This is a genomic window from Pseudomonas sp. DE0157 (genome assembly GCF_007678615.1).
GTDB lineage: Bacteria > Pseudomonadota > Gammaproteobacteria > Pseudomonadales > Pseudomonadaceae > Aquipseudomonas > Aquipseudomonas parafulva_B.
On record NZ_VEJN01000002.1, the window covers coordinates 400,266 to 457,019 of the forward strand.

Genomic DNA, 56,754 nt, shown 5'->3' on the forward strand with positions numbered 1-56,754 from the left:
AACAGGGTGGGCATGATCTGCTCGCAGGGCGCGACCACATCAACCTCGAAACCACCAAGACGCATGTCGTTCGCAAACTCACAGCCGATAAGACCGGCGCCCAGGATCAATACCCGCTGCTTGCCGTCAGCCGCGGCGCGCAGGCGCGCGTAGTCTTCAAGGTCGTTGATCGGGAAGATCAGGTCGCTGGCGTCACCTTCCACAGGCACGCTGATGGTCTGTGCACCCAGCGCCAGGACGAGATCGCGATAGGGCACTGCCTCCTCGCCAATCCATAGGCGCTTGTGGCCTGGGTCGATACCCGTTATGCGCGTATGGGTGCGCACCTCGACGTTCAATTGCTCGGCCATGGCGCCGGGCTCGGCCATGCACAGCCCCTCGGCGTCCTTCTGCTTGGCGAAGCCGGTCGAGAGCATGGGCTTGGAGTAGGACCGCCCATCATCGGCAGTGATCATCAGCACGGGGGTGAGTGCATCGAACTTGCGTAATTCCCGGGCGAGGTTGTAGCCCGCAAGCCCGGTGCCAATGATGACTACAGGAGGCGTCATGGGGGGTTCCTCGATCAACCGATGGCGATCATTTCAAAGTCGCTCTTGCCAACCCCGCAGTCTGGGCAGAGCCAGTCTTCGGGTACGTCTTCCCAACGCGTGCCGGGCGCGATCCCATCATCCGGCCAGCCATCGGCTTCGTCATAGATCAGACCGCAGACAATACATTGCCACTTTTTCATCGGAACGGGTTTCCTCGGTTCAGGCTCGGCTTGGGTTTGGACGTGCGGCCTCTTCACGGGCCAAGGTGCAATCGAAAGGCTTTGTAGCGGCCCTGCCGGCAGTATGCAAGCAGTCGGGGCATTCATGCTAAGCTCGCGGCCTCTTTGGTTGTAACAAGCAGACCGACGTGTCGTACCCAACCCCGCACGCAGCCGCTGTCGCGTGGCTAGCGTATCCACAGGTGCAGGCCAGCCTCGCCCCCTCCATGCTGGACTGGTTGTTCGATGAGGGCTCGCTCACACGTCGGCTGACCCGACTGTCCGGCGACGATTTCTGCGTAACGCCCCTGTTCGAAGGCTGGCAGTCGCTGCGCGAGGATGAATGCCAAGCCCTTGGCATCGCGCTCGGCGCCCAGGGTTGGGTCAGGGAAGTGTTCCTGCGCGGGCATGGCCAGCCGTGGGTATTCGCCCGCAGCGTAGCCAGCCGTGCGACGCTCGAACGTGGCGGCCTGGACCTTGAATCGCTCGGTAGTCGCTCGCTGGGCGAGCTGCTGTTCTGCGATCAAGCGTTCACCCGCCATCCCCTGCAGGTATGCCACTACCCCGAAGCCTGGCTCCCTGCTGAAGTTGCAAGCCCAGGCTTGTGGGGACGTCGTTCACGCTTCTCCCGAGATGAACTCGACCTGCTTGTCGCCGAAGTGTTCCTGCCGGCGTTGTGGCAGGTGGCACGCGAGGATACCCGCTGATGTACCTGCAACTGCTCAAATCGCTGAACCGTCTTCATCCGCGCGCCTGGGACTTTGTCCAGCTAAGTCGCATGGACAGGCCCATCGGCATTTATCTGCTGCTCTGGCCAACCCTGTCGGCGGTGTGGATTGCAGGTCAGGGTTCACCCTCGTTGGCCAATGTGCTGATCTTCGGGTTGGGCGTGGTGCTCATGCGCGCGGCCGGGTGCTGCATCAATGATTTTGCCGATCGCAAGGTGGATGGATACGTCAAGCGCACCGCCGATCGACCCTTGGCCAGCGGGCGTGTACGCCCCCGCGAAGCGCTGACGCTGTTTGCCGTTTTGGTAAGCGTGAGCTTCCTGCTGGTGCTGTGCACCAACAGTCAAACCGTCTGGCTTTCGTTCGCGGCCGTCGCGCTCGCATTTTGCTACCCCTTCATGAAGCGCTACACCTACTACCCACAGGTGGTGCTGGGCGCCGCCTATTCGTGGGGTATCCCCATGGCCTTCACCGCTGCTGGCGGCGAGCTGCCGGCCGCTGCCTGGCTGCTGTACATCGCCAACCTGCTGTGGACGGTGGCTTACGACACCTACTACGCCATGGTCGATCGCGACGATGACCTGAAGATCGGCGTGAAGTCCACGGCCATTCTGTTCGGCGAGGCTGACCGGGTGATAATCCTGAGCTTGCAGGGCCTTTCGCTGGGCTGCCTGATGCTGGCCGGCAGCAGCTTCGCCCTCGGCGGCTGGTTCTACCTGGGCCTGCTGGGCGCCGCGTGCTGTTTCGCCTGGGAATTCTGGTCCACCCGCCGCCTGGATCGAGACGCATGCTTCAAGGCGTTCCTGCACAACCACTGGGCCGGGCTGATGGTGTTCATGGGCGTGGTACTGGATTACGCGCTACGTTGAGCGGTGGGTTGAGGCGCGGCACCACCTCAGCAAGGTCCACCTGGTGCACACCGCATGAGGATTCACCGTATCGAGGGGGTAAAGCGTCGGTTACAGGTGCAACCGCCGCCCCGGTCAAGCCTGGCCCAGTCATTGAATGTCGCGAGAACCGCCAACACCCTGTCACACAGCTGCAATAATTCCGTTATCTAATGCGGGGCCAAGACAGCGAATCCAGGAGAGGTTTTGAGCATGGCTGGCAGGAATATTCTGATCGTCGACGACGAGGCGCCCATCCGCGAGATGATTGCCGTGGCCCTGGAGATGGCAGGTTATGAGTGCCTGGAAGCAGAAAGCTCCCAACAGGCCCATGCCATCATCGTCGACCGTAAGCCGGACCTGATTCTGCTGGACTGGATGCTCCCCGGCACCTCGGGCATCGAACTGGCCCGGCGGCTCAAGCGCGACGAGCTGACCGGGGACATTCCGATCATCATGCTCACCGCCAAGGGCGAGGAAGACAACAAGATCCAAGGCCTGGAAGTGGGTGCGGACGACTACATCACCAAGCCGTTCTCGCCGCGTGAGCTGGTAGCCCGCCTCAAGGCCGTGCTACGACGTACCGGCCCCAGTGATGGCGAGACGCCGATCGAAGTGGGCGGGCTGCTGCTGGACCCTATCAGTCATCGCGTCACCATCGATGGCAAGCCGGCCGAGATGGGGCCCACCGAGTACCGCCTGCTGCAATTCTTCATGACCCATCAGGAACGCGCCTATACCCGCGGCCAGTTGCTGGATCAGGTATGGGGGGGCAATGTCTATGTCGAGGAACGCACGGTCGATGTCCACATTCGCCGCTTGCGCAAGGCGCTGGGTGAGGCGTATGAAAACCTGGTACAAACGGTTCGCGGCACAGGCTACCGCTTTTCGACCAAGGTCTGACCTGAAACGCAGCACTCGGCTCAAAGCCGTCGAATGGACGTGAACGCGCTACCGATCCGCTTCTGCATGCAGGTTCGTGCTTGCTGTTGATCGCTGGATTCGAAGGATCCCCAATTGAACCAGAACTGGCATGCGACCTTGATTCGCCACCTGCTGCTGTTGATCACCCTTTGCCTGATCGGTGGCCTGGTCAGTGGCTACTATGGCTGGAGCCTGGCCATTGGCCTGGCTCTCTACCTGGGCTGGACGCTCAAGCAACTGCTGCGCCTGCATGCCTGGCTGCGCAATCACCAACCGGACGAAGCACCGCCTGACGGCTACGGCCTATGGGGCGAGGTGTTCGACAGCATCTACCATCTGCAACGCCGCGACCAGCGTGTGCGTGGCAGGCTTCAAGCGGTGATCGACAGGGTGCAGGAATCCACCGCAGCGCTGCGCGACGCCGTGATCATGCTCGACAGCCACGGCAACCTGGAGTGGTGGAACCGCGCAGCCGAGACGCTCCTGGGCTTCAAGACACCCCAGGACGGCGGCCAGCAGGTGACCAACCTGGTGCGGCACCCGCGCTTCAAGGAATACTTCGAAACCGAAAACTATGTCGAGCCACTGGAGATTCCATCCCCCATCAACGATCGCATGCGGGTGCAACTGCACATCACACGCTACGGTAACAACGAACACCTGATGCTGGTTCGGGACGTCACCCGCATCCACCAGCTCGAACAGATGCGCAAGGACTTCGTGGCCAACGTGTCCCACGAACTGCGAACGCCGCTGACCGTGATTGCCGGCTACCTGGAAACCCTGCTGGATAACGTCGAGGACGTGAACCCCCGCTGGCGCCGAGCGTTGCAGCAGATGAGCCAACAGGGCTCGCGCATGCAAACGCTGCTCAACGACCTGCTGCTGCTGGCCAAGCTGGAGGCCACCGACTACCCGTCCGACAACCAGCCAGTGGCCGTGGACACCCTGCTCAGTGCGATCAAGCAAGACGCGCAAGCGTTGTCCGGGCCGCGCAACCAGCGCATTACCCTGGAGGCCGAGCCAGGCATCTGGCTCAAGGGCAGCGAGTCGGAATTGCGCAGCGCGTTCTCCAACCTGGTGTTCAATGCCGTCAAGTACACCCAGGACGAGGGCAGCATTCGCATTCGCTGGTGGGCCGATGCCCAAGGCGCCCATCTGTCGGTGCAGGACTCAGGGCCCGGCATCGATGCCAAGCACCTGCCACGGCTGACGGAGCGGTTCTATCGGGTGGATTCGAGCCGTGCATCTCATACCGGTGGCACGGGCCTTGGGCTGGCAATCGTCAAGCATGTGCTGATGCGCCACCGCGGGCGCCTGGAGATCAGCAGCGTGCCAGGCCATGGCAGCACCTTCACCTGCCATTTTGCAGTGGCGCAACAGGTCACAGGTAAGGTTTGAGGCCGTTCGGGCCACTTTGCAGCATCGATCAAGTGGTCGCCCTTTGCTTTTGCGGCCCTAGCCGCTACATTTGATCCCTTGCGCCGGCTGGAGCCGGCACTTTTCTCATCTTAAAGACGGATCCCGTAAAAACTCCATCATGGACCCTTCCCCTGGTATCAGCCTCACCTCCCTGTTCGCCGATTTCGGCATGATCATTTTTGCTTTGGTTCTGGTGCTGCTCAACGGCTTCTTCGTTGCCGCCGAGTTCGCCATGGTCAAGCTGCGCGCAACCCGCGTGGACGCCATCGCCGAGCAGCACGGCTGGCGCGGCAGCATCCTGCGCAAGGTTCACAACCAGCTTGATGCCTACCTCTCTGCCTGCCAGCTCGGCATCACCTTGGCCTCGCTGGGGCTGGGCTGGGTGGGCGAGCCGGCCTTCGCGCACTTGCTCGAACCGCTGCTGGCCTACTTTGGCGTCGATACCCCTGAGCTGATCAAGGCCGTCTCGTTCTTCGTCGCCTTCTTCGTGATCTCCTACCTGCACATCGTGGTGGGTGAGCTGGCGCCCAAATCGTGGGCCATTCGCAAGCCGGAACTGTTGTCGCTGTGGACCGCAGTACCGCTGTACCTGTTCTACTGGCTGATGTACCCGGCCATCTACCTGCTCAATGCCAGCGCCAACACAATCCTGCGCATTGCCGGCCAAGGCGAACCCGGCCCGCACCACGAGCACCACTACAGCCGGGAGGAGCTCAAGCTGATCCTGCACTCCAGCCGCGGCCAGGACCCAAGCGATCAAGGCATGCGCGTGCTGGCGTCAGCGGTGGAAATGGGTGAGCTGGAAGTGGTGGACTGGGCCAACTCTCGCGAAGACATGGTCATCATCGACGCCCATGCCCCGCTCAAGCAGATACTGGCCCTGATCCGCCGTCACAAGTTCAGCCGCTACCCGGTGTACGACACCGAGCGCGAGGAGTTCACGGGCCTGCTGCACATCAAGGACCTGCTACTCGAACTCGCCGAACTCGAACACCTGCCTGAAACCATTGACCTGGAAGACCTGGCTCGCCCACTGGAGCGCGTTTCCAGGCACATGCCGCTGTCCCAATTGCTCGAGCAGTTCCGCAAGGGCGGTGCGCACTTCGTGCTGGTCGAGGAGGCCGATGGCAAGGTCATCGGTTACCTGACCATGGAAGATGTGCTGGAAGTGCTGGTGGGCGACATCCAGGACGAACACCGCAAGACCGAGCGCGGCATCCTGGCCTATCAGCCAGGAAAGCTGCTGGTGCGCGGCGATACTCCGCTGTTCAAGGTCGAGCGCTTGCTGGGCGTGGACCTGGACCATATCGAGGCAGAGACACTGGCCGGCCTGGTCTACGAAACGCTCAAGCGCGTACCCGAAGAAGAAGAGGTGCTCGAGGTCGAAGGGCTGCGCATCATCGTCAAGAAAATGAAAGGCCCCAAGATCGTGCTGGCCAAAGTGCTCAAGCTGGACTGAGCACATCGACGCCCTGCCCCGATCAAGCCCTGATCAGGGGTTGCCTGCGGTGTAGTCGGGCAACCCACTGATCGGCCGGTCGAACCGATAGGGAATCGACTCAAGCGCCAGCCCCACATTGCGCTGAACCACGAAGTGCAGATGGGGCCCGGTGCTGTTGCCGGTGTTGCCCGACTTGGCCAACACCTGCCCTTGGCGCACACGCTGCCCGGACGCGACCACGATCGACCCGCGCATCAAGTGCAGGTACACCCCCATGGTGCCGTCAGGGTGCAGAATGCGGACAAAGTTGCCCGAGGGATTGTCCCCTCGCCCGCTCTGCTCGCTGCGCGTGCTCACCACTACCCCTTCGCGTGCCGCCACGATAGTGGTGCCCTCGGGCATGGCGATATCCATTGCATAGCGCCCCTTGGGCCCGAAGTGGCTGAACCTGCCATTGGGCCCTTGGCTCACACGAAACGGCCCACCTACCCATGGAAACGCATAGCGATAACCTTGTGGGCGCTTGCCGGGGTCGCCCATGGCCTGCAGCAGTGTGGAGCGGTAGTTGAGCAGCTTGCCTGGCTGGCCCCGGACGATGCTGAGCACTTGGGTCGAACGCGGCGGCAACAGACGCCGCACGGTCCGCGGCGCGTCACCACCCTGCGCGTTAACCAGGTTATCCAGGCGCAGTTCCACCTGCACGGCGACCGGCAGTTCGTTGCGGGCCGAGAAGCTCACGCCGCCCTGGAACAAGATCGCGTTGAGACGCACATCGTGTTCGTTGATCTCCACGGTGGACTCATCCACGACCGTGGGCTTGATGCCCGGGCCGGGTCGCTGCGCATAGGACACCCTTCCCGTTTCATCGGTGACTGGGTGCAGCGTCACGCCCAGGCTAGAGGCGCTGACCAGGGTTAACGCACATAGCAGCAGGCGTGAATGCATGATGGTGGCTTTTTGACAGTGAAGGACCTGTCCAAGCCTAGCAGCAGACACCCTGGTCACCATGGCAGTTGGTCGGATGCTGCTGGCCAGCTCAATGTTGCGGCGGCCCGTCAGGCCCCTGGCGTGAAATGCTTCTGGGCAGTGCCGCGGGCGATCAGGCGGGACAGGTAGTCCAGCTTCTGGGCGTCTTGATCGACGAACTTGAACGTCAATTGCAGCCAGTCGCTGTCAGGCTTGGGCTCGAAGGCCGCCACCGCGTGCAAGTAACCATTCAAACGCGCGATTTCCGCGTTCTCGCCCTGCTCCAGGTTCAGCACGGCGCCTTCGAGCACTTGCGGCAGTGTCTCACTGCGCCGTACGACCAGCAGGGCTTCCTTCAAGCTCAAGGCCTTGATCACGCAGGCTTGCATGCCGCTCGCCAAACGCAGCTGGCCCTGGCCGCGACCGCTGGGTGCGGGTGTCGCTGCGCTGGACTTGGCAGGGGTGGCGGCCGCCTTGGCAGGCACAGGTGCTGGCGCAGCTACCTTGACGGCTTCTGGCCGTCCAGCGGTCAGGGCGTTGAGCGAGTCGTTGGCGAACGCGGCATTAGCCCGCGCAGGCCCTGGGCTCATCAAGCTGTCGAGCTTGCCGATCTTGGCCAGGGCCTTCTTGACCTTGGTCAGCAACTGCTCGTTGGTGAACGGCTTGCCGACGAAGTCCGACACGCCGGCCTGAATCGCCTGGATGACATTTTCCTTGTCGCCACGGCTGGTCACCATGATGAACTGAAGGCCCTTGAGCTCAGGTTGCTGACGGCACCAGGTGAGCAGCTCCAAGCCCGACATTTCTGGCATTTCCCAGTCGCACAGCACCAGGTCGAACGCCTCTTTGCCCAACAGGGTCATGGCCTTGCGACCGTTTACGGCGTCATCCACGGTCATGCCCGGGAACGCGTTGCGCAGGCACTTACGGATCAGGTCACGGATAAATGGCGCGTCATCCACCACCAGCACATTCACTTTACTCATCGATACTCCTTCTGAACCCGACTAGCCTACTGCCATTTGCTGGCCACTTGCCACCGCCTGTGTCACGCCGGGTCGTCTACAGCCGGTCGATGGTCTCTGGCACCTCCAGGCGTACTAACGAAAACGCCCGGCACAAGCCGGGCGTCGATGCTCGGAGAGAACTTTATTTATCGCCCGCTTCGGCTGGAACATTAGGTATTTCACCCTCGGCATTGGCGCGACCCTGCACCTCCGCTGTCATGCGCTTGAGGCCCATGTGGCGTACATCGGTGCCGCGCACCAGGTAGATCACCAGTTCGGAGATGTTGCGTGCATGGTCGCCGATCCGCTCCAGCGAACGCAGGACCCAAATCACACTTAGCACACGGGAGATCGAACGGGGATCTTCCATCATGTAGGTCACCAGTTCACGCAAGGCTGTCTTGTACTCACGGTCGATGGTCTTGTCGTATTGAGCCACTGACAAGGCCAGGTCGGCATCGAAGCGGGCGAAGGCGTCGAGTGCATCGCGCACCATGTTGCGCACCTGATCGCCGATGTGCCGCACCTCCACATAGCCCCGCGGCGATTCACCCTCCTCGCAGAGCTGGATGGCCCGCCGGGCGATCTTGGTCGACTCGTCGCCGATACGCTCGAGGTCAATCACCGACTTGGAAATACTGATGATCAGCCGCAGGTCCGATGCTGCCGGCTGGCGACGCGCCAGAATACGCAGGCATTCCTCGTCGATGTTGCGCTCCATCTGGTTGATCTGCTCGTCGACCTCGCGCACCTGCTGAGCCAGGCCGGAATCGGCCTCGATCAGCGCAGTGACCGCATCGTTGACCTGTTTCTCGACCAGCCCGCCCATGGCCAGCAGGTGGCTGCGTACCTCTTCGAGCTCGGCGTTGAACTGCTGGGAAATATGATGCGTCAGGCTTTCTTTGTTGATCATGCTGTGGCTCCGCGAAGCTGCTGGCTGCGAGCTTCAAGTCGTTCGAGGCGTGCCCCTGCGCTGCGCCGAGTGCCTTCACGCGGCGAGCAGCAGTGCGCGGTGTTTCTTCAGCCGTACCGGCCAGTGATGTAGTCTTCTGTCTGCTTCTTGGCGGGGTTGGTGAACAGGGTATCGGTGTCACCGAATTCCACCAGTTTGCCCATGTACATGAAGGCGGTGTAGTCCGATACGCGGGCCGCCTGCTGCATGTTGTGGGTCACGATGACGATGGTGAACTTGGTTTTCAATTCGTAGATGAGCTCTTCGACCTTGAGCGTGGAAATCGGGTCCAGCGCCGAGCAAGGCTCGTCCAGCAACAGTACCTCGGGCTCGACCGCAATGGTGCGGGCGATGACCAGGCGCTGCTGCTGCCCACCGGACAGGCCCAGCGCCGACTCGTGCAGACGGTCCTTGACCTCGTCCCACAGCGCCGCACCCTTGAGGGCCCACTCGACGGCCTCGTCCAGGACACGTTTTTTGTTGATGCCCTGAATCCGCAGGCCATAGACCACGTTCTCGTAGATGGTCTTGGGGAAAGGGTTGGGTTTCTGGAACACCATGCCCACGCGGCGGCGCAGCTCGGCCACGTCCTCGCCCTTGCGGTAGATGTCATGCCCGTACAGGTTGACGGCGCCTTGCACACGACAGCCGTCGACCAGGTCGTTCATGCGGTTGAAGGTCCGCAGCAAGGTGGACTTGCCGCACCCGGAGGGGCCAATGAACGCCGTCACGCGCTGCTTGGGAATATTCATGCTGACATCGAACAGGGCCTGCTTGTCGCCGTAGAACAGGCTCAGCCCAGGCACTTCGATGGCGACCGTTTCCTCGGCCAGGCGCAGGCCCTGTTTGCTGCGGCCCAGCGCGGACATGTCGATGCCGTGGGTAGGCGGTTGTTGCTGCATGGTCTCACTCCATTGGGTGCTGCCGGCGTATGGCCGCCAGTGGCACGTTGGGACGAAGCGGCCGCTTCGCGTCGGCGACGCCGCTTGAACGTTCGACACCTGGCTCAGCTGTCGAGCGCCTTGTATTTCTCACGAAGGTGGTTACGGATCCACACGGCCGACAGGTTCAGTGTCGCGATGACCATCACCAGCAGCAATGCAGTGGCGTACACCAGTGGCCGTGCCGCCTCCACGTTCGGGCTCTGGAAGCCTACGTCGTAGATGTGAAAGCCCAGGTGCATGATCTTCTGATCCAGGTGCAGGTAGGGGTAATTGCCATCCACCGGCAGCGATGGCGCGAGCTTGACCACCCCCACCAGCATCAGCGGTGCGACTTCACCCGCAGCCCGGGCCACGGCCAGGATCATGCCGGTCATCATGGCCGGGCTGGCCATGGGCAGAACAATCTTCCACAGCGTTTCGGCCTTGGTGGCACCCAATGCCAGCGAGCCTTCGCGCAGGGTGCGCGGAATGCGCGCCAACCCCTCCTCGGTGGCCACGATCACTACCGGCACCGCCAACAATGCAAGGGTCAGTGACGCCCACAACAGGCCCGGCGTGCCCAGGGTGGGCGCCGGCAAGGCTTCGGCAAAGAACAGGCGGTCAATCGAGCCGCCCAGCACGTACACGAAGAAGCCCAAGCCGAAAACGCCGTAGACGATGGCCGGTACACCGGCAAGGTTGTTGACCGCGATGCGAATCAGGCGCGTCACCGGCCCCTGCCGGGCATACTCGCGCAAATAGACCGCTGCCAGCACGCCAAAGGGCGTGACGATCACGGCCATGATCAGGGTCATCATCACAGTGCCGAAGATAGCCGGGAATATACCGCCCTCTGTGTTGGCCTCACGCGGGTCGTCGCTGAGAAACTCCCACACCTTGGCAAAGTAAGCCCCCAGCTTGGCCAGGGTCGACATGCCGTTGGGCTGGAAGGCATGGACCACCTTGCTGAGGTTGATCTCGACTTCACGGCCATTGCCATCGCGCGCGACCAGCGTGTCGCGGGCAAAATCCCGGTGAAGCGTGGACAGGCGATCTTCGATGGCCGTGTAGCGGCTGTTGAGCTCGGCACGGTCAGCCTCGATATCAGCCTGGGCCGCAGCGTCCAGCTTGCCTTCGAGCTCGAGCTTGCGCGCCTGCAGGCGCAACCGCTCCAGGCCATGGTTGATGGCACCGATGTCTTTCTTCTCCAGCGCCTGCAGCGTCTTGTTGAGCTCGCTGGCCCGGGCCAGCCGCGCTTGCAGCTCACCCCAGGCCGCTGCTCCTTCTGCCACCACCCGGCCTTGTTCCTTGACGCTCACCAGGTAGCCATAGAAGTTGCCCCACTCGCGCCGTTCCAGGGCCATCAGCTGCTCGGGGCGCTGCTGATCGACGAGCCAGTCGCCCACGACCCAGGTGAAGTCGCTGCCATTGAGGTCCCGGTTTCCGACCTTGATCAATTCGCGTGTCATGAACTCCGGGCCCTGGTCGGGCACTGGCAAACCGGCGCCCTTGAGGCGCGCACGCGGCACTTCTTCCTGCTGTACCACTTCGCCGATGACCGTCTGCTGGGCCTGGCCCGGCACGGCGTAGCTGGCCTGAATCAAATCGGCCGGCCAGAAATGCCCCAGGCCGCGTACTGCGATCACAGCCAGCAGGCCAACGGTCATGATCACCGCCATGGCCACGGCGCCGCCGCTCATCCAGACACCGGGGGCACCGCTCTTGAACCAGCCTTTGAGGGAATCCTTTTTCACGGATCGCTACCTTTCTATCAAAGCGACGAGTATTTCTTGCGCAGACGCTGGCGAATCAGCTCGGCCAAGGTGTTCATGACGAAGGTGAACATCAGCAGCACCAACGCGGCGAGGAACAGCACCCGGTAGTGGCTGCCCCCAACTTCGGATTCCGGCATTTCCACCGCCACGTTGGCAGCCAGCGTGCGCATGCCTTCGAACAGGTTCATCTCCATCACCGGTGTGTTGCCGGTGGCCATCAGCACGATCATGGTTTCACCGACGGCCCGGCCCATGCCGATCATCAGCGCCGAGAAGATGCCGGGGCTGGCGGTCAGGATCACCACCCGGGTGAGGGTCTGCCAAGGTGTTGCCCCCAGCGCCAGGGAACCCAGCGTCAGGCTGCGCGGCACGCTGAAGACGGCGTCCTCGGCTATCGAGTAGATGTTGGGAATGACGGCAAAGCCCATCGCGATCCCGACCACCAGTGCATTGCGCTGGTCATAGGTGATACCCAGGTCATTGGTGATCCACAGGCGCATGTCGCCGCCAAAGAACCAGCTTTCAAGGTGTGGGCTCATGCCAAGGGCAAGCCAGCCGGTGAGCAGAATGACCGGGATCAGGATCGCCGCCTCCCAGCCATCCGGTACCCGCAGACGAATGGATTCAGGCAGCCGGCTCCAGGTGAACCCTGCCAGCAGGATGCCGACCGGCATGAGCAGGAAAAGGCTGAAGACCCCTGGCAGATGGCCTTCCAGGTACGGCGCCAGGAACAGCCCCGCGAAGAACCCCAGAATGACCGTGGGCATCGCCTCCATCAGTTCGATTACTGGCTTGACCTTGCGGCGCATGCCAGGGGCCATGAAGTAGGCCGTATAGATCGCGGCGGCAATGGCCAGCGGCGCGGCCAGGATCATGGCGTAGAAGGCCGCCTTGAGGGTACCGAACGTGAGGGGCGAAAGGCTCAGCTTGGGCTCGAAATCGGTATTGGACGCGGTCGACTGCCACACGTACTTGGGCGCGTCATAATTCTCGTACCACACCTTGCCCCACAGCGCGCTGAAGGACACTTCCGGATGGGGGTTGTGCAGCTTCAATGGCAACAACCTGCCGGGCTCTTCGATCATGATGCGGTTGGCGCGCGGTGACAGGGCAAGGATACCCGGGCCCTGGGCCACGGACTCGACCAGGAGGGTACGGTGCGCCGTGCTGTGGAAAACACCCAGCTTGCCTTCTGCGTCCAGGGCGATGAAGCCCTTGCGACGCTCCTCGGCGTCGATCTGCACGATGGGCGACGTGCCCAACTGGAAGGTACGAATCTGCTTGAAACGAGACTCCCCGTCCGGGTCACGGGCCATGAACCACTGGGCCAGCCCACCGTGCGAGTCACCGATGATCAGTGAAATGCCGCCTACCAGCTGGGCAGTGGCCGTCACTTCGGTATCGGCGCTCTGCGCCAGGGAATAGCGCCCGTTGAGGCTCTTGTCGCGCAGGCTGAACACGTCGGCAGTGGCGCGACCGTTGATCACGTACAGCCACTGCTGGCGCGGATCGATGAAGATGTTCTTCACCGTTTCGGTCATTTGCGGCAACTCGATACGGGTCTGCTCGGTGGTGACTTCGGCGGTCAGCATGTTTTCGCTGCGCGTCAACGCGAGGACCTGCAGGTGCGCGCCCGTAGAGCCTGCCAGCAACAACGTGTCGCCATTGACACTGGCGCTGACGTGCTCCAGCGCCCGCGCCTGCTCATCCAGCACGAAAGGCTGTTCGCCATAGGGGTAGTCGATGGCCGGCGTAATGGTTTTCTTGTTGCCGGGGTAGGTGATCTTGTAGGTATGGGTGAACACCAACGCCTGGCCATTGGACAACCCCAGCATCACCATCGGGCTGCCTGGCTGATCGATACCGATCGAAGACACCTGTACGCCGGCAGGGATGGGCAAGTCGACGCGTTCGAGCGCTGCGCCGGTCTTGGTATCGAAGAACAGCACCTGGCCCTTGTCCGAAACCCGCATGCCAACCAGGTTCTGCTCCTCGAGGGCGATCATCAACGGCTTGCCCGCCTCCTCTTTGAGCCAGGCAGGCTGCAATGCCTGCCTGCTGGTCAGCTCGGCGCCCTGGAACAACGGCAGTACCACGTACGCCAGGTAAAAGAAGATCAAGGTGATCGCAGCCAGCACTGCCAGCCCGCCTACCAGCACGTACCAGCGCGTCAGGCGGTCCTTGAGCGCACGCAGGCGGCGCTTGCGCTGCAACTGCGGGGTATTGAAATCGATGCGTGCAGGCTGGGAATCTTGGGTCATTGTGGAGTTGGCCAGATCATTCATGGGGCACACCCTAGCGGTCCCGTATGACAAAAACATGACAATGCAGTGACGCACGAAAGCCCGAAGCACAGTAAGGCTGGCCCCGGGCTGGGAGTGCTGAAGAGGCTAGCTCAACGGCTTGCCCCTGCAGGGTTCGATTACTGCTTGGCGACGTTGCCGGCGTGGGACAGGCCCAGGTCGGCCAGGGTCTTGTCGACGACTTTGGCAGGCAGCGGGATGTAGCCATCCTTGACGACCACCTGCTGGCCGGCCTGCGACAGTACCAGCTTCACGAATTCGGCCTCCAGCGGGGCCAGCGGCTTGTTCGGTGCCTTGTTGACGTAAACGTACAGGAAGCGCGAAAGCGGGTAGCTGCCGTTCAGGGCGTTGGTCTCGTTGTCCTCGACGAACTCGCCGCCGTCTTTCTTGGCCAGCGGCACGGTCCTGACGCTGGCCGTCTTGTAGCCGATGCCCGAGTAGCCAATGCCATTGAGCGACGAGCTGATGGACTGCACCACGGAGGCGGAACCGGGTTGCTCATTGACGTTGGGCTTGAAGTCCCCTTTGCACAGGGCTTCTTCCTTGAAGTACCCATAAGTGCCGGACACCGAGTTGCGGCCGAACAGCTGGATCGGCTTGTTGGCGAGGTCGCCGGTTACTCCGGCATCGCCCCAAGTCTTGATCTCGGCCTTGCCACCACACAAACGAGTCGAGGAGAAGATGGCATCGACCTGGGCCATGGTCAGGCCCTTGATCGGGTTGTCCTTGTGCACGAACACCGCCAGGGCGTCGACCGCAACCGGGATGGCGGTCGGTTTATAGCCGTACTTCTGCTCGAACGCCTGCAATTCGACGTCCTTCATCTTGCGGCTCATGGGGCCGAGGTTGGCGGTGCCTTCGGTCAGCGCCGGTGGCGCCGTGGAAGAGCCCGCTGCCTGAATCTGGATGTTGACGTTCGGGTATTCCTTTTTGTAAGCCTCGGCCCACAGGGTCATCAGGTTCGCGAGGGTATCGGAGCCGACGCTGGAGAGGTTGCCCGAAACACCCGTGGTCTTGGTGTAGGTCGGGATAGCAGGATCGACAGCGGCCACTGCGTTGGCGGTTGCAACGCCAGCGGCGGCAAAGGTAAGGGCCGCCATCAAACGCTTCAATTTCATGCCTTGCTCCTAGCTGGAATGGGGGTGCTGAGAGGGAACGGGGGCCAGTATCTGCAGCGCGCATGAACACGATATGACTTGATTGTGACAATTGGATGAAATGCCATCATCGTGTCGAAGCGCTGGCTGCAGGGAGCAAGTGTCAGTGGGCAAGGCGATTCAACGCTTTTTGGCGAGCAAGTACAGACCTACCGAAAAGCCGACCACGCACAGTACAGCCACATAGTAAGCAGGCGCCATGGGGCTGACTTTCAGAAGCCCGGTTACCGCCATCGGCGTCAGGCCGCCGAAGATGGCATAGGCGACGTTGTAGGAAAACGACAAGCCGCTGAAGCGCACCGCAGCCGGGAATGCCTTTACCATCACATAGGGCACTGCGCCGATCACACCCACGCACAAGCCGGTCACCGCATACAACGGGAACAACAGCTCCGGCCGCGTTGGCAAGCTGTGGTAGAACGCCCAGGAACTGACCAGCAACATCAGGCTACCGATGACGAACACACGGCCTGCACCGAAGCGATCGGCCAGGCTACCGGCGCCAATGCAACCCAGGCTCAACAGCACGATCGCCAGGCTGTTGGCCTTGAGCGAGTCGGTAGGGCTGATGTGATAGATGCTCTGCAGCAAGGCTGGTGTCATGAGGATCACCACCACGATGCCTGCCGACAACACCCAGGTCAGCAACATGGACAGCACGATGGGCCCGCGATGATCGCGCAGCACGGCCCGAAGCGGCAGCCCTTCGGCCAGGGCCTTGCGTTGCTGCATTTCTGCGAATACCGGGGTTTCATGCAGCCAACGGCGCAGGTAAACCGAAAACAGACCGAACACGCCGCCCAGCAGGAACGGGATTCGCCAGGCATAGCTGGCCACTTCTTCAGCGCTGTAGACGCTGTTGATCAAGGTCGCGACCAGCGAGCCCAGCAAAATACCGGCAGTCAAACCGGCAGTGAGCGTGCCGCAGGCATAACCGGTATTGCGCGCCGGCACATGCTCCGAGACGAATACCCAGGCGCCTGGCACTTCCCCGCCGATGGCCGCCCCCTGGATCACCCGCATCAACAGCAACAGGATCGGCGCCCACAGGCCAATCTGCGCGTAGGTCGGCAACAGGCCCATGATCAAGGTGGGCAGGGCCATCATGAAGATGCTCAGGGTGAACATCTTCTTGCGGCCCAGCAGGTCGCCAAAATGCGCCATGATGATGCCGCCCAGGGGCCGTGCCAGATAGCCTGCGGCGAAAATGCCGAACGTCTGCATCAACCGCAGCCACTCGGGCATGTCGGCCGGAAAGAACAGCTTGCCAACCACGGTGGCGAAGAACACAAAAATGATGAAGTCGTAGAACTCCAGCGCACCGCCCAGTGCAGATAGTGAAAGGGTCTTGTAGTCACTGCGGGTCAGCGGCCGCGGGGCCTGCTCGATACTGCTCGGCGCGGAAGTCATCACGGTTATTCTCTTTATAGGGCAAGGCCACACGGGATGCGGCTTGTTCAAGGCGAAGGCGAAGATAGCAAATTGCCGGACACGGCTGAAAGCGACACGCAATCCTTACCGACCTGCAAGAACGCATGGTCGTCGCTCGCGTAGATGCTCTATATACTGGCGTTTCGTACGAAATGTGTCCTGCTAGCGTGGGATATTGTGCGAAAACACCGGTCACTATACTCAGACGGTTTCGAAGCATTTCCCACGGCCGTCCCGTCATACGAATCGGCGTAGTATGTTGTCAGCTGAATCGTTTACCGGCCTAAGCGCCGCATCCAAGAAAAGCGTCACGGGTCAGAGGCCCCCACCGCATGATTGAGCTCGAACAAGAAGATCCAATTCCGCAGGGCGACCTTGCTCTGCAGATCACCGCACTGCCACGGGAAACAAACGGCTTTGGCGATATCTTCGGCGGCTGGCTGGTCGCCCAGATGGACCTGGCAGGTACCGCCATGGCCAGCCGTGTTGCCGGTGGCCGCGTTGCCACCGTGGCGATAGATCGCATGGCGTTTCTGGTACCGGTGGCCGTGGGCGCACAGTTGTCTTTCTATACGCAGACGCTGGAGATCGGACGCAGCTCCATCCAGATGATGGTCGAAGTATGGAGCGACGATCCACTGTCCAGCGAATGGCGCAAGGTGACCGAAGCCGTCTTCGTCTTCGTCGCCATCGATGGCAGCGGCCGTACCCGTTCCGTCCCTCGTCGCTGAGGCCTGCCGGCGGTAAACTCATTGCCTGCGACCGGGTCCAAGGCCCACTGGCAACTAATGAGATGACGCAATGGCCACCTTCCAGGTATCGACCGAGCAACATGGCGAGCTTCACTGCTGGCGTATCCGCAGCAGCTTCGCCGAACTACTGATCGCCCGCCAGGGTGCGCAGGTCCTCAGCTATCAGCGCACTGGCGAGCCGCCATTGCTCTGGTTGAGCGACGAGGCCATTTTCCGCCAGGGGAAGTCGGTTCGGGCAGGGGCGCCTGTGTGCTGGCCCTGGTTCGGCAACCTGCAGCGCAACCCCGAAACCGTGCAGTCCATGTACCACGCTGAACACGCGCCAGCCCATGGGCTTGTCCGGACGCGTGACTGGCAATTGCTGGGCGTTGAGGAAGTGGGCGAAAGCCTGCGGATCGAGTTCGAAATGGCCGAAGCGCAAGGTGGGTTGCCCGGGTGGCCGCACACTGTGGAGCTCAAGCTGGTGGTCGTGCTGGACGCGGCGTTGACGCTGCAACTGACCAGCCGCAACCTTGGCCATAGCCCGGTCACCCTCAGCCAGGCCTTGCACAGTTACTTTGCAGTCAGTGATGTGCGCCAGGCCGAGGTCCACGGTGTCGAAGGTTTGTCTTACATCGAAACCCTGTCCGACTGGCAACAGCGCCATCAGGAGGGCGCGCTGGTGTTTAGCGGCGAGACGGACCGGATCTATCTGAATACGCCGCAAACGTTGAGCATCGTCGACCCGTCCTGGGGCAGGCGGATCATCCTGACCAGCAGCCGATCCCGTTCAGCGGTGATCTGGAACCCCTGGACCGCACGGGCCAAGGAATTACCGGACATGGCCGATGACGGCTGGCAGCGCATGCTGTGCATCGAGACGGCGAACGTATGGGATGACGTGGTGCAGTTGCAGCCCGGGGCCAGCAGCTCGCTGGGGGTCAGGATCGATTGTGAAGTGATCTCAAAGGCCTAGTCCCACACACGCCTCAAAGATCGGCGTCCACCACTACCCGCACCTTCGCGGCGTCCAAGGCATAGGCCGCGTCGGCCAGGTCGTTGCTGACCTTTTCCACCTTCAGCGTGCCGCTGACCCACACCGGTGTGTAGATGTCATCGATCTTCAGCCCTTTTGGGTAGCGCACCAACACCAGCTGGTTAGGTGGTGGTGGCGGGACGTGGATGCACGCACCAGGGTAAGGCACCAGAAAGAACAGGGTGCTGTTGCCCTTTGCATCGCTTTCAAGCGGCACAGGGTAGCCGCCCAGGCGAATGTCCTTGCCGTTGAGGGCAGGCACGGTTTTGGTCGAGTACATGACCGCAGGCAACCCCTTGCTCTGCTTCAAGCCGCCTTTGGCGGTGAAGGTACCCATGGCTTCAGGGGAGTTGTGGTCGATTTCAGGCATCTGCTCGAGTGCCTTTTGGTCCGACTTGGGCATCAATTCCAGCCAGTCGGTCTCGGGCAGTTCGGCATGGGCCAGGGAACTGGCCGACAACAGGAGGGCAATGAAGAAGGCACGCATGGAATGCTCGGCAACTCGGGATGAATTGCCGGCATTCTAACCAGTATTCAGCGTTTCTTGATGAATCCGTAGATCACCAGGAGGATGATGGCGCCTACCAGTGCACCAAAGAAGCCGGCTGCCTGACCTGCCTGATAGATACCAAGCGCCTGACCGCCATAGGTGGCCAACAGCGAGCCAGCGATACCGAGCAGGATGGTCATGATCCAGCCCATGCTGTCGTCGCCCGGTTTGATGAAACGAGCCAGCAAGCCGACGATGAGGCCGATGAAAATGGTTCCGATGATACCCATGGCAATCCCCTTGCAGTAAAGATGGAACACGCCAAAGCCTAGGCTGCGCTTTGGCGTGTTGCCACTTCAGAGGGCCCGCCGGATGCAGAAGTTCGAATTGACGCTCGATCAGTTGCCGATCAGCGCCTGCACTTGCGCAATCTTGTGCTCGAGCGTGGTCATGTCCTGGCACCGCAATGTGGCATGTCCGACCTTGCGCCCGGCCTTGAACGCCTTGCCATAGTGGTGCAGGTGGCAGTCGTCGATGGCCACGACCTGCTCCACTGGGGGAACTTCACCGATGAAGTTGAGCATGGCGCTCTCGCCGACCTTGGCCGTGGAACCCAATGGCAAACCGGCGATGGCACGCACGTGGTTTTCGAACTGGCTGCACTCGGCGCCTTCGATGGTCCAGTGCCCGGAGTTGTGCACGCGCGGTGCAATTTCATTGGCCTTGAGCCCGCCGTCGACCTCGAAGAATTCGAACGCCATGACCCCGACATAATCGAGTTGTTGCAACACGCGACCGACGTAGTCTTCAGCCAGCGCTTGCAGCGGGTGCGCCTGACTGGCGACCGACAGGTGCAGGATGCCGCTATTGTGCGTGTTGTGCACCAGCGGGTAGAACCGTGTTTCGCCATCGCGGGCCCGGACAGCGACCAGCGATACTTCACCGGTAAAGGGTACGAAGCCTTCGAGCAGGCACGGCACGTTGCCCAGTTCGGCAAAGGTGCCTACCACGTCCTGCGCGGTGCGCAGGACTTTCTGGCCCTTGCCGTCGTAGCCCAACGTCCGGGTCTTGAGCACCGCTGGCAGACCGATGCTCGCCACTGCGGCGTCTAGGTCTGCCTGCGACAGGATGTCGGCGAACGCAGGGGTGGGGATCCCCAGGTCACGGAACATGCTTTTCTCGAACAAACGGTCGCGGGCGATGCGCAGGGCCTCGGCACTTGGGTACACCGGCACGAACTGCGAAAGAAAAGCCACGGTCTCGGCCGGAACGCTCTCGAACTCGAAGGTAACCAGGTCAACCTGGTCGGCCAGCTGGCGCAGCTGCTCCTGGTCGCTATAGCCTGCGCGCAGGTGCTCGCCCAGAGAGGCGGCACAGGCATCAGGCGCCGGGTCGAGGAAGGCGAAGTTCATGCCCAGCGGAGTACCCGCCAGTGCTAGCATGCGACCCAGCTGGCCGCCTCCGATTACACCGATTTTCATGGGTTGAACCTCAAGCCTGACGCGGATCTGGGTTATCCAGCACGGTGTCGGTCTGTTCCGTGCGGAACTGCTTCAACGCCGCGTGGTACTGAGGGTGCTTGGCGCCGAGGATGCTGGCCGACAACAGCGCGGCATTGATCGCGCCCGCGCGGCCGATGGCCAGCGTGGCAACCGGCACGCCGGCCGGCATCTGCACGATCGACAGCAGCGAATCAACACCTGAAAGCATCGACGACTGCACGGGCACGCCCAGCACCGGCAGGTGGGTCTTGGCCGCGCACATGCCAGGCAAGTGGGCCGCACCACCGGCACCGGCGATGATCACCTCGATGCCCCGGCCGTCAGCTTCTTCGGCGTACTGGAACAGCAGATCCGGCGTACGGTGGGCGGAAACCACCTTCACCTCGTAGGGAATGCCGAGTCTTTCCAGCATATCGGCGGTGTGGCTAAGGGTGGACCAATCGGACTTGGAGCCCATGATCACGCCAACCAGTGCACTCATCGTCGAGCCTCTCCTGCAAGCGCCTTCTGGCGCGCTAAAAGCAACAAGCCACGCAGGTGGACCGGCGTGGCTTGTCATACGGATTATGAATCGACCAGGTCGGCCGAAGGCGCAGGATTGTAGCGTATTCATGAAGGGAGCGCCCACCCCCATAAGCACATGCCGGATCAAAGGGCAAGCTGTCTCGCGGGACAAGTTTTTCCCGCTGCTGCCTGGGCGCTGCACGCTGAATGCTAGGGCCTTCAATCAATGACCCAGGCAGGTGCACATGACTATTCCACGCCTCTCAACGATCTCGCTTGCCCTTCTGTTCAGTGTGCAGGCATTGAACGCTTCGGCAGCCCGTTCACTGACCGTCAACGTCTATATTCATGACGACTTGGCCGACATGCAGGACGCTCAACTGCACAACGACTACTTTGAGCATTGGCTTAAGGAAATGCGCCGTTTTACCGATCACCCCATTGAAGTGATCTTTCAGCGAAACGTACCTCTTATCACCGATATTGCGTATGCAGGCATGCCGTCGTCGCAAATACTGGAAGTGTTTACCGACGGCATCCATGAAAAAACGCGGCATAGCCCTTTTTCATTCGTGGACAAACACCTGCTGCTAACCCGCGACAGTTACGATCGAAGCGGTTGGAACTACAACGCTGGACTTGCCTACACGAAGCAGAACACGGCTATCTCATCAATCGCCGCGTATGGCGCTCCCGCCCATGAAATCGGCCACATGCTGGGCGCTACCCACGAAGATGCCGAACTTAAGTTCAACGGCTGGGTATGCGAAACCTACACTCACCCACGGGTAACCGCTCGCTCGAACTGCTATCGCTACAGCGACAAGAACCGCGCAACCATCGCGGATTATCTGAAATACAATTCAAAATGATGCCTCGCCTTGGACGCTGGTCGACTCCAGTTTGCGCCACAGCAAGCGCACGTTGGCCTTGCGGACCAAGGCGCAGCGATACAGGCGAATTTCCAGCGGCACGTGCCACTGGCTGCCACCGCAGATCGCAAGTTCCCCACGCTCCAGTTCACCGCGCATGGACAGTCGCGGTACCCATGCCACCCCCATCCCCTCCAGGGCCATGCTCTTGAGGCTGTCAGCCATGGCGGTTTCATAGACGGTGGTGTAGCGCAGATTGCGCTGGCGCAGCAGCAGGTTCACCGAACGGCCAAGGAAGGCGCCGGCGCTGTAGGCCAACAATGGCACGCTGGTTTCACCCTCCAGGGTGAACAACGGTTTGCCTGCGGCATCCACGGCACAAACGGGCAACATCTCGGTGGTGCCCATGTGCAGCGAGGGAAAGATTTCGGCGTCCATCTGCAAGGCTGCATCAGGGTCGTAGAACGCTAGCATCAGGTCGCAGCCGCCTTCCCTCAAGGCATGCACTGCATCGCCGACGTTGGTGGCAACAAGCCGGGTGGCGATGTTCAGCCCATCGTTGCGCAGCTGGGCCACCCAGCGCGGGAAGAAGCCCGACGCGAGCGAGTGCGCGGCCGCCACTTGAATCACTTCGCCCTGGCCACCCTCGAGATGATGCAAATGGCGAAGAATTTCGCTCAGTTGGTCGACAACCGTACGGGCTGTTACCAAAAACAGCTGGCCCGCCTCTGTCAGCTCGATAGGGGTGCGGGAACGGTTGACCAGGGTAAGCCCCAAGGCTGCCTCCAGGCTACGAATCCGGCGGCTGAAGGCCGGCTGCGTCACGAAGCGCCGCTCCGCCGCCTGGGAAAAACTGCGGGTTGAGGCCAGGGCACTAAAGTCCTCCAGCCATTTGCTTTCAAGGTTCATTGGGCCGCTCCCCTGCCGTGCACCAAAATGGAACACGCTCGAAAATCAATCGGCGTCACATCTATCACTATGCCGTTTGTGCATAGGTTAGCGTGCAACAGCATTGGCCGCAAAAACACCTTAGGGCCTAGGATTGGCGCCATTCCGGCATGTGCCGGGTCAAACTCGAGATGATATTTATCATGTCCGCTGCTGCATCGTTCCGCGTCGAAAAAGATCTGTTGGGCACCCTTGAAGTTCCTGCCGATGCCTACTACGGCATCCAGACCCTGCGCGCTGCCAACAACTTTCACCTCTCTGGCGTCCCCCTGTCGCACTACCCCAAGCTGGTCGTGGCCTTGGCCATGGTCAAGCAGGCGGCTGCCGATGCCAACCGTGAGCTGGGCCACCTGAGCGATGCAAAGCACGCTGCCATCAGTGCAGCCTGCGCCCGTCTGATCAAGGGCGACTACCACGAGCAGTTCGTGGTCGACATGATTCAAGGGGGTGCCGGTACCTCCACCAATATGAACGCCAACGAAGTCATCGCCAACGTTGCGTTGGAGGCCATGGGTCACCAGAAGGGTGAATACCAGTACCTGCACCCCAACAACGATGTGAACATGGCGCAGTCGACCAACGACGCCTACCCCACCGCTATTCGCCTGGGCTTGCTGCTGGGCCACGACGCCCTGCTGGCCAGCCTCGACAGCCTGATCCAGGCCTTTGCTGCCAAAGGTAAAGAGTTCGACCACGTACTGAAGATGGGTCGTACCCAGCTGCAGGACGCCGTGCCGATGACTCTGGGCCAGGAATTCCGCGCCTTTGCCACCACCATGACCGAAGACCTCAACCGTCTGCGCTCGCTGGCACCTGAGCTGCTCACCGAGATCAACCTGGGTGGCACCGCGATTGGCACCGGCATCAACGCCGACCCGGGCTACCAAGCTCTGGCCGTACAGCGTCTGGCAACCATCAGTGGCCAGCCACTGGTACCGGCTGCCGACCTGATCGAAGCCACCTCCGACATGGGCGCCTTCGTACTGTTCTCCGGCATGCTCAAGCGCACCGCGGTCAAGTTGTCGAAGATCTGCAACGACCTGCGCCTGCTGTCCAGCGGCCCGCGTACCGGCATCAACGAGATCAACCTGCCGGCTCGTCAGCCAGGCAGCTCGATCATGCCAGGCAAGGTAAACCCGGTGATTCCTGAAGCCGTGAACCAAGTGGCCTTCGCCATCATGGGCAACGACCTGGCCCTGACCGTCGCGGCCGAAGGCGGCCAGCTTCAGTTGAACGTGATGGAGCCGTTGATCGCCTACAAGATCTTCGACTCGATTCGCCTGCTGCAACGCGCCATGGACATGCTGCGCGAGCATTGCATCGTCGGCATCACCGCCAACGAACAGCGCTGCCGTGAACTGGTCGAGCATTCGATTGGCCTGGTCACTGCCCTGAACCCTTATATCGGCTACGAAAACGCCACCCGTATCGCTCGCGTTGCCCTGGAAACCGGCCGCGGTGTGCTTGAACTGGTGCGCGAAGAGAAGCTGCTGGACGACGCGATGCTCGACGACATCCTGCGCCCGGAAAACATGATTGCCCCGCGTCTGGTTCCGCTCAAGGCCTGACCAGCACGTTGTAACCGTCTCACCAGGTCGAGGGACTAGACACCTCTCAACCTTTCCTAAGCCCGGGCGCATGCTTCGGGCTTTTTTTTGCCCGCCCGGTGCCGGTTGGCAGGCATTGACGGCACTCGGCATACAACTTGCTCGGTAATGCGTCCCAGACCTACGGGACCACCCAGCATGCTGCACAGCCACCTGACCACCCTCAACGCGGTTTCGCTGATTCTCAACGTCTTCCAGGCTCAAGGCTGCGAAGCCTCGGAGCTGCTGGCCGGGAGCGGCATAGGCCCAGCGGACCTTGGCCATGCCGATGCACGCATCACGACCCAGCAGGAACTGCAGGTCTGTGCCAATGCCGTGGCACGTCGGGAGGATATTGGCCTGGAGTTGGGCCAGCGCATGCGCGTGTCTTCCTACGGCATGCTGGGGTACGCGCTGCTGTCCAGTGCCACTTTGGGTGACGCCCTGAGCCTGGCATTGGAGTATCCGGCACTGCTGGGAACAGTTTTTACCTTGCGTCTGGTCGACGACGGCCACAGTGTCTGGCTCAGCGCCAGCGATTATCGGGACAGCCCTGCGCTCAGCGCTTTCAACGCCGAATTCTGCATGGTGTCGTTGAAGGTCATCTGCGACGACTTGCTAGGCCTCGATCTGCCGCTGCTCGGGGCTCGCTTCGAGCACCTGCGCCCGGATTACCACGCGTGCTACAGGCGCATGTTCCAGTGCCCGACCACCTTCGCCTCCCATGACAATGCCTTTGCCTTCGAGCGGCACTGGCTAGACGCGCCACTTCCCCTGGCCGACCCGATCACCCACAAGGCCATGAAAGAGCGATGCCGACGCCTGAACCTCGAGTTCACCGGCCGGCAGGCATGGCTGGGGCGCGTCCGCCAACTGCTTGTCAATCAACTGGAAGCGGCGCCGGGCCTGGAGGGCCTGGCACGGCAGATGAACTGCTCGTCCCGTACGCTTCGCCGTCATTTGCAGGCGCTGGGCAGCAGCTATCAGCAATTGCTCGATGAGTTGAAGTTCGAACGGGCCAAGGAACTGCTCGCCGACGGGCACATGCCGATCCACCGCATTGCCGAAACGCTTGGGTACAGCGAGACGGCCAGTTTCCGTCATGCCTTTGTGCGCTGGAGTGGCGTGGCGCCGACTCGGTTTCGTGGCTGACCCTGCTGCTAGGCCCAGGGAAACTGCCGCGAAGATGAAGGTGGTCGACGTTGGCCATATCTATCCTCTTTTGGCCGATTCGGACGTTCTCGCTAAGCGGCCCCGTTCGTGACAATGGATGCACGCCAGTACCCACCGGAGAACAACAATGCTGACGATCTATTCCGATGATCACCGTCTGCACCATGGCCGCTGCGAGCTGATCGACGGCAAGCTCATGCCTTGCTTCGAAATGCCCTCGCGTGCCGATCACGTCCTGGCCCAGGTACGCAAACGCGAGCTGGGTGAGGTCAGAGGCCCTGACGATTTTGGCCGTGCGCCGTTGCTGCGCGTACACAGTGCCGACTACCTCGACTTCTTCGAAGGTGCCTGGGCGCGCTGGGCAGCCATGGGCCAGGAGGGCGATCTGCTTCCCTATACCTGGCCTGCTCGCACGTTGCGGGCGGTCAAGCCCACCGGGTTGCACGGTGAGCTGGGTTACTACAGTTTCGATGCAGGGGCGCCCATCACGGCAGGCACCTGGCAGGCCGCCTACAGCGCAGCCCAGGTCGCGCTCACGGCGCAAGCGGCCATCGAGCAGGGTGCCCACGCCGCGTTCGCATTGTGTCGTCCACCGGGGCACCACGCGGCAGGCGACGTCATGGGGGGCTACTGCTACCTGAACAATGCAGCCATCGCTGCCCAGGCCTTCCTCGACCAAGGGCGAGCAAAGGTGGCCATCCTCGACGTGGACTACCACCACGGCAATGGTACCCAGGACATTTTCTATAGCCGCGCCGATGTTTTCTTCGCCTCCATTCATGGTGATCCTCAGGATGAGTTCCCCTTCTTCCTGGGCTATGCCGACGAAACCGGAGCCGGTGCCGGCGAGGGCTGCAACGTGAATTATCCGCTACCGGCAGGCAGTGACTGGTCGACCTGGCGAGCAGCTCTGGAAGACGCTTGCGAGCGCATCGCCGCGTATGAGCCGGAGGTAGTAGTGGTATCGCTGGGGGTGGACACATTCAAGGACGATCCGATCTCCCAGTTCAAGCTCGACAGTCCTGATTACCTGGAGATGGGCAAGCGCATCGCGCAGCTCGGCAAGCCCACCCTGTTCGTGATGGAAGGTGGCTATGCCGTGGAAGAAATCGGCATCAACGCCGTCAACGTGCTCGAAGGCTTCCAACGCGCACAACCCGGAGCTCGATAATGGCCACCCTCAAACAGCTACTCGCCCCTCTCGTTGCTGCAGTACTGTGCGCAGGTACCCTGCACGCCCAGGCCGAACAGCGCACGCTGCGCGTGTACAACTGGTTCGATTACATCACCCCGCAGACGCTGACTGACTTCCAAAAGGACAGCGGTGTGAAGCTGGTGTATGACATCTTCGATACCAATGAAGCGCTGGAAGCCAAGTTGCTGACCGGCAACTCTGGTTACGATGTGGTGGTGCCATCCAACGTGTTTCTGGCCAAGCAGATCGAGGCCGGCGTGTTCCAGTCGCTCGATCGCAGCAGGCTGCCGAACTGGCAACACCTGGACCCGGCCCTGATGAAGCTGATCGAGGCCAACGACCCAGGTAACAAGTTTGCCGTGCCGTACATGTACGGCACCATACTGATCGGCTTCAACCCGGCCAAGGTCAAGGCTGCGCTCGGCGACAATGCGCCGGTGGACAGCTGGGACCTGATCTTCAAGGAAGAGAACATTGCCAAGCTCAAGCAATGTGGCGTCGCCCTGCTTGACTCGCCGTCGGAGATTCTGCCGCTGGCCCTGCAGCACCTGGGCTTGCCACCCAATAGTGACAAACCGGCCGACTACAAGAAGGCCGAGGCGCTGATGCTGAAGATTCGCCCGTATATCACCTACTTCCACTCGTCGAAGTATATGGCAGACATCGCCAATGGCGATATCTGCGTCGCCGTGGGCTACAGCGGCAGCTTCTCGCAGGCTGCCAACCGTGCCCGCGAGGCCAACAACGGTGTCGTGGTGGACATGCGCCTGCCCAAGGAAGGCGCACCGATCTGGTTCGACATGCTGGCGATACCGAAAAACGCGGCCAACCCGGAAGACGCCTATAAGTTCATCAATTACCTCCTGCGGCCGGAGGTGATTGCGCCGATCAGCGACTTTGTCGGGTACCCCAATCCGAACAAGGATGCGACCGACAAGGTGAACCCAGCGATTCGCAACAACCCCAACCTGTACCCGACGGCAGAGGCAATGACCAAGCTGTACACCCTCAAGCCATTGGCGCGAGATGCGGAGCGTGCGCGGACCCGCGCATGGACCAGAATCAAGTCCGGGACCTGAGTCGCCTGCTTCGCGGGTAAACCCGCTCCCACAGGTACAGCGCTGACCTTAAGTGCTGTGCAGATCCTGTTGGAGCGGGTTTAACCGCGAAGTGGCCGCCAAGCCTTGCGCAGTTTCATCAAGGCATCGGCAATTTCCCCTTCCGGCACCGCTGCAAACCCCAGCACCAGCCCTGCCCGCTTATCCACAGGCACCTCGCTGTCCGCCAACCAGAAACTGCTCAGCGCCGTCACCTCTACGCCCACCGCTTCAGCCTTGGCTACCAGTTCCTGCTCACGCGCAAAGTTATCCACATCTACCTTCACATGCAGCCCGGCCGCCACTGCCGGCATGGCACCCAACCCGGGAATATCCATAGGCCAGCCGGCCTTGAGCACATTGCGCCGCCTCAACGCCGCCTTGCGCATGCGCCGGATATGCCGCTGAAAGTGCCCACGGGCCATGAACTCGGCCATCACGCATTGGCTGCTGACCTCAGAATGCCGCACCGCCAACGCCTTGCCCTGGCTGAACGCTTGGGCCAGCGGCGGCGGTAGCACCAGGTAACCCAGGCGCAGCGCCGGGAAGGCGATTTTGCCGAAGGTGCCGACATACAGCACCCGCCCGTGAAGGTCGAGCGCTGCAAGCGGGGCCAAGGGCGCGCCACGGTATCGGTACTCACCGTCATAGTCGTCCTCGATAATCCAGGCGTCGTTACGCTCGGCCCAGGCCAGCAGTGACAGGCGACGCGCCAGGCTCATGGTCACCCCGGTCGGGTACTGATGAGCAGGCGTCACGTAGGCCAGCCGGCAATCCTCCAATTGCGCTAGCCGAGTGCAATCCATCCCCTCTTCATCCACCGGTACACCATGCACCCGGCCACCCGCCAGTGCGAAGGCATGACCGGCTGCCCGATAGCCCGGGTTTTCCACAGCCACACCGTCGCCTGGCTGCAACAGCAACTGTGCACAAAGGCTGATGGCCTGTTGTGCACCACTGGTGATCACAATTTGTTCAGCCATGCAACTCAGCCCACGCGAGCGTCGCAAGTAGGCAGCGATGAGTTCGCGCAGCATCGGCTCGCCCGCCGGATCGCCATAACCCAGTTGAGCGGGGCTCGGATGACGCCAGAAACCCGCCTGCAGCTTGGCCCAGACGTCAAACGGGAACAGGTCGAATGCGGGAATACCGACGCGAAAAGCACGGGGCTGACCGCTTCTTGGCGGCGGCAAGTAGTTGGTTTTCAGTCGCTGCAAAGCGTCACTGAAACGCCGGTTGCTGGATAAATCCTCAGTATCATTTACAGGAAATGTGGATAAGTCTGTTGATAACCCATGGGGTAACCCTGTGGATACTTGTGTGGATAGTTTTGGTAGCCGACTCACGTAAGTGCCATCACCCACCCGGCTTTCGATGTAGCCCTCGGCGTACAACTGATCATAGGCCCGCACCACGCTGTTGCGTGATAACCCCAGCATGGTGGCCAACTCACGGGTGGCCGGCAACCGGGTTCCGCTGCTCAGGCGCCCATCCAGCACCCGCGCTCGCAGCGCTTGGTACAGCTGCTGGCTAAGCCCGCGGCGGTGATCCAAGGCAATTCCGGAAGGGTCGAAAGGCAAAACGAGGGGGCTATCGCTCATGGTATTGGACCTATCAAAACAGGCAGTAATGGCTCTTACCCAGAACCAATAGCCTGCTTAGGATGGCACCATTGCACAAGGAAACCGAGCATGTACAACAGCAAACCTCACCAGGAAGACGACCTCGGCCGCCTGCATCAGCATATGCTCGATACCCGCCTGGCCGTGCTGGTCAGCCAAGGAGAACAAGGCTTGTTGGCCACACACCTGCCGGTGCTGGTCGATACCGGCGAAGGCAAGCTAGGGACCGTCTATGCGCACCTGGCACGGGCCAACCGCCAATGGGAGGACCTGGCACAAGGTGGCGAAGCCCTGCTGGTCTTCCCCGGCGCCGATGCCTATGTCAGCCCCGGGTACTACCCAAGCAAAGCCGATAACCCCAAGGTCGTGCCGACCTGGAACTACCTGGCAGTACACGCTTATGGTCCGGCCGAGATAATCCAAGACCCAGCAGCGTTGCTGACTATCGTCAGCCGCCTGACCGAGCGCCACGAACAAGGCCGCAACGAGCCATGGAGCGTCACCGACGCCCCGGCTGACTACCTCGACGGCATGCTCCGCGCCATCGTCGGTATCCGCCTGCCCATCGCCCGCCTGCAAGGTGCGCGCAAGCTCAGCCAGAACCGCTCCAAACAAGACATCGCCGGCGTGCGCGAAGGCCTGACCGCCAGCCCCGATCAGCTGGATAACCAACTCGCAGCGCACATGCGCCAGCTTTGAAGGAATAGCCCATGCCCAGCGTTACCCTGCGCCCTGTCACCGCTCAAGATCACGCCGCCTGGCACGCCCTGTGGCAAGCCTACCTGCACTTCTACGAAACCGAGTTGGCAGATGACGTCAGCCTGAGCACCTGGCAGCGCCTGCTCGACCCGAGTGAGCCGACCCATTCGGCACTGGCCTGGGTGGATGGCAAGGCGGTGGGGATGGTCAACTTCATCTACCATCGTTCCAACTGGAGCATCGAGAACTCCTGCTACCTACAGGACCTGTACGTCGACAGCGCGCAGCGTGGTCTGGGCGTTGGTCGCCAGCTGATCGAGCACGTCTACACCACAGCCAAGGGCGATAACTGCATTAAGGTGCACTGGCTGACCCACGAAACCAACGCCACCGCCGTCAGCCTGTATCAGCAGGTTGCCGAGCGCTCGGGCTTTATCCAATTTCGCAAAGGCTTGTAGGCTGAACATGACAGACGCATTGAACTGGAAACCCGCCGCAACGCCCCAGGCCGAGCCCATCGAGGGCCGCTTCATCCGCCTGGAAAAGCTCCACCCTGCGCGCCATGGCGACGACCTCTGGGAAGTGCTGCAGGGCCCAACCGCCGACCCGGTGCTATGGGACTACCTGCCTTATGGCCCGTTCACCGAGCGTGCCGCCTTCGACCGCTGGCTGGACGGCAACGCCGCAGGCCGCGACCCGCTGTTCTACACCGTCATCGACCGTACCACCGGCCAGGCTCAGGGCATTCTCAGCCTGATGTCGATTGTGCCCGACCACGGCCGGATCGAAATCGGCCACATCGCCTTCGGCGCCGCCATGCAGCGCACCCCTAAGGGCACCGAGGCGGTGTACCTGCTGGGTAAGCTGAGCTTCGAACTGGGCAACCGCCGGCTGGAGTGGAAGTGCAACAACGCCAACGCCCGCTCCAAGCGCGCGGCAGAGCGCTTTGGTTTCACCTTCGAAGGGGTGTTCCGCAAGCACTTGGTGGTGAAGGACCACAACCGCGATACGGCCTGGTATTCGATTACCGATGATGAGTGGCCGCAGGTGGCTACCGGGTTTGAGCGGTGGTTGAGTGATGAGAATCAACAGCCAGAGGGCCAAGTAGAAACCCTCGAGGCTTGCCGCAAAGACTGATTTTTGCGCTGGCTTCACCGGCCCTATCGCCGGCAAGCCAGCTTCCACAGGATTAACTCGATGTCGGAACCTGCGGCGATCCTATGGGAGCGGGTTACCCGCGAAGATGCCGGTGAATCCAGCAAAGAAAAAGGGGAGCATCCGCTCCCCCAAGGTAAACCGCTTATAGATTAGGGTCTACTCAGCCCTCGATCTCGATCAGGATCTCACCCGGCGTGACACGGTCGCCCTTGGCCACGTGGATTGCCACGACCTTGCCGGCTATGGCCGCCTGCACTTCTGTCTCCATCTTCATGGCTTCGGTGATCAGTACGGCCTGGCCGGCCTTGACCATGTCACCCTCCTTGACCAGCACATCGACAATGTTGCCGGGCATGTTGGTACTCACGTGACCCGGCTCGCTAGCCTGCTTGCGCTTGCTGCCGCCGCCGCCAACGAACTCGTTAAGGGGTTCGAACACCACTTCTTCCGGCATGCCGTCGATCGACAGGTAGAAGTGGCGCTTGCCTTCGGCTTTCACACCAACGCCAGTGATGTCGACGCGGTAGGTTTCACCGTGCACGTCGATGACGAACTCGGTCGGGACGCCTTCACCGCCTGGCGCAGAAACGGCGCCAGCCTCCGGAATTGGCAACAACGCTTCCGGGGTAAGGGTGCCGGCTTCGCGTTCTTCGAGGAACTTGCGACCAATGTCCGGGAACATGGCAAAGGTCAGCACGTCCTCTTCGCAACGGGCCAAGGCACCGATGTCGGCACGCAGCTTGGTCATCTCTGGCTTGAGCAGGTCGGCCGGGCGCACGTCGATCACTTCTTCGCTGCCGATCGCCTGGCGGCGCAGCTGCTCGTTGACCACGCCAGGGGCTTTACCGTAACCGCCTTGCAGGTACAGCTTCACTTCGTTGGTGATGGTCTTGTAGCGCTCGCCGGCCAGCACATTGAAGAACGCCTGGGTGCCAACGATTTGCGAGGTCGGCGTCACCAGCGGCGGGAAGCCGAGGTCTTCACGCACACGCGGGATCTCTGCCAGCACTTCGTTCATGCGGTTGAGCGCGCCCTGCTCTTTCAGCTGGTTGGCCAGGTTGGAAATCATGCCACCCGGCACCTGGTTGACCTGCACGCGGGTATCCACGGCGGTGAACTCGCTTTCGAACTGGTGGTACTTCTTGCGCACGGCGTAGAAGTACAAGCCGATTTCCTGCAGCAGTTCCAGGTCCAGGCCGGTGTCGAACTCGCTACCCTTGAGCGCAGCAACCATCGACTCGGTACCCGGGTGGCTGGTGCCCCAGGCGAAGCTGGAGATGGCGGTATCGATGTGGTCGGCGCCGTTTTCCACAGCCTTGAGCTGACACATGGCGGCCAGGCCGGCGGTGTCGTGCGAGTGAATGAAGACAGGCAGCGATTGCTCGGCTTTGAGCGCCTTGACCAACTCGCCCGTGGCAAACGGGGTCAACAGGCCGGCCATGTCCTTGATGGCGATCGAGTCGCAACCCATGGCCTCCATTTGCTTGGCCTGGTTCACGAACGCCTCGATGGTGTGCACCGGGCTGGTGGTGTAGGCGATGGTCCCCTGGGCGTGCTTGCCCGAGGCTTTGACCGCCTCGATGGCCACACGCAGGTTACGCACATCGTTCATGGCGTCGAAGATGCGGAATACGTCGATGCCATTGACGGCGGCCTTGGCGACGAATGCCCTGACCACATCGTCGCTGTAGTGACGGTAACCCAGCAGGTTCTGGCCGCGCAGCAGCATTTGCAGGCGCGTGTTGGGCAGTGCTGCACGCAGTTTGCGCAGGCGCTCCCACGGGTCTTCCTTCAGAAAGCGCACGCAGGCATCGAAGGTGGCGCCCCCCCAGACTTCCAGCGACCAATAACCGACCTTGTCGAGTTTCTCGCAGATCGGCAGCATGTCTTCGGTGCGCATACGGGTGGCCAGCAGAGACTGGTGGGCGTCGCGCAGGATCGTATCGGTTACGTGAATCTTCTTGGACATTGTTATCTCCTCGTCGCGGCAAGCTTCACGCCTCAGCCGGCCTGCACAGACGCGTTGGCGCTGGCTGGCAATCTGGGTTTGGCAGCTTGCTGCTGTATTCAAATGCCTGCGTGGGCGGCGATGGCGGCAGCGATGGCCAGGGCCAGCTCTTCGGGTTTGCGCTTGATCGAATAGTTGGTCAGTTCCGGGTGGGTCTCAACGAAGCTGGTATTGAACTGACCGCTACGGAATTCCGGATTACGCAGGATTTCCTGGTAATACGCCGCAGTGGTCTTGACCCCTTGTACACGCATGTCATCCAAGGCCCGCAGGCCGCGATCCATGGCCTCTTCCCACGTCAATGCCCACACCACCAGCTTCAGGCACATCGAGTCGTAGAACGGTGGAATGGTGTAGCCGGTGTAAATGGCGGTATCGGTACGCACACCGGGGCCACCTGGCGCGTAATAACGAGTGATCTTGCCAAAGCTGGGCAGGAAGTTGTTCTTCGGGTCTTCGGCATTGATGCGAAACTGCAGGGCGTAACCACGGTGCTGGATATCTTCCTGCTTCACCGACAAAGGCAGGCCCGATGCGATGCGGATCTGCTCACGCACGATATCGATACCGGTAATTTCCTCGGTGATGGTGTGCTCGACCTGCACGCGTGTGTTCATTTCCATGAAATACACTTCGCCATCGGCCAGCAGAAACTCAACGGTACCGGCGTTCTCGTAGTCCACCGCCTTGGCTGCACGTACTGCCAAGTCGCCGATGTACGCGCGTTGCTCTGGGGTAAGTTGCGGGCTCGGTGCAATTTCGATGAGCTTCTGGTTACGGCGTTGGATGGAGCAGTCGCGCTCGAACAAGTGCACGACATTGCCGAAGCTGTCGCCGAGAATCTGCGCCTCGATGTGCTTAGGGTTGACGATGCACTTTTCCAGGAACACTTCTGCCGAACCGAATGCCTTGGTGGCCTCGGAAATCACGCGCGGGAAGTTCTGCTCCAACTCTTCGCGACTGTTGCAGCGGCGAATACCACGGCCGCCACCACCCGACGTCGCCTTGAGCATTACTGGGTAACCAATACGATCGCCTTCACTGAGCGCCTCGTGAATGTCGGCGACGTTGCCCTCTGTGCCTGGGGTGACCGGAACGCCCGCGGCGATCATGGTGCGGCGCGCTTCGGTCTTGTCGCCCATGCGGCGAATGACGTCGGCAGCAGGCCCGATGAACTTGACCCCGCGCTCGGCGCAGATCTCGGCCAACTCCGCATTTTCCGAGAGAAAGCCATAGCCCGGGTGCAAGGCATCGCAGCCCGTTTCCACTGCCAGGTTCACCAACTTGCGAGGATTCAAATACCCGGCCAGTGGCTCTGCGCCAATGCTGTAGGCTTCGTCTGCACGCTTTACATGCAGCGCGTGCCGGTCGGCGTCGGAAAAGATCGCTACCGAGCGGATGCCCATTTCGGCGCAAGCGCGCACGATCCGAACTGCAATTTCACCTCGGTTGGCGATCAGGATTTTTTTTATCACTGGATTCTTCCCAAAGCCGTATGAACAGTCGACACGGTTCTACCGGTCGGCGCGTGGCCCGTTGTTGTTCAGCCAGTCGCAGATTCACCCTAGCGCTGTAGGTCGATAAACAAAAATCAATATTTGTTAGGGGCAGTATTAGCAAAAGCTTATAGTGAAGTTACAAGGTATTGCCGACGAGTCGAATAAAATGCGTAAGTCCTTGATGCGTATGACATTGCGTCAATTGCAGGTCTTCAATGAGGTGTGTGATCTTCGCTCATATAGCCGCGCGGCCGAAGAGATGGCGCTCACGCAACCCGCCGTTAGTCTACAGATCCGTCAACTCGAAGAGCTGATTGGCCAGCCGTTGTTCGAATACGTGGGCAAGAAGTTGTACCTCACGGAAGCCGCCGAAGCGCTGCAACGTGCCAGTCACGACATCTTCGGGCGGCTGGAGAGCCTGGATATGCAGTTGTCGGACATGCAGGGGTCGTTGCAAGGGCAGTTGAAGCTGGCGATCGAGTCCAGCGCCAAGTATTTCGTGCCGCATCTGTTCGCGGCATTCAAGCGGCGGCACCCGGAAGTCAACCTGACCTTGACCGTCGTCAACCGGGCACAGGCCATCAGGCGACTGTCCGATAACCGTGATGACCTGATCATCATGTCCATGGTGCCGCAGGACATGGGGCTGGACTTCCTGCCGTTCCTGAATAACCCGATCATCGCCGTCGCGCCGCCTGAGCATGCCCTGTGTAGGCTGCCGCGGCTGCGCCTGCAAGACCTCGAGCCCCATACGCTGCTGATACGCGAACAAGGCTCAGGCACCCGCAAGGCTTGCGAGGAGTATTTCAAGGAAAAGCGCGTGCATTTCACCCAAACCCTCGAAGTGGCTTCGGCCGATGCCCAGCGTGAATGCGTGATAGCCGGGTTGGGTATCGCATTGTTGACCCGCCATGCCGTGAACATGGAGCTGGCCACGGGAAACCTGGTAGAACTGCCTGTCGAGGAGTTGCCGCTGTACCGCAGCTGGTGCGTGGTTCAATCCAAGGCCAAGCGACAATCGCCGGTCGCACTCGCCTTTCAGGCCTTCATACGCAGCGAGCGGTCATTGATCAGCGCATTGGTCGAGCGTTTTTCGGGTCAGTCGTCGCTGCTGCCTGCCAGGCAGTGAGCCCTTCGAAGTCAGGATAATCAGCGACATCACGCAAGAGTTGCCGTTGGTCACAGTAACTTTCGATAGCGCGGCGGTACTCCATGCGTCGCTGGTCCTTTTCCTGCTGTTTGCGAGCCTTGGCGTTGGGTTGGTAGATGCCGTCGTGGTCACGAGCCATTGCCTGATTCCCGGGAAGGATGCGGAAGGCTCAGAATGACCCGATGGTTTTACCGTTTGAAGGCGCGATGATGACAGCGTCGTGAACGATGATGGCGCCGTCCCGTGGAACCGAAGCAGGCTTCAGTCGTCATGGGCTTTGATCGACTTGGGCGACAGTCGCAGGCTACGCAGGCTGCGCTTGACGCTCTTGAGGTGATTGACCAAGCTTGGACCGCGCGCCATGGCAACGCCCATGGCCAGCACGTCGATGACCACCAGGTGAGCAATGCGCGAGGTCAGAGGCGTATAGATCTCGGTGTCTTCATGAACGTCGATGGCCAGGTTGACCGTGGACAGCTCGGCCAGCGGGGTCTGGCTGGGGCACAACGTGATCAGGTTGGCGCCGCTTTCACGGACCAGGTTGGCCGTGATCAGCAAGTCCTTCGAGCGGCCTGATTGCGAAATGCACACCGCTACGTCGCCAGGCTTGAGCGTCACGGCGGACATCGCCTGCATGTGCGGGTCAGAGTACGCCGCCGCGCTGAGCAGCAAACGGAAGAACTTGTGCTGGGCATCGGCTGCCACGGCCCCGGACGCGCCGAAACCATAGAACTCCACACGCTGCGCCTGCGCCATGGCGCTGACGGCCTGCTGAAGCGCCTGTGGGTCAAGGTGCTCGCGCACCTCCATCAAGGTATGCAGGGTCGTGTCGAAGATCTTGAGGCTGTAATCGGCGACGGAGTCGTCTTCATGAATAGCAAACTGACCAAAACTAGCCCCGGCGGCCAGGCTCTGCGCCAGTTTCAACTTCAGGTCTTGAAACCCCGAGCACCCGATAGCCCTGCAGAAACGAACGATGGTCGGTTCACTGATACCGACGCTATGTGCCAGGTCAGCCATCGAACTGTGCATGACGGCGGCCGGGTCCAGCAGCACGTGATCGGCCACTTTCAGTTCCGATTTGCGCAGCAGGTGGCGCGATTGGGCGATATGTTGCAACAGATTCACGGGCTGGACTCGGTTATGATCGGCTGGCCGGGTTGTAGCTTTCTTGTAGTTATACTACATGGACGGCAACCCGCCCAGTTAAACGAACGTGGAGCGTGGTGGTTTGACTATTCCTTGCGACATTCTGGTCTTTGGCGGCACGGGCGACCTGGCCCTGCACAAGTTGCTGCCCGCGCTCTACCACTTGTTTCGTGACAATCGCCTCGACCCTGCCGTGCGGGTAATCGCCCTGGCTCGGCGCCCTCTGCCGCGCAGTGACTACCTCAAGCTTGCAGAGCGGCATTGCCGGGCACAGATCGCTCTTCGCGACTTTGACGAAGACATCTGGCGACGCTTTTGTGCCCGGGTCGACTACTTCGCGATGGATGCGACCCAGAGTGCTGATTTCGTTCGGCTGGCACGCTACCTGGGCGAGCCCGGGGGCTTGATGCGCGTGTTCTATCTCGCCACCGCGCCTTCGCTGTTCGCGCCCATTGCCAGCCATTTGCATACCGCAGGACTGGCCGACAGCGAAGCGCGTATTGTGCTCGAGAAACCGATCGGGCACTCCTTGTTGTCGGCCACTGCCATCAATGAAGCGATCGGAGCGGTGTTCGAAGAGCGGCAGGTGTTCCGTATCGATCACTACTTGGGCAAGGAAGCCGTCCAGAACCTTATGGCCTTGCGCTTTGCCAACGCACTCCTTGAGCCGGTGTGGCGCAATGGGCAGGTCGATCACGTGCAGATCAGTGTCGGTGAGACCTTGGGCGTGGAGAACCGTGGTGGCTACTACGACCGAGCAGGGGCCATGCGCGACATGCTGCAGAACCATCTGCTCCAGCTGCTCTGCCTGGTGGCCATGGAGCCGCCTGCGCAGTTCGAAGCCGAGGCCGTGCGTGATGAGAAAGTGCGAATTCTCCGAGCGCTTCAGCCGATTACCGGACAAGACGTCCAGGAGAAAACTGTTCGTGGCCAGTACGGGGCCGGATATATCGGCGGTCAGGAGGTAGGCGCGTATTACTTTGAAAAGGACGTCAATAACGACAGTGATACCGAAACCTTCGTCGCCATCGAAGTGCACATCGACAACTGGCGCTGGGCTAGCGTGCCCTTCTACTTGCGCACGGGCAAGCGCATGGCCCGGCGCTCCTCGCAGATCGTCATCCAGTTCAAACCTGTACCGCATGCGCTGTTCGAGGGTGGCCAGGTCAACCAGCTGTTGATTCAGTTACAGCCAGACGAGCGCATCAGCCTGCGCATGATGACCAAGATCCCCGGCAAGGGCATGCGCCTGGAGCCGGTCGACCTGGACCTGAACCTGGCCCAGGTCTTCAGCAAGACACGTCGCTGGGAAGCCTACGAACGTTTGTTGCTGGACGTGCTGGAAGGCGACTCGACCCTGTTCATGCGACGCGATGAGGTCGAAGCCGCCTGGGCGTGGGTGGATCCCATCATCAAGGGCTGGGAAGCGCATTTCCAGACTCCGCGCTCGTACCCTGCCGGGAGTAATGGTCCTGAGCAGGCCAACAGCCTGCTCGCCCGCCATGGCAGAAACTGGCACGGGTGAAGCGTTGCCCAATCGTAGCCCAGCTTTGATACGGAGACAGTAGCGATGCGCATATGCGCTACTTTCACCATCAAGGAGGCTCCCATGAGCACACTCAAAGACTTCGTTGCTTACAACCAGACCGCAGGCGGTCAGAAATCCTTCCGGGTTCACGGTGTCGTCACCGTGCCAAGTCCGGCGTTCGAGCCGGTACTAGTCGAGCCGGCAATTCGCCACCGGGGCGGCTGGGAGGTTCTGCAACTCAAGCTGGTGGACACTGGGGTCATCGCCAATGCTGTATTGACCGAGAAGACTGTCGAATACCTGCGTGAAGGGCCGTGTGTTTTCAAGATGCTGGAGATCATCCATGCAGATGGCAGCCTGCGCATCGCAATCGAAGACCTCCAGGCGCTCGACTGATGTAGCCAGCCAGTGCGCCAAAGATGGCGCCCTGGTGTGACCCAGGCGCCCTTGTCGCGATGAACGGCAGGGGCCCAAGGTGAATATTCATACAGTAGATGTTTGCCCCTGGCTCAGCGTCCCCCTAGAATGGCGAGATGAGCACAGATGACCTTTCCCTCCTGCTGAATTCCCTCAATGATGCCCAACGCCAGGCTGTAGCGGCTTCGGTCGGGCGTCAACTGGTGCTTGCTGGCGCCGGTTCCGGTAAAACCCGTGTGCTGGTGCATCGCATCGCCTGGCTAATCCAGGTGGAGCAGGCATCCCCGCACTCGATCCTGTCGGTGACCTTCACCAACAAGGCTGCTGCTGAAATGCGCCACCGGATCGAGCAATTGTTGGGCATCAACCCTGCAGGGATGTGGGTGGGGACATTCCACGGTCTGGCGCATCGGCTGTTGCGTGCCCACTGGCAGGAAGCGGGGCTAGTGCAGAACTTCCAGATTCTCGACAGCGACGATCAGCAGCGCCTGGTTAAACGGGTGATGCGCGAGCTGGGGCTGGACGAACAGAAGTGGCCGGCACGCCAGGCCCAATGGTTCATCAACGGCCAGAAAGACGAAGGCCTGCGCCCGCAGCACATTCAGCCAGGTGGCGACCTGTTCCTGACCACCATGCGCGATGTCTACACCGCGTACGAGCAGGCCTGCGAGCGCGCCGGTGTCATCGATTTTTCCGAGTTGCTGCTGCGCGCCCTGGATTTGTGGCGCGATCACCCAGGCCTGTTGGCCCACTACCAACGCCGCTTCCGTCACGTGCTGGTCGATGAGTTCCAGGATACCAACGCCGTGCAGTACGCCTGGCTGCGTCTGCTGGCCCGTGGTGGCGACAGCCTGATGGCGGTGGGGGACGACGATCAGTCGATTTACGGCTGGCGCGGCGCCAAGATCGAGAACATCCACCAGTACACGGCCGACTTCCCAGATGCCGAGTTGATCCGCCTGGAGCAGAACTACCGCTCCACCGGGGCCATCCTCAAGGCTGCCAACGCCCTGATTGCCAATAACAGCGGGCGCCTGGGCAAGGAATTGTGGACTGACATGGGTGAAGGTGAACCCATTACGCTGTACGCCGCCTACAACGAACACGACGAAGCACGCTATGTGGTCGAGACCATTGAAAGCCTGATCAAGCAAGGCAACGCGCGTGACGAAATCGCTATTCTGTATCGCTCGAACGCCCAGTCACGGGTGCTCGAGGAAGCCTTGCTGCGCGAGCGGATTCCCTACCGTATCTATGGTGGCCAGCGCTTCTTCGAGCGTGCAGAGATCAAGAATGCAATGGCCTACCTGCGCCTGATTGAAGGTCGCGGCAACGATGCGGCGCTGGAACGCGTGATCAACGTGCCGCCGCGCGGCATTGGCGAGAAAACCGTCGAGGCCATTCGCGAGCATGCACGTCACAGCCAGGTATCGATGTGGCAGGCGATGTGCCAGCTCATCGCCGCAAAAGCGCTCAAGGGCCGGGCTGCCAGCGCGCTGGGTGCGTTCATCGAGCTGATTGACGGGCTTGCGGCCAAGGTCGAAGACATGCCGCTGCATACCATGACGCAGACCACCATCGAACAGTCCGGGCTGATCATCTATCACCAGGAAGAAAAAGGTGAAAAGGGTCAGGCACGGGTGGAAAACCTTGAGGAACTGGTTAGCGCAGCGCGCAACTTCGAATCGACCGAAGAGGACGCCGACCTCTCCCCACTGTCCGCCTTCCTTGGTCACGCCTCGCTCGAAGCCGGCGACACGCAAGCTGACGAGCACGAGGACAGTGTGCAGCTGATGACCTTGCACAGTGCCAAAGGTCTGGAGTTCCCCTACGTGTTCCTGGTGGGCATGGAGGAAGGACTGTTCCCGCACAAGATGAGCCTGGAGGAGCCAGGTCGTCTTGAGGAAGAACGCCGCCTGGCCTACGTGGGCATTACCCGCGCCATGCGTCAGTTGGTCATGACGTATGCCGAGACAAGACGGCTCTACGGTAGTGAGACCTACAACAAGGTGTCTCGCTTCGTACGCGAGATTCCGGCTGGTCTGGTGCAGGAAGTACGTTTGTCGAACAGTGTCAGCCGCCCGTTCGGCACTCCGAAGACAGCCCTCAACAGCCACCTGTTTGCCAATGCGGATATCCCCGAAACCGCATTCAACCTCGGCCAGCGCGTGCAGCACTCCGTTTTCGGTGAAGGGGTCATCCTGAACTTCGAAGGCTCCGGGGCCCAGGCTCGTGTACAGGTCAACTTTGCCGAAGGCAGCAAATGGTTGATGGTGGGCTACGCCAAGCTTGAAGCAATCTGAGGACAGGCCGTCAGTCCAGGGGCGAACTCAAGTAGGAACGCCTGCGTCGTTGCCTGCTCAAATAAGTCATATCAAGCAAAAGCTCGAAACATTATGTCGCTGGTCATATGCCTTGGAACATGTGCACCATGACGCGCGTGCAATCCACAACAGGGGATATCCCATTTATGCAACGTTTTCTTAGCATCGCACTGGCGCTCTGCGTCGGCCTGACGCTGAGCCTGGACGCCAACGCCAAGCGATTTGGCGGCGGCAAGAGCGCTGGCTCCGCGCCTATTCACCAGACCCGTCAAGCTACGCCGAACACGCCTGCCGCCGCGCCGACCGCTCCTGGCCGCGCACCGGCCGCCGCCAGTGGTGCTTCGCGCTGGCTGGGCCCCCTGGCGGGCTTGGCCGCCGGTGGTCTGCTGGCATCCATGTTCATGGGTGACGGCTTCGAAGGCTTCCAGATCATGGACTTCCTGATCATCGCGCTCATCGCCTTCCTGGTGTTCCGCTTCATCGCCGCACGGCGACGTCAGCAGCAGCCGCACATGGCCATGCCTGGCAATGCCCCCATGCAACGTGAAGTGCATGGTCAGGCCGCACAGCCAAACATCTTCGGCGGTTCGGCTGCACCGGCGGCAGCGCCATCGCCTGTCATCAACGCGCCAGCCTGGTTCAACGAACAAAGCTTCCTGGCAGCTGCCCGTAACCACTTCCAGTCGCTGCAGCAGCACTGGGACGCCAATGAAATGGACAAGATCGCCGAGTTCGTGACCCCGCAGATGCTCGAGTTCCTTAAGCGCGAGCGTGCCGAGCTGGGTGATGGCTTCCAGTCCACTTACATCGACAACCTTGATGTACAGCTGGACGGCGTGGATGAGCGTGACGACCGTACTGACGCTACCCTCACCTTCCGTGGCGTATCGAAGAACTCGCGCTTCGACCAAGGTGAACAGTTCAGCGAGAGCTGGCACATGGTACGCGCCAAGGGCGAGAACCAGCCTTGGCTGGTCGCGGGTATCCGTCAGAACGGGTAATCCAGCTCTGCTATTCAAAGCAGTTGTTACGTGGGGCCGCTTCGCGGCCCCAACAATTCTGGCTCGCCGCAAGTATTCTTCAAAACAGTTAACCCTGTCCTGCTGTCCAAAAAAAACCTCGGGTTTGCCCCGTGATGCTGCTCACTTGGCGCTGCCCTGCGGCCCAACGATTCCAAGTGAACAGTGTTCCGGGCCTCCCCGGGGTTTTTGCTTTTGCCATAGCGCACTACTAGGGTATAACCCGCAGCGTTGTCATCTAGGTCAGAGGAAGTGAATCGTGGAAGAAGTGATCGAACAACTCCGTGAAGCCAACGAGCCAGTACCGGTCCCCCTTGAGCTTCCAGACGAGGATCAGTTGGTTGAAATCGAAGAGCAGCTGTTCATCAACATTCCGTTCGTGTTCAAGGAATTTCTGCTGAACGTCAGCGACGTCGTCTATGGCTCGCTGGAACCTGTCACAGTGACTGACCCGCAGTCGCACACCTACCTTCCGGACGTTGCAGCAAATGCCTGGGACGCCGGGGTGCCTCGGGAACTGATTCCGCTGTGCCAGGACGGCGATAACTACTATTGCGTCGAGGAAGATGGCACCGTGGTGCTGTGGGATGCCGATGAGGAACTTGTCGGTGAGGACAGCTGGGAATCGGTTTGGCATTGGGCACGGGACGTCTGGCTAGAGAGCTGATCAGGCTCACCCTCACCTCGGTCTAAGGACCTTGCGGGCCGTGAGCACGGCCCGCCTGCAGCGTTCGCCACAGGGTCAGTGGCCGTTGTCCCGGTTGTTCTCCAGCGTTTCCAGCAACGCAATCTGCATGCGTGTATGCACCCGGATGAACCAACGCCACAGCAAGGCGACCACCACCGCTGCCACTATGGCAATGATCAGCAGCAGTTCATTAGTGGGAAGAATGCTCGCCGACAAAGCCGACAGCAGCAAAAAGATCACCAGCAGCGAAATCAGCGGAATGACTTCTGCAATCACGCGCCGTACGCGCTGAGTATGGCGCCCGGCCATTTCCGGTTTGACGCCCATCTCAGCCAGCAGCATCGATAGGGCCTTGAGTTTGCGGTAAGCCGCGATCAGAAATGGTAGCGAGAGCAGTAGCGCAGCCCCCCAGATCACCGCCTTCTGCTGGCTCACATCGCTCACCCACTGACTGAGCCAAGTGCCAAGCCGCCCTGCGAAGTAACCGCCGCTGAAGAATATGGCGATGACCAATGCCAGGTTCACACCTACCTGCAACAGTATGCGCCGTATCATCGCCGCTACCATGGCACTCTGGCCCTGGGGTTGGATATTGCGCAGCCATTCCCCGTACAAGGACAGCACACGAGCCAGCCGCCCAGGCACTACGTTGCCCAGTTTTATCGACAGCGGATCAGCGGCGCGAATCAGATAGGGCGTCAGTAGCGTGGTGATGGCCGAGACGGCGACTGCCACCGGGTAGAGAAAGTCGCTGGTCACCTGCAGGGTCATCCCCAAGGCCGCAATGATGAAGGAAAACTCGCCAATCTGAGACAGGCCCATACCTACCCGCAACGACGTGCGCCCGTCGTTGCCAGCGATGAAAGCGCCCATTCCACAGGACAGCATCTTGCCCAATACAACGGCCAAGGTGATGACCAAAATCGGCCAGGCGTAGTCGACCAATACCTGCGGATCAATCATCAAACCGATCGCGACGAAGAATATAGCGCTGAACAAGTCCCTGACGGGTTCGATCAAACGCTCGATCTTCAGCAACTGCCGCGACTCGGCCATGATGGCACCAATCAGGAAGGCCCCCAGGACCATGCTGTATTCGAGTTTCACGACCAGCAGGCAAAAACCGAAGCACAGACCCAGCACTGTGATCAGCAGCATCTCGTTGCTTTCGAACTTGGCCACATAAGCCAGTACGCGCGGTACCAACAGAATGCCAATCACCAAGGCAACAATCATGAACAGCGACAGCTTGCCGACGGTTGAAAATACCTCTCCCGAACTGACGGTGCCGCTGACGGCGATACCCGAAAGCAATGCGATGATGCCGATACCCAGTATGTCTTCGACAATCAACACGCCGAATATCAGCTGTGCAAACCGTTCGTTCTTCATCTTCAGGTCATTGAGAGCCTTGACGATGATCGTGGTCGAGGAAATGGCGAGAATGGCGCCCAGAAACAAGGAGTCCATAGTGTTCCAGCCGAACCAACGCCCTATCTCGAAGCCGATCCAGATCATCAGCACAATTTCCAGAAAGGCGGCTATGAAGGCCGTGGCGCCCACTTTGAACAGCTTACGCAGACTGAACTCAAGGCCTAGGCAAAACATCAGGAAGATCACGCCGAGCTCGGCGAGGGTTTTGATGGTGTCTTCGTCGTGAATGAGACCGAAGGGGGGCGTGTGAGGGCCTATGATGAAACCGGCGACGATATAGCCGAGGACCACTGGCTGCTTGAAACGATGAAAAACAATGGTGACCACGCCTGCAACCAGCATGATGACCGCCAGGTCCTGAATGAAGCTGATGGCATGCATGACGTGATTCTCCTTCTCTCGTCTTGGGCTGTTCTACCAGGCAGACCGCGCCTGCGCCGAGGCGGGCCCAAGCAAGCAGCGAGTACACACTGTATTCATTGAAAGACTGCCCATGTTGCATGGGCGTACTCAGATTAACATCGCGTCTTCCCATGAACCGTCGATGCAATATGATGAAACAGATCGGCTGCTATAAGGCCGTCACTGGCGTAAACAGCGTGACGCCTCAAAGCATGGGAGCGTCCCGTTAAACGCAGGCTGCCGCCTCATCAGGACAGAGCCCCTGCTAGCCTTTGGCGCGATTGCGCGCAATCTTACCGTGAGCATTTTATGGAACCTGGAAACGCCCAACTGAGCATGACCGTCTTGATGACACCCGACATGGCGAATTTCTCTGGCAACGTACATGGCGGCACGCTGCTCAAGTACCTCGACGAAGTCGCGTATGCGTGTGCCAGCCGCTATGCAGGCTCCTATGTAGTCACGCTGTCAGTCGACCAGGTCATCTTTCGCGAGCCGGTGCATGTGGGCGAGTTGGTAACTTTCCTGGCGTCGGTGAACTACACCGGCAATACCTCCATGGAGGTCGGTATCAAGGTTGTTACCGAGAACATTCGTGAACGCTCGGTGCGCCATTCCAACAGCTGCTTTTTCACCATGGTGGCCGTGGACGATAATCGACGGCCAGTCTCGGTCCCGCCGCGCCAACCGCAGAGTAGCGAGGAGAAACGCCGATTCCTGCAAGGCCAGCAGCGACGGCAGATTCGCCAGGAACTGGAAAAACGCTACCAGAACCTGAAAACCGACGGCGTCTAAGCGCTCAACAGCCTCGCTTCAAAACGCACGCGCGGGTGGGCTATGCGGTCCTGGGCACGTATCAGCTGTAGCTCGTAACTGGCGCAGGCTTGAGTTTCCAGCAGTACTTCGTGTACGGCGGAGGCTGCAAACTCGAATGCCTGCTCCCAGCTGTCGCCAAGCAGTACCCGCGCCATGAACAGACCGGAAGTCAGGTCACCCACGCCCACCGGTTGCTTCGGGAAGGCCAGCAGTGGGCGGCGCAGGTGCCAGCTGTGTTCGGCAGTCACCAACAGCATCTCGAACTGGTCCTCTGCGCGTCCTGGGTAAGCCAGATGCTTGACCAGCACAACCTTGGGCCCTTTGAGCAAAAGACTGCGCGCCATGCCTACGCAATCCTCCAATGATGCGGCGCGCCGGCCACAGAAGCTGTCTAGCTCCAGCTGGTTGGGGCACAGAATGTCAGCCTTGGTGATCGCCTGCTCCAGCAGAAACTGGCTGACCTGCGGCGATACGATGCACCCTTTCTCAGGGTGGCCCATGACCGGATCGCACAAGTATAAGGCCCGCGGGTTGACGGCCTTGATTCGCGCCACGCCTTCCAAAATCGCGCGCCCCTGTTCGGCACTGCCGAGGTAGCCCGAGAGCACGGCATCACACTCCCCCAGCTCACCGATGTTGGAAATGCCTTCCACCAACGCAGGAATTTGCGTTGGAGCAAGCACGTCTCCGCTCCACTGGCCATACTGGGTGTGATTGGAGAATTGCACCGTGTTGAGCGGCCACACATTGATGCCGACACGCTGCATGGGAAATACCGCAGCGCTGTTGCCGGCATGGCCGAACACCACATGGGACTGGATGGCGAGCAGGTGCGGGGTACGTTTCATGCGAGTCATTTCCAAAGCTGTTCAAGAATCATGCAACGCGCAGTATGAACGTGATTGCCACCTGTACGACAGGCCAGGGACGCAGTTAAGCTGGATCGATCTGTTTGGAGCCTACGCACATGTTGACCCTGGAGAATCTGTTTGTCCTGATGGTGATGGCCACGGCAGGCGCTTGGCTGTGGCATAACCACGGTCTGCGCGAGAAGGCCTTGGAAAGGGTCAAACAACATTGCGCCAAGCTTGACCTTCAGTTGCTGGATGACGCCGTCGCGCTCAAACGTATTGCCTTCGTGCGTGATGCCAACGGTCGCAAGCGTCTGGCACGCATTTACGGCTTCGAATTTACCGTGACGGGAGAGCAACGTCACCCTGGTACCGTGACTCAGTTCGGCGCGCACAGCGTGCAGATAGAGCTTGCACCCTACCCCTTCGAAATCAAGACGCCCCCACGCGCAGACAATGTGATCGAAATGCAGCAGTGGCGCCAACAACATGACCGTTGGCACAACTGATCAAGGCATAAGGCACTCCTGCACGCGGGCTTGCAGCTCGTCCACAGGCTGAGGCCTTTCGAAAATCAACTCCAGGCGACTGTCGGCTGCCCATTCACTGGGCTGCCAAGGTGCCAACTCACCTTCTAGTGCATTGAAGGAGCGCCTTCCTTGTGCAGTGTGGATAACACCCTTGGCACGTCGCCACGCCAACGTCTTCAGCAGCTCATCTACTGCCTGTGGATAAAACTGCTGTGCGGGGTGCCAGCGCCAGCCTATGCTCCACCCATCCTCTCCTTGAAATACCTGGCGTATCGGCTCACGCCGGTTCGTCCAAAGAGCCAGCGGTGCCTTTGGCAGATTGTCGACAATCCCGATATTGGTGTTAGGGCTGTCAACAATCTCGTTTTGATGAACAGGCAGGCATTTGAGAGGAAGCCGACCTTGGGTCGTCCATATCAGCCTTTTCCCTGAGAATTCTTTATTTATCAACAGCTTGAAATATTTATCCACAACCTCTGACTTATTGATAACTAGCGTTTCACAGGCTTCCAATGCCGCTGATTGTGCAGTTGGCAGTTGCTTGCCAATACGCAGAGACGCGGGTGTAGCAACGACTACTAACGGCTGAACTGTCAGCACATCGTGCCAAGGCGCCTGGGTCAATTGATCAAGCAATTGAAGGGGATGGCCCAGACCGGATGGTTCTATGAACAGCCTGTGCGGCTTGCACTGGCGCAGAAGCCTGCTCAGGCCTACCTGGAACGGCACCCCATTGACACAGCACAAACAGCCTCCTGCCACTTCGGCTATCGTGATGCCGTTCTGGCTTGTGGACAAAAGTGCCGCATCCAGTCCTACTGCCCCGAATTCGTTGACCAATACGGCCCAGCGTTCGTGATCAGGCTTCTGCTGAAGCAGGTGATGAATCAGTGTGGTCTTGCCGGCCCCCAGCGGGCCAGCAATGACATGGGTGGGAATATTGCGGAGCATGAGGGTTCTTCAAGCGAGCGATTTGCTCAACTATGCGCTGTCAGGCTAGCCAGTCAAGCGTGAGCAACAGCCGGGGTGGCCCTGAAGGGGATCGATGTACGACGCCTGCGCCTTCATTGCCCTCCCAGCGCTCGCCCTTGAATAACGCCACGTCACCAGCATTCAGGCGCATCACCTTATCCACAGCGGCATAGCCTGTGGACAATGCAGTTCGCGCCACTTCCTGCTCCGGCACATACTCACTACCCGGTCCCGCATACGTTGTAATCAGTCTCAGCGGAACGTTATCCACATGGAAACGTGGGCACATCGGACTGGTCAGCGCACGTACGCGCAAACCCACGCGACGCGCGCCAAGCAAGCAGCTATAAGCCGACACGAGCCATGTGACATCCGCGACGAAAGCGTCATAGCCGTGGATATCCACAGCCTCCTGCAGCAGCGCGTCGATCACTGGGACCTGATGCTCATCGACCTCGAGCACCCGCTGATCCGCTAACGATCCACCAAGCCCCGCCACAACTTCTGCAAAGTCGTGAAGCTGAGGCGGAAGTTGTCGCTGCCAGACAGCGAGATTGACACCGTCCTGCAGGACCTGCGCCATTGCCTGAGGAGTCTGGCCAAACACCTGACGGATATCCACAGCCTCTGGCTTACTCACGCTGCCACCTGCTCGTCCCAGGGGCCGAATGGATCGGGAAAACGCAACCAGCCCATGGGCTCGAGTGCCATTTCTTCATCCGTCAACAGGCACTGATCAAGAGCTGTGGATAATTGCGCCACATCCAGATTTTGAACTATGAACACTAACTCCTGCCGGCAGTCGCCAGTATCTGGCAACCAATGTTCAAGAATGGCTGCAACGTTATCCACATCCTCCGGCCACTGTTCGCGGGGTACGAAACACCACCAGCGACCAGCCAGACCATGGCGCATCATGCCGCCTGCCTGAGACCAACTGCCCGCTTCTTTATATTTGCTCGCCAACCAAAAGAACCCTTTAGAACGTAGTAACCGGCCATTACTCCAGGGCGTGTGGACAAAGTCATGGAACCGCTGCGGATGAAAAGGCCGCCGTGCGGTCCAGGTGGTCGCTTGGATGCCATATTCTTCTGTTTCCGGTGTGTGTTCACCGCGAAGCTCCTTCAACCAGCCGGGCGCTTGCTCTGCCTGGTCGAAGTCGAACAAGCCGGTGTTTAGAATCCTGGCAAGGGGAACCTGACCCATGACCATTGGAATGATCTGGGCTCGGCGGTTCAGGCTACGGAGGATGGCTGAAAGCTCTTCCCGTTCGGCCTGACTGACCAGATCGATTTTGCTCAACAGCAATACATCAGCAAACTCTACCTGCTCAATCAGCAAGTCGCTGATCGAGCGTTCATCGTCTTCTCCCAATGTCTGGCCACTGCTTTCCAGGCTCTGCGCGGCTTGATAATCACGCATGAAGTTCAAGGCATCCACTACGGTGACCATGGTGTCGAGACGCGCCAGATCCGACAGGCTGCGGCCTTGCTCATCACGGAAGGTAAAGGTTTCAGCCACAGGCAGAGGTTCTGAGATACCAGTCGATTCAATCAGCAGGTAATCGAAGCGCCCCGCCTCGGCCAGGCGTGCAACCTCTTCAAGCAGATCTTCACGCAGCGTGCAGCAGATGCAGCCATTACTCATTTCCACCAGCTTTTCTTCGGCCCGGTTAAGGGTGACATTGCGCTGGACTTCGCTGGCGTCAATGTTGATCTCACTCATGTCATTGACGATGACCGCGACACGAAGATCTTCGCGATTGCGCAGAACATGGTTGAGAAGCGTGCTTTTCCCTGCGCCCAAAAACCCGGAGAGCACAGTGACAGGAAGACGATTGGACATGGCAAAACCTCATCACACAGGCGCATTCGAAACGATGCATTGCATAATGTTATAAAGTAACAATACAATTTAGCCAAGTGGTTCCTGACGAGAGCTCTGTGTAATGAATAGAAAACGACCAGCCCATTTCACGGCGCATTGCTGACGACTCAGCCGCTACCTCACTGCGCCCATCCGCAGTGGACCCAATGTTCCACATACACGCATAGCCTTGGAAATCCCATGTCCCATCCCCCGCTTCCCGACGTCGCTGCACAGCATCTGAATTCCACCACACCATTGGACTGGGTAGGGATGTGCGGTATAGCCATGCCGATGCAGATCGGGGGCCGTCTGGTAGCAGCTACGGCAGATGCGGGTGTTAACCTTGTGGATGGCAACTCACGCGGCATACACATGTCGCGTCTGTACCTGGCGCTTGAAAATCTTGAACAGGAGCCGCTGCGTCCGCTGCTGCTGCGTCGCCTTTTAGCGAGTTTTCTCAACAGTCATGATGGGCAATCGTCTGCGGCATACGTGCGATTGAGCTATCAGCATTTGCTTAAACGGCCTGCCTTGGTTAGTCCTCTTGCCGGGTGGAAAAGCTATGACGTCGAGATCCATGCACGGATCGAACATGAAATGTTCCACGTGGAACTATCCGTTTCGATACCCTACTCGTCTACATGCCCTTGTTCAGCGGCGCTGGCTCGACAGCTTATTCAGCGACAGTTTCAAGCGCGATTTGGCATAGGAAACGTGGATAGTGATGAGGTCGTTGCGTGGCTGGGCACTTCGGAAGGCATCGTAGCGACGCCTCACAGCCAGAGGAGCATGGCGAAGATAAGTGTCAGGCTCGAGGATAATCATCCTGATCTCCCCATAACCGAGGTGATAGACAAGGCCGAGCAAGCCTTGGGCACTGCGGTACAAACCGCCGTGAAGCGCGCCGATGAGCAAGCATTCGCCCTGGCAAATGGACAAAATTTGATGTTTTGCGAGGACGCAGCCAGGCGAGTTTATGGGGCGCTAAGGGCTGTGGAATGGAGTAAAGCGTTCAAAGTGCGCGTGGAACATGCTGAAAGCCTGCATGCCCACGACGCCGTAGCAACTGCCCAGTGGCAGTGGAACATCACGTCCGAGGCTTGACCGTACCGCAGTCATTGCCCAGCCATACCGCACGTGTATTCATGCTGCCCTGCTGCTGAACACCCGACGCATTGAAAGTACCACTTACTTGTGTAGTGAATTCCTTGTCACTCAGGAAGGTAGCCTGGCCATTGCCCTGGGCCTTGGGGCAGCTGAACTGAAACTTCCAAACGTTGCCGGTGCGATCGGTAATCTTTTGAGTACAGCCGGACTTTGGATCCTGCAGGGGAATGTCATTGGTTGCCACCTGCTGAGGGGTAAGACAGGAACGCACCCCTTTTCCACCCACGGTGACACCTTGCTTGGCAAGCATGCCTTCCATCATCGCCCGTTGATCGGGCGGTAGGTTCTTCAACTGACTGAGCATGAAATCCATATCAGGTAGCGGCTTGCCATCGACCTGCATATTGCTGGTAGTCAGCTCCCACAAGCCGGGTTGAAGCATTTGGGCCTGGGCCGTTACGCAACTTGCGCACAAGGCCAGCGCCAGCAACGGCATACGAATTTTCATGGAAAACACACTCCTGGAAATGCCGGTCACCCCGACGATGTTTGAGTTAGACGTTGAAACGAACCGCTTGTTGCAGGCGAACCACGTTCGTGTTCTGTTACCTAAGGTGTATTCGACAAGCAGGATGCATATGGATTACCACAGCCCCCTTTTTTTTGGCTATCTACTTGGCGTGATTCATCTGCTAGGTATTATCGCCGCGCTCCATGCGTTGTTCACAGTCCGTACTGCTCAAGGCGCCATCGCTTGGGCCATGCCGCTTTTCTTCATTCCTTACCTGACGCTCATTCCTTACCTGATATTCGGTGCGCGCTCCTTCAATGCCTACATAAAGGCCAGGCGCCAGGCCAATCAGGAAATGCATGTCGCCATGGCCAGCCTGAATTGGCGCCCTTGGGTCGAAGAAGCTCTCGCCGCTCGCGCATCGGACAGCTACGCTGCCTTGCGCGCAATGCCCAAACTCAGCCGAATGCCGTGCCTGGCCAATAATCAGGTCGAGCTGTTGATTGATGGCAAGCGCACCTTCGAGGCGGTGTTCGAAGCCATCGAGAAAGCGACGCGCGTTGTACTGGTGCAGTTTTTCATCATCCATGACGATGAACTTGGGCGGGCCTTGCAACAGATACTGCTGCGCAAGGCGGCCGAAGGCGTTCAGGTGTTTGTGCTTTATGACGGTGTCGGCAGCCATTCCCTGCCCCGCCGCTACAGCCAGCGGCTTCGTGCAGGAGGTGTGCAGATACATGCATTCGCTACCCGTCGAGGCTTGTTCAATCGCCTCCAAGTCAACTTTCGCAATCATCGCAAGATCGTCGTGGTTGATGGCTTGGTCGGCTTTGTGGGTGGTCACAATGTCGGCGACGAGTACCTGGGCGCTAACCCCAAGCTTTCCCCCTGGCGTGATACTCATGTGCAAATCAGTGGGCCAGTGCTAGCGTGCCTGCAGGAATCGTTCGCTGAAGATTGGTACTGGGTAACTCGGCAGTTGCCTCCCCTGATCCTCCAGGACAACTATCCGGATGACGGCGTTCTGTGCCAGGCATTGGCCAGTGGCCCTGCAGACTCCAAGGAAACCTGCTCGCTGTTCTTTCTGGAGGCTATCCACTCGGCCAAGCATCGCGTCTGGGTAACGAGCCCGTATTTCGTTCCCGATGAAGCGGTATTCGCTGCCCTGCGGCTAGCAGCCCTACGCGGGGTAGATGTGCGTGTCCTGATTCCGTCTCGACCAGACCACAAGATCGTGTACGCCGCCTCCAGCCTGTTCGCATTCGAAGCGGTACGCGCCGGTGTACGCATGTTCCGCTATCAGCCTGGGTTCCTGCACCAGAAGGTCGTGTTGGTGGATGACGACATCAGCGCTGTCGGCAGCGCCAACCTGGATAATCGATCGTTCCGTCTGAACTTCGAGATCACCTTGCTCACCATCGACAAGGCATTCGCCGATACGGTCGAACGCATGCTCAACGAAGACTTTGCCAATGCGCGAGAGATAACGGTTGAGGAAACCGAGGCCACCCATCGGCTACAGCAGGTGGGCATGCGCATCGCAAGGTTGATTTCACCGGTGTTGTAAAACGCGCCAAGCTTCACCGACCTCACTCCTGGAGCGAGTTCGGTGAAGCTTGGCACACAGGAGGTGAGCGCTAACGGTAGAGATGCTCACGCGTCCAAGGTAGATCATGATGGCCATCCGCGTAGGGCTTGACCGCCAGTATTTGATGCAGATTGATCCAGCCTTTCTCGAACGCATAGGCGCAACCTGCCAAATAAAGACGCCAGATACGCAGTGTCTTTTCCGGCACTAAAGCAGCCGCATTGTGCAGCTGGTTTTCCAGGTTCTCGCTCCAGTGGTGCAGAGTCTTGGCGTAGTGCATGCGCAGGCTTTCCACGTCGACCACTTCCAATCCAGCCTCACAGACAGCGGCGCTGATCATCGACAAGTGGGGCAACTCACCGTGCGGGAATACGTAGCGGTCGATGAATTCTCCAGCGCCTCGACCCACCGGGCGGCCATCCACATGCTTGGCCGTGATGCCATGGTTCATGACGAGGCCGCCTTCGCGCACTGCGCCGAATAGCGTCTTGCAATACAGCGGTAGATTGGCATGACCGACATGCTCGAACATGCCCACGCTGACGACCTTATCGAAGCGCCCGTCTTGTGGCAGGTCGCGGTAATCAAGAATCTGCAGGTCTACACTGTCGCCCAGGCCTTCGGCCTCCACACGTTCCCGTCCGAGCTTGAGCTGTTCTTTGCTCAACGTGATGCCAAAGACTTTCGCCCCATATTCACGTGCAGCGAAGCGCGCCAGACCTCCCCATCCACATCCCACATCCAGCAAATAGTCACCGGTCGCCAGGCGCAGCTTGCGGCACAGGTGATCGAACTTGTCTTGCTGGGCCTGTTGCAGTGTGTTGTCCGGCTCACGGAAATAGGCGCAGGAATAAACCATGTCCTGGTCCAGCCATAACCGGTAAAAGTCGTTGGACACATCGTAGTGGTAGGAAATGGCTTCGGCGTCGGTTCGCTTGTCATGGGCCAGGCGCTGGGGAGCGTGATCGCGATCGTCGGGCAGCAGTGCTTCGCTGAGCTCGTCGCAAACACGGATAGCCTCGCCGATGTCGCCTTCGAGCTCGAGCTTGCCTTCCACGAAAGCGGTACCCAGCTCATCCATGCTTGGATGGGTGAGCTGGAAAATGAGTTGAGGCTCCTTGACCAGAATGGTCACTTGCGGGCTGGGGCCCAAGTCGAAATGGTTGCCGTCCCACAATTTCAAACGCAACGGCAGGTGTAGACTCTGCAAAGCCGGCGGAAGCTGAGCAAGCATGTAACCCTTCCTTCCCATGTACGGGGCAAGACCCAAGACATTTCGAAAGCCACCGGTTCAGCGTAGACCATCTGTAGGAACTGTCTGTAAAACGAACGTTGCAGGCGGGGGCTACAGTTTCAGATTCAGGGAAACGAATGCTGACCGGCCAGGTGCCGGCGAGAACATCGCCTGGTCGTCACCGCCCCAGAAGAAGTTGTCGTACCAGACGTATTCGTATTTGCGATCCAGCAGGTTCTTGACCTGCACATCGACGCTGGCAGCGGACGTGATGCGGTAGCTGACGCTGGCGTCCGCGACGACAAACCCACCGTATTTGCCTTGCTCGTTGAGCTCGTCTATGTAGTAGCTCCCCTGTGCCCTGCCCTGCAGACCGAACTTCCAGTCATCGTTATAACGATAATCGACACCCACGGTGCTCACGTACCGAGGCGTGGAGAACACCTCCTTACCCGAGAGTGATTGCCCGGCAGCAGAAAACGCCTTGATCACTTTGGCTTCCTGGATGGCGTGGGAGGCATAGACAGTCCACTGATCATCCAGCTGGGCATTGATCTGCAAATCCACACCGCGGCGGCGCGTTTCACCCAGCCCGACCGTGGTCCCGGTACTGGGCATGTTTGCTACTTCATCGGTAGCATCCTGCTGCCAGATCGCGACCCGCGCTTGGGCGCCCTCGAACGGTCTGAACTTGATACCGACTTCTTTGCCTGTGTTGATCGACGGATCGTATGAAGGCTGCCCTGGGGTCAGGTAGGCGGGCTCGGTAGAGCCGGTGAGTATCTGGAAGGTACGCCCCCAATTGGCGTAAACGTCGATATCGGGAGTAACGCTGTAAATGACGCTCAGCTTGGGCTGTCGGATCCAGCCGTAGTCTTGCAGCGAGCCTTTGACGCCACCCAAGAGCTGCGTATTGCCGGTGAACTTATCCACCCGCATGGCCGGTATGATCTTCAGTGACTCGATGGGCTGGATAACGGCCTGAACATAGGCACCGGTGTTGCGCAGGGTGTAGCGATCGTCATTCTGCACGCGCGCCGGTACGGTATCGAAGTTGGTCGGAAGGCTGAAGCTGTAGCGCTCGCGACCGTAGCGGTTGTCCTGCTCCTCGTAGTTGACACCGCCGTCGAGGGTAAGGTGCTCGTTCACGCGCCATGTCAGGTTATTGAGCATGCCCGTCTGCTGTTCGTCCCATTGCCGACGCTGACGGGGCGCGTTACCGGGGCGGTAGTCCGTGAAGGTGATGGTGCGGTCATCGTTGTAGTCGTTGTAATACAGCTTGCTGCTAAGGCTCAGGTCATCATTGAGCTGCCAATCCGCGTGCAGGCTGAGATGCTTCATGTCGCGGTCATCGCCGTCATTGGCGTTCTTTGCCGGTGATTGCGTGCGGCTAACGTGCATCTGTTCACGGGTTAGAAACCCGGACTCCTGAGCCTGGTGATGGTACAGGCGTGCGATCAGCCCAATGCGGAAATTCTGCTCGTCGTTGCTAATGAACCACTTACCTCCCAGCGCATATTTGTTCGAGTTGCTGTGATCGCGGTAGCCATTGCTGTCCTGCTTGGCAAGGAAGTAGTTCTGGGCAAAATTCCCCTCCTCGTGCCCGACCGCCAACTGCACCTCACGGGTGTCGAAGCTGCCATAGGTCAGCCGGCTATCTATATAGTTGCCGCCTTGGCGCGTGGCGAAGTTGATGTTGCCCGCGATGTTGTGCAACCCGTAACGCGGGTCGTTCGTGCCCCGGACCACTTCGATGTAGTCGATATCCAGGGGAAAGATCATGTCGATGAAGCGCTGGTTGCCGCTGTTGACGTTGCTCGGGATCCCATCGATCAGCGTCTTGATACCGTTGATGTACCCTTCGCCGTTGAAAGCGCGGAACGTTACCTTGCCCGATTCGGCCCCCTGCCCTGTTTCGGTGAGCTGTATGCCCGGCATTTGGCCCAGCAGCTGCCAGCTGTTCATGACGTTCTTGTCCTCGACCTGATCACCGCCCAGCACATCGACCGAAGTGAGCACGTTCTCGGTGCTCAGCGCCACCTTGGCGTCTTGCGTGATGTTCACGGCGCCAAGAGTGATTGTGGAACTGCCGGGTTGGTCGGCGAACAGTTCAGGGGTAACCATTACCGTGAACATGGCAAGGGAGGCCGGGGTGACTCGCATGGGTGCTCCTGGGTGAGTAGACAGGGAAGAGATCAGGTGCCGGGAAGCTCGCTAAAAAAATGCTGAGCCTTTAGACGTTATATCATAACTAATTAAACGTTATGATATATCAACTCAATTCCATCTATCTGATGTTAAAGCACCGTGATTCGCGACGGCCGCAGGAAGTATTGGGTGTATGGTTTCGGCCCAACCAACTCTGAAGCGCAAGAGCATGA

53 protein-coding genes (1 of these 53 cut by a window edge) are annotated in these 56,754 nt (G+C 59.9%); 25 read left to right on the top strand and 28 right to left on the bottom strand.

All coding sequences use genetic code 11. From position 1 onward, the window contains the following. Positions 1-548, bottom strand: the 5' end (the start) of a protein-coding gene (locus FS777_RS04580) for an NAD(P)/FAD-dependent oxidoreductase (RefSeq protein ID WP_078479357.1). The gene continues 601 nt to the left of window position 1, outside the view; 548 of the gene's 1,149 nt are visible here — the first part of the coding sequence; the start codon lies at positions 546-548; the stop codon falls past the left edge of the window. Between the two features lie 14 nt (positions 549-562). Continuing rightward, positions 563-730, bottom strand: a complete 168-nt coding sequence (locus FS777_RS04585; RefSeq protein WP_023532601.1) for a rubredoxin — start codon at positions 728-730, stop codon at positions 563-565. A 167-nt stretch (positions 731-897) separates the two neighbouring features. Between FS777_RS04585 and FS777_RS04590 the strand changes: the two genes are divergently transcribed. From FS777_RS04590 to FS777_RS04610, 5 genes are all read left to right on the top strand, one after another. Beyond that, positions 898-1,455 (top strand): chorismate lyase, encoded by a 558-nt coding sequence (locus FS777_RS04590; RefSeq protein ID WP_058638820.1) that lies wholly within the window; start codon positions 898-900, stop codon positions 1,453-1,455. Continuing rightward, positions 1,455-2,345, top strand: a complete 891-nt coding sequence (gene ubiA / locus FS777_RS04595) for a 4-hydroxybenzoate octaprenyltransferase (protein ID WP_058638819.1) — start codon at positions 1,455-1,457, stop codon at positions 2,343-2,345. Before FS777_RS04590 ends, ubiA begins: the two co-directional genes overlap by 1 nt. Before the next feature lie 231 nt (positions 2,346-2,576). Beyond that, complete coding sequence (gene phoB / locus FS777_RS04600) at positions 2,577-3,266, top strand: phosphate regulon transcriptional regulator PhoB (RefSeq protein WP_023532543.1); 690 nt, start codon at positions 2,577-2,579, stop codon at positions 3,264-3,266. A 114-nt stretch (positions 3,267-3,380) separates the two neighbouring features. Continuing rightward, positions 3,381-4,688, top strand: coding sequence for a phosphate regulon sensor histidine kinase PhoR (phoR, locus tag FS777_RS04605; RefSeq protein WP_058602759.1), 1,308 nt, complete (start codon positions 3,381-3,383; stop codon positions 4,686-4,688). A gap of 139 nt (positions 4,689-4,827) precedes the next feature. Next, positions 4,828-6,168, top strand: a complete 1,341-nt coding sequence (locus tag FS777_RS04610) for a hemolysin family protein (RefSeq protein ID WP_058602758.1) — start codon at positions 4,828-4,830, stop codon at positions 6,166-6,168. 33 nt (positions 6,169-6,201) lie between these two features. Here the strand turns inward: FS777_RS04610 and FS777_RS04615 are convergent, their stop codons facing one another. From FS777_RS04615 to FS777_RS04650, 8 genes are all read right to left on the bottom strand, one after another. Further along, positions 6,202-7,095 (bottom strand): M23 family metallopeptidase, encoded by an 894-nt coding sequence (locus tag FS777_RS04615; RefSeq protein WP_145254106.1) that lies wholly within the window; start codon positions 7,093-7,095, stop codon positions 6,202-6,204. A gap of 110 nt (positions 7,096-7,205) precedes the next feature. Continuing rightward, the gene (locus FS777_RS04620) at positions 7,206-8,102 is read right to left on the bottom strand and encodes a response regulator (protein WP_058638815.1); all 897 of its coding nucleotides are present in this window, start codon (positions 8,100-8,102) and stop codon (positions 7,206-7,208) included. A 163-nt stretch (positions 8,103-8,265) separates the two neighbouring features. Next, on the bottom strand, positions 8,266-9,036 hold the full coding sequence (gene phoU, locus FS777_RS04625; protein ID WP_058638814.1) for a phosphate signaling complex protein PhoU: 771 nt from the start codon (positions 9,034-9,036) through the stop codon (positions 8,266-8,268). Between the two features lie 107 nt (positions 9,037-9,143). Then, positions 9,144-9,977, bottom strand: coding sequence for a phosphate ABC transporter ATP-binding protein PstB (gene pstB / locus FS777_RS04630; protein WP_058638813.1), 834 nt, complete (start codon positions 9,975-9,977; stop codon positions 9,144-9,146). Between the two features lie 104 nt (positions 9,978-10,081). Beyond that, positions 10,082-11,698 carry a phosphate ABC transporter permease PstA gene (gene pstA / locus FS777_RS04635; protein WP_178091247.1) on the bottom strand — a complete coding sequence of 539 codons (1,617 nt, stop codon included), beginning with the start codon at positions 11,696-11,698 and terminating at the stop codon, positions 10,082-10,084. A gap of 71 nt (positions 11,699-11,769) precedes the next feature. Further along, positions 11,770-14,058 (bottom strand): ABC transporter permease subunit, encoded by a 2,289-nt coding sequence (locus FS777_RS04640; RefSeq protein ID WP_145254109.1) that lies wholly within the window; start codon positions 14,056-14,058, stop codon positions 11,770-11,772. Between the two features lie 137 nt (positions 14,059-14,195). Next, a complete protein-coding gene (locus FS777_RS04645) occupies positions 14,196-15,194 on the bottom strand; it encodes a phosphate ABC transporter substrate-binding protein PstS (protein ID WP_023532412.1) in 999 nt (332 codons plus the stop codon). Between the two features lie 159 nt (positions 15,195-15,353). After that, entirely contained in the window at positions 15,354-16,643 is a 1,290-nt protein-coding gene (locus FS777_RS04650) for an MFS transporter (RefSeq protein WP_058638810.1), read from the bottom strand. 353 nt (positions 16,644-16,996) lie between these two features. Here FS777_RS04650 and FS777_RS04655 point away from each other — a divergent pair, with 353 nt between their 5' ends. Both FS777_RS04655 and FS777_RS04660 read left to right on the top strand, forming a co-directional pair. After that, positions 16,997-17,395: an acyl-CoA thioesterase gene (locus FS777_RS04655; RefSeq protein WP_003253317.1), complete on the top strand. Its 399-nt coding sequence runs from the start codon at positions 16,997-16,999 to the stop codon at positions 17,393-17,395. Between the two features lie 70 nt (positions 17,396-17,465). Beyond that, the gene (locus FS777_RS04660; protein WP_078479361.1) at positions 17,466-18,371 is read left to right on the top strand and encodes a D-hexose-6-phosphate mutarotase; all 906 of its coding nucleotides are present in this window, start codon (positions 17,466-17,468) and stop codon (positions 18,369-18,371) included. A 13-nt stretch (positions 18,372-18,384) separates the two neighbouring features. Here FS777_RS04660 and FS777_RS04665 read toward each other — a convergent pair whose 3' ends face one another. The 4 genes from FS777_RS04665 to purE all read right to left on the bottom strand — a co-directional run bounded on the left by FS777_RS04665 (position 18,385) and on the right by purE (position 20,904). Further along, entirely contained in the window at positions 18,385-18,918 is a 534-nt protein-coding gene (locus tag FS777_RS04665; protein ID WP_058638808.1) for a DUF3299 domain-containing protein, read from the bottom strand. A 47-nt stretch (positions 18,919-18,965) separates the two neighbouring features. Further along, positions 18,966-19,211 carry a GlsB/YeaQ/YmgE family stress response membrane protein gene (locus tag FS777_RS04670; protein WP_058602748.1) on the bottom strand — a complete coding sequence of 82 codons (246 nt, stop codon included), beginning with the start codon at positions 19,209-19,211 and terminating at the stop codon, positions 18,966-18,968. Positions 19,212-19,319: 108 nt separating this feature from the next. Further along, the gene (locus FS777_RS04675; protein WP_078479362.1) at positions 19,320-20,402 is read right to left on the bottom strand and encodes a 5-(carboxyamino)imidazole ribonucleotide synthase; all 1,083 of its coding nucleotides are present in this window, start codon (positions 20,400-20,402) and stop codon (positions 19,320-19,322) included. Positions 20,403-20,412: 10 nt separating this feature from the next. Beyond that, entirely contained in the window at positions 20,413-20,904 is a 492-nt protein-coding gene (purE, locus tag FS777_RS04680; RefSeq protein ID WP_058638806.1) for a 5-(carboxyamino)imidazole ribonucleotide mutase, read from the bottom strand. Positions 20,905-21,172: 268 nt separating this feature from the next. On the opposite strand from purE, the gene FS777_RS04685 reads away from it, so the two are divergent. Then, positions 21,173-21,799, top strand: coding sequence for a hypothetical protein (locus FS777_RS04685; RefSeq protein ID WP_058638805.1), 627 nt, complete (start codon positions 21,173-21,175; stop codon positions 21,797-21,799). Here the strand turns inward: FS777_RS04685 and FS777_RS04690 are convergent. Continuing rightward, the gene (locus FS777_RS04690; RefSeq protein WP_058638804.1) at positions 21,791-22,708 is read right to left on the bottom strand and encodes a LysR substrate-binding domain-containing protein; all 918 of its coding nucleotides are present in this window, start codon (positions 22,706-22,708) and stop codon (positions 21,791-21,793) included. The two genes, FS777_RS04685 and FS777_RS04690, sit on opposite strands and share 9 nt — an antisense overlap. Positions 22,709-22,890: 182 nt before the next feature. On the opposite strand from FS777_RS04690, the gene aspA reads away from it, so the two are divergent. The 4 genes from aspA to FS777_RS04710 all read left to right on the top strand — a co-directional run bounded on the left by aspA (position 22,891) and on the right by FS777_RS04710 (position 27,780). Further along, complete coding sequence (gene aspA / locus FS777_RS04695; RefSeq protein WP_058602745.1) at positions 22,891-24,315, top strand: aspartate ammonia-lyase; 1,425 nt, start codon at positions 22,891-22,893, stop codon at positions 24,313-24,315. Positions 24,316-24,492: 177 nt separating this feature from the next. Then, complete coding sequence (locus FS777_RS04700) at positions 24,493-25,485, top strand: AraC family transcriptional regulator (RefSeq protein WP_058638803.1); 993 nt, start codon at positions 24,493-24,495, stop codon at positions 25,483-25,485. A gap of 148 nt (positions 25,486-25,633) precedes the next feature. Continuing rightward, positions 25,634-26,677 (top strand): histone deacetylase family protein, encoded by a 1,044-nt coding sequence (locus FS777_RS04705; protein ID WP_058602743.1) that lies wholly within the window; start codon positions 25,634-25,636, stop codon positions 26,675-26,677. Further along, positions 26,677-27,780 (top strand): polyamine ABC transporter substrate-binding protein, encoded by a 1,104-nt coding sequence (locus tag FS777_RS04710; protein WP_058638801.1) that lies wholly within the window; start codon positions 26,677-26,679, stop codon positions 27,778-27,780. The genes FS777_RS04705 and FS777_RS04710 overlap by 1 nt, the downstream gene beginning before the upstream one ends. An 80-nt stretch (positions 27,781-27,860) precedes the next feature. Here FS777_RS04710 and FS777_RS04720 read toward each other — a convergent pair whose 3' ends face one another. Then, on the bottom strand, positions 27,861-29,399 hold the full coding sequence (locus FS777_RS04720) for a PLP-dependent aminotransferase family protein (protein WP_145254112.1): 1,539 nt from the start codon (positions 29,397-29,399) through the stop codon (positions 27,861-27,863). 90 nt (positions 29,400-29,489) lie between these two features. Here FS777_RS04720 and FS777_RS04725 point away from each other — a divergent pair, with 90 nt between their 5' ends. Genes FS777_RS04725 through FS777_RS04735 form a run of 3 tightly spaced genes read left to right on the top strand, consistent with a single transcriptional unit; the run spans position 29,490 to position 31,256 of the window. Further along, positions 29,490-30,119, top strand: coding sequence for an FMN-binding negative transcriptional regulator (locus tag FS777_RS04725; RefSeq protein ID WP_078479364.1), 630 nt, complete (start codon positions 29,490-29,492; stop codon positions 30,117-30,119). Between the two features lie 11 nt (positions 30,120-30,130). Next, positions 30,131-30,577 (top strand): GNAT family N-acetyltransferase, encoded by a 447-nt coding sequence (locus tag FS777_RS04730; protein WP_058638792.1) that lies wholly within the window; start codon positions 30,131-30,133, stop codon positions 30,575-30,577. A gap of 7 nt (positions 30,578-30,584) precedes the next feature. Further along, on the top strand, positions 30,585-31,256 hold the full coding sequence (locus FS777_RS04735) for a GNAT family N-acetyltransferase (RefSeq protein ID WP_058638791.1): 672 nt from the start codon (positions 30,585-30,587) through the stop codon (positions 31,254-31,256). 181 nt (positions 31,257-31,437) lie between these two features. On the opposite strand, the gene oadA is transcribed toward FS777_RS04735, so the two are convergent. Both oadA and FS777_RS04745 read right to left on the bottom strand, forming a co-directional pair. Next, positions 31,438-33,246, bottom strand: coding sequence for a sodium-extruding oxaloacetate decarboxylase subunit alpha (gene oadA, locus FS777_RS04740; protein WP_058638790.1), 1,809 nt, complete (start codon positions 33,244-33,246; stop codon positions 31,438-31,440). Positions 33,247-33,344: 98 nt separating this feature from the next. Further along, entirely contained in the window at positions 33,345-34,760 is a 1,416-nt protein-coding gene (locus tag FS777_RS04745) for an acetyl-CoA carboxylase biotin carboxylase subunit (RefSeq protein WP_058602736.1), read from the bottom strand. A 190-nt stretch (positions 34,761-34,950) separates the two neighbouring features. Here FS777_RS04745 and FS777_RS04750 point away from each other — a divergent pair, with 190 nt between their 5' ends. Then, entirely contained in the window at positions 34,951-35,913 is a 963-nt protein-coding gene (locus tag FS777_RS04750) for a LysR family transcriptional regulator (RefSeq protein WP_058638789.1), read from the top strand. On the opposite strand, the gene FS777_RS21605 is transcribed toward FS777_RS04750, so the two are convergent. Continuing rightward, on the bottom strand, positions 35,855-36,073 hold the full coding sequence (locus FS777_RS21605) for a PA3496 family putative envelope integrity protein (protein ID WP_078479366.1): 219 nt from the start codon (positions 36,071-36,073) through the stop codon (positions 35,855-35,857). The two genes, FS777_RS04750 and FS777_RS21605, sit on opposite strands and share 59 nt — an antisense overlap. Before the next feature lie 122 nt (positions 36,074-36,195). Then, the gene (gene hexR, locus FS777_RS04760; RefSeq protein ID WP_023532857.1) at positions 36,196-37,062 is read right to left on the bottom strand and encodes a transcriptional regulator HexR; all 867 of its coding nucleotides are present in this window, start codon (positions 37,060-37,062) and stop codon (positions 36,196-36,198) included. Positions 37,063-37,165: 103 nt separating this feature from the next. On the opposite strand from hexR, the gene zwf reads away from it, so the two are divergent. From zwf to FS777_RS04785, 5 genes are all read left to right on the top strand, one after another. Next, a complete protein-coding gene (zwf, locus tag FS777_RS04765; protein ID WP_145254115.1) occupies positions 37,166-38,608 on the top strand; it encodes a glucose-6-phosphate dehydrogenase in 1,443 nt (480 codons plus the stop codon). An 84-nt stretch (positions 38,609-38,692) separates the two neighbouring features. Continuing rightward, positions 38,693-39,007 (top strand): hypothetical protein, encoded by a 315-nt coding sequence (locus FS777_RS04770; protein WP_058638788.1) that lies wholly within the window; start codon positions 38,693-38,695, stop codon positions 39,005-39,007. 137 nt (positions 39,008-39,144) lie between these two features. Further along, a complete protein-coding gene (uvrD, locus tag FS777_RS04775; protein ID WP_145254118.1) occupies positions 39,145-41,331 on the top strand; it encodes a DNA helicase II in 2,187 nt (728 codons plus the stop codon). Between the two features lie 167 nt (positions 41,332-41,498). Beyond that, positions 41,499-42,353: a Tim44 domain-containing protein gene (locus FS777_RS04780; RefSeq protein WP_058602732.1), complete on the top strand. Its 855-nt coding sequence runs from the start codon at positions 41,499-41,501 to the stop codon at positions 42,351-42,353. A gap of 277 nt (positions 42,354-42,630) precedes the next feature. After that, entirely contained in the window at positions 42,631-43,038 is a 408-nt protein-coding gene (locus tag FS777_RS04785) for an SMI1/KNR4 family protein (RefSeq protein WP_023532298.1), read from the top strand. A 75-nt stretch (positions 43,039-43,113) separates the two neighbouring features. Here FS777_RS04785 and FS777_RS04790 read toward each other — a convergent pair whose 3' ends face one another. Further along, positions 43,114-44,874 (bottom strand): cation:proton antiporter, encoded by a 1,761-nt coding sequence (locus tag FS777_RS04790; protein ID WP_058638786.1) that lies wholly within the window; start codon positions 44,872-44,874, stop codon positions 43,114-43,116. 330 nt (positions 44,875-45,204) lie between these two features. On the opposite strand from FS777_RS04790, the gene FS777_RS04795 reads away from it, so the two are divergent. Beyond that, positions 45,205-45,690 (top strand): acyl-CoA thioesterase, encoded by a 486-nt coding sequence (locus FS777_RS04795; protein ID WP_023532667.1) that lies wholly within the window; start codon positions 45,205-45,207, stop codon positions 45,688-45,690. Here FS777_RS04795 and pdxY read toward each other — a convergent pair. Beyond that, complete coding sequence (pdxY, locus tag FS777_RS04800) at positions 45,687-46,559, bottom strand: pyridoxal kinase PdxY (protein WP_058638785.1); 873 nt, start codon at positions 46,557-46,559, stop codon at positions 45,687-45,689. The genes FS777_RS04795 and pdxY overlap by 4 nt on opposite strands. 119 nt (positions 46,560-46,678) lie before the next feature. On the opposite strand from pdxY, the gene FS777_RS04805 reads away from it, so the two are divergent. Beyond that, positions 46,679-47,071, top strand: a complete 393-nt coding sequence (locus tag FS777_RS04805) for a DUF3301 domain-containing protein (RefSeq protein ID WP_058602729.1) — start codon at positions 46,679-46,681, stop codon at positions 47,069-47,071. Here FS777_RS04805 and FS777_RS04810 read toward each other — a convergent pair whose 3' ends face one another. From FS777_RS04810 to zigA, 3 genes are read right to left on the bottom strand one after another with little or no spacing between them, the layout of a single operon-like run. After that, positions 47,072-48,043 (bottom strand): GTP-binding protein, encoded by a 972-nt coding sequence (locus FS777_RS04810; RefSeq protein ID WP_058638784.1) that lies wholly within the window; start codon positions 48,041-48,043, stop codon positions 47,072-47,074. A gap of 40 nt (positions 48,044-48,083) precedes the next feature. Beyond that, positions 48,084-48,704, bottom strand: a complete 621-nt coding sequence (locus FS777_RS04815; RefSeq protein WP_256675153.1) for a DUF1826 domain-containing protein — start codon at positions 48,702-48,704, stop codon at positions 48,084-48,086. Beyond that, positions 48,701-49,909: a zinc metallochaperone GTPase ZigA gene (gene zigA, locus FS777_RS04820; RefSeq protein WP_145254120.1), complete on the bottom strand. Its 1,209-nt coding sequence runs from the start codon at positions 49,907-49,909 to the stop codon at positions 48,701-48,703. The genes FS777_RS04815 and zigA overlap by 4 nt, the downstream gene beginning before the upstream one ends. 222 nt (positions 49,910-50,131) lie before the next feature. Between zigA and folE2 the strand changes: the two genes are divergently transcribed. Beyond that, positions 50,132-51,037: a GTP cyclohydrolase FolE2 gene (gene folE2, locus FS777_RS04825; RefSeq protein WP_058638781.1), complete on the top strand. Its 906-nt coding sequence runs from the start codon at positions 50,132-50,134 to the stop codon at positions 51,035-51,037. On the opposite strand, the gene FS777_RS04830 is transcribed toward folE2, so the two are convergent. Further along, positions 51,021-51,548, bottom strand: coding sequence for a DUF3617 domain-containing protein (locus FS777_RS04830; RefSeq protein WP_058638780.1), 528 nt, complete (start codon positions 51,546-51,548; stop codon positions 51,021-51,023). The two genes, folE2 and FS777_RS04830, sit on opposite strands and share 17 nt — an antisense overlap. A 130-nt stretch (positions 51,549-51,678) precedes the next feature. Between FS777_RS04830 and cls the strand changes: the two genes are divergently transcribed. Further along, entirely contained in the window at positions 51,679-53,118 is a 1,440-nt protein-coding gene (gene cls / locus FS777_RS04835) for a cardiolipin synthase (protein WP_145254123.1), read from the top strand. Between the two features lie 70 nt (positions 53,119-53,188). On the opposite strand, the gene cfaB is transcribed toward cls, so the two are convergent. Together cfaB and FS777_RS04845 are read right to left on the bottom strand one after the other, a co-directional pair. Continuing rightward, positions 53,189-54,373 carry a C17 cyclopropane fatty acid synthase CfaB gene (gene cfaB / locus FS777_RS04840; protein ID WP_145254126.1) on the bottom strand — a complete coding sequence of 395 codons (1,185 nt, stop codon included), beginning with the start codon at positions 54,371-54,373 and terminating at the stop codon, positions 53,189-53,191. Positions 54,374-54,484: 111 nt separating this feature from the next. Then, positions 54,485-56,536, bottom strand: a complete 2,052-nt coding sequence (locus FS777_RS04845; RefSeq protein WP_058638777.1) for a TonB-dependent receptor — start codon at positions 56,534-56,536, stop codon at positions 54,485-54,487. Positions 56,537-56,754: the final 218 nt, after the last annotated feature.

What these genes read in the sequence shown, in the direction of transcription:
- FS777_RS04585 (WP_023532601.1), bottom strand. Translation starts at nt 730, where the DNA reads ATGAAAAAGTGGCAATGTATTGTCTGCGGTCTGATCTATGACGAAGCC.
- ubiA (WP_058638819.1), top strand. Translation starts at nt 1,455, where the DNA reads ATGTACCTGCAACTGCTCAAATCGCTGAACCGTCTTCATCCGCGCGCC.
- phoB (WP_023532543.1), top strand. Translation starts at nt 2,577, where the DNA reads ATGGCTGGCAGGAATATTCTGATCGTCGACGACGAGGCGCCCATCCGC.
- FS777_RS04610 (WP_058602758.1), top strand. Translation starts at nt 4,828, where the DNA reads ATGGACCCTTCCCCTGGTATCAGCCTCACCTCCCTGTTCGCCGATTTC.
- FS777_RS04615 (WP_145254106.1), bottom strand. Translation starts at nt 7,095, where the DNA reads ATGCATTCACGCCTGCTGCTATGTGCGTTAACCCTGGTCAGCGCCTCT.
- FS777_RS04620 (WP_058638815.1), bottom strand. Translation starts at nt 8,102, where the DNA reads ATGAGTAAAGTGAATGTGCTGGTGGTGGATGACGCGCCATTTATCCGT.
- phoU (WP_058638814.1), bottom strand. Translation starts at nt 9,036, where the DNA reads ATGATCAACAAAGAAAGCCTGACGCATCATATTTCCCAGCAGTTCAAC.
- pstB (WP_058638813.1), bottom strand. Translation starts at nt 9,977, where the DNA reads ATGCAGCAACAACCGCCTACCCACGGCATCGACATGTCCGCGCTGGGC.
- pstA (WP_178091247.1), bottom strand. Translation starts at nt 11,698, where the DNA reads ATGAGCGGCGGCGCCGTGGCCATGGCGGTGATCATGACCGTTGGCCTG.
- FS777_RS04640 (WP_145254109.1), bottom strand. Translation starts at nt 14,058, where the DNA reads ATGAATGATCTGGCCAACTCCACAATGACCCAAGATTCCCAGCCTGCA.
- FS777_RS04645 (WP_023532412.1), bottom strand. Translation starts at nt 15,194, where the DNA reads ATGAAATTGAAGCGTTTGATGGCGGCCCTTACCTTTGCCGCCGCTGGC.
- FS777_RS04650 (WP_058638810.1), bottom strand. Translation starts at nt 16,643, where the DNA reads ATGACTTCCGCGCCGAGCAGTATCGAGCAGGCCCCGCGGCCGCTGACC.
- FS777_RS04655 (WP_003253317.1), top strand. Translation starts at nt 16,997, where the DNA reads ATGATTGAGCTCGAACAAGAAGATCCAATTCCGCAGGGCGACCTTGCT.
- FS777_RS04660 (WP_078479361.1), top strand. Translation starts at nt 17,466, where the DNA reads ATGGCCACCTTCCAGGTATCGACCGAGCAACATGGCGAGCTTCACTGC.
- FS777_RS04665 (WP_058638808.1), bottom strand. Translation starts at nt 18,918, where the DNA reads ATGCGTGCCTTCTTCATTGCCCTCCTGTTGTCGGCCAGTTCCCTGGCC.
- FS777_RS04670 (WP_058602748.1), bottom strand. Translation starts at nt 19,211, where the DNA reads ATGGGTATCATCGGAACCATTTTCATCGGCCTCATCGTCGGCTTGCTG.
- FS777_RS04675 (WP_078479362.1), bottom strand. Translation starts at nt 20,402, where the DNA reads ATGAAAATCGGTGTAATCGGAGGCGGCCAGCTGGGTCGCATGCTAGCA.
- purE (WP_058638806.1), bottom strand. Translation starts at nt 20,904, where the DNA reads ATGAGTGCACTGGTTGGCGTGATCATGGGCTCCAAGTCCGATTGGTCC.
- FS777_RS04685 (WP_058638805.1), top strand. Translation starts at nt 21,173, where the DNA reads ATGACTATTCCACGCCTCTCAACGATCTCGCTTGCCCTTCTGTTCAGT.
- FS777_RS04690 (WP_058638804.1), bottom strand. Translation starts at nt 22,708, where the DNA reads ATGAACCTTGAAAGCAAATGGCTGGAGGACTTTAGTGCCCTGGCCTCA.
- aspA (WP_058602745.1), top strand. Translation starts at nt 22,891, where the DNA reads ATGTCCGCTGCTGCATCGTTCCGCGTCGAAAAAGATCTGTTGGGCACC.
- FS777_RS04700 (WP_058638803.1), top strand. Translation starts at nt 24,493, where the DNA reads ATGCTGCACAGCCACCTGACCACCCTCAACGCGGTTTCGCTGATTCTC.
- FS777_RS04705 (WP_058602743.1), top strand. Translation starts at nt 25,634, where the DNA reads ATGCTGACGATCTATTCCGATGATCACCGTCTGCACCATGGCCGCTGC.
- FS777_RS04710 (WP_058638801.1), top strand. Translation starts at nt 26,677, where the DNA reads ATGGCCACCCTCAAACAGCTACTCGCCCCTCTCGTTGCTGCAGTACTG.
- FS777_RS04720 (WP_145254112.1), bottom strand. Translation starts at nt 29,399, where the DNA reads ATGAGCGATAGCCCCCTCGTTTTGCCTTTCGACCCTTCCGGAATTGCC.
- FS777_RS04725 (WP_078479364.1), top strand. Translation starts at nt 29,490, where the DNA reads ATGTACAACAGCAAACCTCACCAGGAAGACGACCTCGGCCGCCTGCAT.
- FS777_RS04730 (WP_058638792.1), top strand. Translation starts at nt 30,131, where the DNA reads ATGCCCAGCGTTACCCTGCGCCCTGTCACCGCTCAAGATCACGCCGCC.
- FS777_RS04735 (WP_058638791.1), top strand. Translation starts at nt 30,585, where the DNA reads ATGACAGACGCATTGAACTGGAAACCCGCCGCAACGCCCCAGGCCGAG.
- oadA (WP_058638790.1), bottom strand. Translation starts at nt 33,246, where the DNA reads ATGTCCAAGAAGATTCACGTAACCGATACGATCCTGCGCGACGCCCAC.
- FS777_RS04750 (WP_058638789.1), top strand. Translation starts at nt 34,951, where the DNA reads ATGCGTAAGTCCTTGATGCGTATGACATTGCGTCAATTGCAGGTCTTC.
- FS777_RS21605 (WP_078479366.1), bottom strand. Translation starts at nt 36,073, where the DNA reads ATGGCTCGTGACCACGACGGCATCTACCAACCCAACGCCAAGGCTCGC.
- FS777_RS04770 (WP_058638788.1), top strand. Translation starts at nt 38,693, where the DNA reads ATGAGCACACTCAAAGACTTCGTTGCTTACAACCAGACCGCAGGCGGT.
- uvrD (WP_145254118.1), top strand. Translation starts at nt 39,145, where the DNA reads ATGAGCACAGATGACCTTTCCCTCCTGCTGAATTCCCTCAATGATGCC.
- FS777_RS04780 (WP_058602732.1), top strand. Translation starts at nt 41,499, where the DNA reads ATGCAACGTTTTCTTAGCATCGCACTGGCGCTCTGCGTCGGCCTGACG.
- FS777_RS04790 (WP_058638786.1), bottom strand. Translation starts at nt 44,874, where the DNA reads ATGCATGCCATCAGCTTCATTCAGGACCTGGCGGTCATCATGCTGGTT.
- FS777_RS04795 (WP_023532667.1), top strand. Translation starts at nt 45,205, where the DNA reads ATGGAACCTGGAAACGCCCAACTGAGCATGACCGTCTTGATGACACCC.
- pdxY (WP_058638785.1), bottom strand. Translation starts at nt 46,559, where the DNA reads ATGAAACGTACCCCGCACCTGCTCGCCATCCAGTCCCATGTGGTGTTC.
- FS777_RS04805 (WP_058602729.1), top strand. Translation starts at nt 46,679, where the DNA reads ATGTTGACCCTGGAGAATCTGTTTGTCCTGATGGTGATGGCCACGGCA.
- FS777_RS04810 (WP_058638784.1), bottom strand. Translation starts at nt 48,043, where the DNA reads ATGCTCCGCAATATTCCCACCCATGTCATTGCTGGCCCGCTGGGGGCC.
- zigA (WP_145254120.1), bottom strand. Translation starts at nt 49,909, where the DNA reads ATGTCCAATCGTCTTCCTGTCACTGTGCTCTCCGGGTTTTTGGGCGCA.
- folE2 (WP_058638781.1), top strand. Translation starts at nt 50,132, where the DNA reads ATGTCCCATCCCCCGCTTCCCGACGTCGCTGCACAGCATCTGAATTCC.
- FS777_RS04830 (WP_058638780.1), bottom strand. Translation starts at nt 51,548, where the DNA reads ATGAAAATTCGTATGCCGTTGCTGGCGCTGGCCTTGTGCGCAAGTTGC.
- cls (WP_145254123.1), top strand. Translation starts at nt 51,679, where the DNA reads ATGGATTACCACAGCCCCCTTTTTTTTGGCTATCTACTTGGCGTGATT.
- cfaB (WP_145254126.1), bottom strand. Translation starts at nt 54,373, where the DNA reads ATGCTTGCTCAGCTTCCGCCGGCTTTGCAGAGTCTACACCTGCCGTTG.
- FS777_RS04845 (WP_058638777.1), bottom strand. Translation starts at nt 56,536, where the DNA reads ATGCGAGTCACCCCGGCCTCCCTTGCCATGTTCACGGTAATGGTTACC.